50 protein-coding genes, 1 tRNA gene and 1 pseudogene (2 of these 52 only partly in view) are annotated in these 57671 nt (G+C 71.4%); 33 read left to right on the top strand and 19 right to left on the bottom strand.

The genetic code is table 11. The features are described 5' to 3' along the window. A protein-coding gene (locus ACIQU3_RS06550; protein WP_403923616.1) for an ATP-dependent RecD-like DNA helicase crosses the window boundary here: on the top strand, positions 1-1911 show its 3' portion. It extends 369 nt beyond the left edge of the window; only the last 1911 of its 2280 coding nucleotides appear in the window; its start codon lies beyond the left edge, outside the window; the stop codon is at positions 1909-1911. Between the two features lie 179 nt (positions 1912-2090). Continuing rightward, complete coding sequence (locus tag ACIQU3_RS06555) at positions 2091-3380, top strand: citrate synthase (protein WP_403726455.1); 1290 nt, start codon at positions 2091-2093, stop codon at positions 3378-3380. Positions 3381-4097: 717 nt separating this feature from the next. Here the strand turns inward: ACIQU3_RS06555 and ACIQU3_RS06560 are convergent. The 3 genes from ACIQU3_RS06560 to ACIQU3_RS06570 all read right to left on the bottom strand — a co-directional run bounded on the left by ACIQU3_RS06560 (position 4098) and on the right by ACIQU3_RS06570 (position 7460). After that, positions 4098-6335 (bottom strand): heavy metal translocating P-type ATPase, encoded by a 2238-nt coding sequence (locus ACIQU3_RS06560; RefSeq protein WP_403923619.1) that lies wholly within the window; start codon positions 6333-6335, stop codon positions 4098-4100. Between the two features lie 138 nt (positions 6336-6473). Then, entirely contained in the window at positions 6474-6713 is a 240-nt protein-coding gene (locus ACIQU3_RS06565) for a heavy-metal-associated domain-containing protein (protein ID WP_366709113.1), read from the bottom strand. Between the two features lie 69 nt (positions 6714-6782). Then, positions 6783-7460: a TetR family transcriptional regulator gene (locus ACIQU3_RS06570; protein ID WP_403726445.1), complete on the bottom strand. Its 678-nt coding sequence runs from the start codon at positions 7458-7460 to the stop codon at positions 6783-6785. 160 nt (positions 7461-7620) lie between these two features. Between ACIQU3_RS06570 and ACIQU3_RS06575 the strand changes: the two genes are divergently transcribed. Both ACIQU3_RS06575 and ACIQU3_RS06580 read left to right on the top strand, forming a co-directional pair. After that, positions 7621-9918 carry an MMPL family transporter gene (locus tag ACIQU3_RS06575; RefSeq protein WP_403923622.1) on the top strand — a complete coding sequence of 766 codons (2298 nt, stop codon included), beginning with the start codon at positions 7621-7623 and terminating at the stop codon, positions 9916-9918. A 131-nt stretch (positions 9919-10049) separates the two neighbouring features. Beyond that, positions 10050-11093 carry a zinc-dependent alcohol dehydrogenase family protein gene (locus tag ACIQU3_RS06580; RefSeq protein WP_403923625.1) on the top strand — a complete coding sequence of 348 codons (1044 nt, stop codon included), beginning with the start codon at positions 10050-10052 and terminating at the stop codon, positions 11091-11093. 58 nt (positions 11094-11151) lie between these two features. Here the strand turns inward: ACIQU3_RS06580 and ACIQU3_RS06585 are convergent, their stop codons facing one another. Continuing rightward, positions 11152-11352, bottom strand: a complete 201-nt coding sequence (locus tag ACIQU3_RS06585; RefSeq protein WP_234847426.1) for an AlpA family transcriptional regulator — start codon at positions 11350-11352, stop codon at positions 11152-11154. 499 nt (positions 11353-11851) lie between these two features. Between ACIQU3_RS06585 and iolC the strand changes: the two genes are divergently transcribed. The 17 genes and pseudogenes from iolC (at position 11852) to ACIQU3_RS06670 (ending at position 29209) form a co-directional block, all read left to right on the top strand. Further along, positions 11852-12802, top strand: a complete 951-nt coding sequence (gene iolC / locus ACIQU3_RS06590) for a 5-dehydro-2-deoxygluconokinase (RefSeq protein ID WP_403726434.1) — start codon at positions 11852-11854, stop codon at positions 12800-12802. Next, complete coding sequence (locus ACIQU3_RS06595; RefSeq protein WP_403923628.1) at positions 12799-13680, top strand: deoxyribose-phosphate aldolase; 882 nt, start codon at positions 12799-12801, stop codon at positions 13678-13680. The genes iolC and ACIQU3_RS06595 overlap by 4 nt, the downstream gene beginning before the upstream one ends. Before the next feature lie 133 nt (positions 13681-13813). Then, positions 13814-13927 (top strand): annotated as a pseudogene (locus tag ACIQU3_RS06600) (5-deoxy-glucuronate isomerase); the annotation flags it as partial. A gap of 86 nt (positions 13928-14013) precedes the next feature. Continuing rightward, positions 14014-15897: a 3D-(3,5/4)-trihydroxycyclohexane-1,2-dione acylhydrolase (decyclizing) gene (gene iolD, locus ACIQU3_RS06605; protein ID WP_403923631.1), complete on the top strand. Its 1884-nt coding sequence runs from the start codon at positions 14014-14016 to the stop codon at positions 15895-15897. Positions 15898-15911: 14 nt separating this feature from the next. Then, positions 15912-17414 carry a CoA-acylating methylmalonate-semialdehyde dehydrogenase gene (mmsA, locus tag ACIQU3_RS06610; protein ID WP_403726423.1) on the top strand — a complete coding sequence of 501 codons (1503 nt, stop codon included), beginning with the start codon at positions 15912-15914 and terminating at the stop codon, positions 17412-17414. 197 nt (positions 17415-17611) lie between these two features. Then, positions 17612-19000 (top strand): APC family permease, encoded by a 1389-nt coding sequence (locus ACIQU3_RS06615; protein ID WP_403923634.1) that lies wholly within the window; start codon positions 17612-17614, stop codon positions 18998-19000. 197 nt (positions 19001-19197) lie between these two features. Continuing rightward, positions 19198-21855 (top strand): CocE/NonD family hydrolase, encoded by a 2658-nt coding sequence (locus ACIQU3_RS06620; protein ID WP_403923637.1) that lies wholly within the window; start codon positions 19198-19200, stop codon positions 21853-21855. Next, entirely contained in the window at positions 21852-22718 is an 867-nt protein-coding gene (locus ACIQU3_RS06625; RefSeq protein ID WP_403726411.1) for an ABC transporter permease, read from the top strand. The genes ACIQU3_RS06620 and ACIQU3_RS06625 overlap by 4 nt, the downstream gene beginning before the upstream one ends. A 352-nt stretch (positions 22719-23070) precedes the next feature. Then, positions 23071-23325, top strand: a complete 255-nt coding sequence (locus ACIQU3_RS06630; RefSeq protein ID WP_403726408.1) for a hypothetical protein — start codon at positions 23071-23073, stop codon at positions 23323-23325. 265 nt (positions 23326-23590) lie between these two features. Further along, positions 23591-23830: a hypothetical protein gene (locus tag ACIQU3_RS06635; RefSeq protein WP_403726405.1), complete on the top strand. Its 240-nt coding sequence runs from the start codon at positions 23591-23593 to the stop codon at positions 23828-23830. 189 nt (positions 23831-24019) lie between these two features. Beyond that, positions 24020-24253: a hypothetical protein gene (locus ACIQU3_RS06640; RefSeq protein ID WP_403726402.1), complete on the top strand. Its 234-nt coding sequence runs from the start codon at positions 24020-24022 to the stop codon at positions 24251-24253. A gap of 295 nt (positions 24254-24548) precedes the next feature. Continuing rightward, positions 24549-25364, top strand: a complete 816-nt coding sequence (locus tag ACIQU3_RS06645; RefSeq protein WP_403923640.1) for a hypothetical protein — start codon at positions 24549-24551, stop codon at positions 25362-25364. Positions 25365-25579: 215 nt separating this feature from the next. Continuing rightward, positions 25580-25861 carry a hypothetical protein gene (locus tag ACIQU3_RS06650; protein WP_403726393.1) on the top strand — a complete coding sequence of 94 codons (282 nt, stop codon included), beginning with the start codon at positions 25580-25582 and terminating at the stop codon, positions 25859-25861. Positions 25862-26057: 196 nt separating this feature from the next. Further along, positions 26058-26342, top strand: a complete 285-nt coding sequence (locus tag ACIQU3_RS06655) for a hypothetical protein (RefSeq protein ID WP_403726390.1) — start codon at positions 26058-26060, stop codon at positions 26340-26342. 32 nt (positions 26343-26374) lie between these two features. Then, positions 26375-26911 carry a tyrosinase family oxidase copper chaperone gene (locus ACIQU3_RS06660; RefSeq protein ID WP_403726387.1) on the top strand — a complete coding sequence of 179 codons (537 nt, stop codon included), beginning with the start codon at positions 26375-26377 and terminating at the stop codon, positions 26909-26911. After that, positions 26895-27761, top strand: coding sequence for a tyrosinase family protein (locus ACIQU3_RS06665; RefSeq protein ID WP_403726384.1), 867 nt, complete (start codon positions 26895-26897; stop codon positions 27759-27761). Before ACIQU3_RS06660 ends, ACIQU3_RS06665 begins: the two co-directional genes overlap by 17 nt. 194 nt (positions 27762-27955) lie before the next feature. Beyond that, positions 27956-29209, top strand: a complete 1254-nt coding sequence (locus tag ACIQU3_RS06670) for a glycoside hydrolase family 26 protein (protein WP_403923643.1) — start codon at positions 27956-27958, stop codon at positions 29207-29209. Positions 29210-29245: 36 nt separating this feature from the next. Here the strand turns inward: ACIQU3_RS06670 and ACIQU3_RS06675 are convergent, their stop codons facing one another. From ACIQU3_RS06675 to ACIQU3_RS06725, 11 genes are all read right to left on the bottom strand, one after another. Then, the gene (locus ACIQU3_RS06675; protein ID WP_403923646.1) at positions 29246-30349 is read right to left on the bottom strand and encodes a GNAT family N-acetyltransferase; all 1104 of its coding nucleotides are present in this window, start codon (positions 30347-30349) and stop codon (positions 29246-29248) included. Then, a complete protein-coding gene (locus ACIQU3_RS06680; RefSeq protein ID WP_403923649.1) occupies positions 30346-30996 on the bottom strand; it encodes a lipopolysaccharide biosynthesis protein in 651 nt (216 codons plus the stop codon). Before ACIQU3_RS06680 ends, ACIQU3_RS06675 begins: the two co-directional genes overlap by 4 nt. Further along, positions 30993-32144 (bottom strand): glycosyltransferase, encoded by a 1152-nt coding sequence (locus tag ACIQU3_RS06685; protein ID WP_403726369.1) that lies wholly within the window; start codon positions 32142-32144, stop codon positions 30993-30995. Before ACIQU3_RS06685 ends, ACIQU3_RS06680 begins: the two co-directional genes overlap by 4 nt. Then, positions 32141-32833: a polysaccharide deacetylase family protein gene (locus ACIQU3_RS06690; RefSeq protein ID WP_403924150.1), complete on the bottom strand. Its 693-nt coding sequence runs from the start codon at positions 32831-32833 to the stop codon at positions 32141-32143. Before ACIQU3_RS06690 ends, ACIQU3_RS06685 begins: the two co-directional genes overlap by 4 nt. A 205-nt stretch (positions 32834-33038) precedes the next feature. Continuing rightward, a complete protein-coding gene (gene murJ, locus ACIQU3_RS06695) occupies positions 33039-34868 on the bottom strand; it encodes a murein biosynthesis integral membrane protein MurJ (protein ID WP_403923651.1) in 1830 nt (609 codons plus the stop codon). Then, complete coding sequence (locus ACIQU3_RS06700; RefSeq protein WP_403923653.1) at positions 34865-36208, bottom strand: O-antigen ligase family protein; 1344 nt, start codon at positions 36206-36208, stop codon at positions 34865-34867. The genes murJ and ACIQU3_RS06700 overlap by 4 nt, the downstream gene beginning before the upstream one ends. 6 nt (positions 36209-36214) lie before the next feature. Next, positions 36215-37639 carry an exopolysaccharide biosynthesis polyprenyl glycosylphosphotransferase gene (locus ACIQU3_RS06705; RefSeq protein WP_403923656.1) on the bottom strand — a complete coding sequence of 475 codons (1425 nt, stop codon included), beginning with the start codon at positions 37637-37639 and terminating at the stop codon, positions 36215-36217. Continuing rightward, complete coding sequence (locus tag ACIQU3_RS06710) at positions 37636-38799, bottom strand: glycosyltransferase family 4 protein (RefSeq protein WP_403923659.1); 1164 nt, start codon at positions 38797-38799, stop codon at positions 37636-37638. The genes ACIQU3_RS06705 and ACIQU3_RS06710 overlap by 4 nt, the downstream gene beginning before the upstream one ends. A gap of 506 nt (positions 38800-39305) precedes the next feature. Further along, complete coding sequence (locus ACIQU3_RS06715) at positions 39306-39809, bottom strand: hypothetical protein (RefSeq protein WP_403726354.1); 504 nt, start codon at positions 39807-39809, stop codon at positions 39306-39308. 355 nt (positions 39810-40164) lie between these two features. Further along, positions 40165-40383: a hypothetical protein gene (locus ACIQU3_RS06720; RefSeq protein WP_403923662.1), complete on the bottom strand. Its 219-nt coding sequence runs from the start codon at positions 40381-40383 to the stop codon at positions 40165-40167. A 90-nt stretch (positions 40384-40473) separates the two neighbouring features. Then, complete coding sequence (locus ACIQU3_RS06725) at positions 40474-41841, bottom strand: cytochrome P450 (protein ID WP_403923665.1); 1368 nt, start codon at positions 41839-41841, stop codon at positions 40474-40476. 131 nt (positions 41842-41972) lie between these two features. Between ACIQU3_RS06725 and ACIQU3_RS06730 the strand changes: the two genes are divergently transcribed. The 4 genes from ACIQU3_RS06730 (at position 41973) to ACIQU3_RS06745 (ending at position 44747) form a co-directional block, all read left to right on the top strand. After that, positions 41973-42341 (top strand): hypothetical protein, encoded by a 369-nt coding sequence (locus ACIQU3_RS06730; RefSeq protein ID WP_403923668.1) that lies wholly within the window; start codon positions 41973-41975, stop codon positions 42339-42341. A 20-nt stretch (positions 42342-42361) separates the two neighbouring features. Next, on the top strand, positions 42362-43156 hold the full coding sequence (locus ACIQU3_RS06735; protein ID WP_403726339.1) for a hypothetical protein: 795 nt from the start codon (positions 42362-42364) through the stop codon (positions 43154-43156). A 539-nt stretch (positions 43157-43695) separates the two neighbouring features. Further along, complete coding sequence (locus ACIQU3_RS06740) at positions 43696-43971, top strand: hypothetical protein (protein WP_361880148.1); 276 nt, start codon at positions 43696-43698, stop codon at positions 43969-43971. Further along, entirely contained in the window at positions 43968-44747 is a 780-nt protein-coding gene (locus ACIQU3_RS06745; protein ID WP_403923671.1) for a hypothetical protein, read from the top strand. The genes ACIQU3_RS06740 and ACIQU3_RS06745 overlap by 4 nt, the downstream gene beginning before the upstream one ends. A gap of 141 nt (positions 44748-44888) precedes the next feature. Here ACIQU3_RS06745 and ACIQU3_RS06750 read toward each other — a convergent pair. Then, positions 44889-44961: transfer RNA gene (locus tag ACIQU3_RS06750), tRNA-Arg, on the bottom strand. A 320-nt stretch (positions 44962-45281) separates the two neighbouring features. On the opposite strand from ACIQU3_RS06750, the gene ACIQU3_RS06755 reads away from it, so the two are divergent. The 4 genes from ACIQU3_RS06755 (at position 45282) to ACIQU3_RS06770 (ending at position 51312) form a co-directional block, all read left to right on the top strand. Next, complete coding sequence (locus ACIQU3_RS06755; RefSeq protein WP_403726266.1) at positions 45282-46889, top strand: dynamin family protein; 1608 nt, start codon at positions 45282-45284, stop codon at positions 46887-46889. A gap of 3 nt (positions 46890-46892) precedes the next feature. Beyond that, the gene (locus ACIQU3_RS06760) at positions 46893-48713 is read left to right on the top strand and encodes a YfjP family GTPase (protein WP_403726263.1); all 1821 of its coding nucleotides are present in this window, start codon (positions 46893-46895) and stop codon (positions 48711-48713) included. A gap of 445 nt (positions 48714-49158) precedes the next feature. After that, the gene (locus ACIQU3_RS06765; RefSeq protein ID WP_403726260.1) at positions 49159-49623 is read left to right on the top strand and encodes a single-stranded DNA-binding protein; all 465 of its coding nucleotides are present in this window, start codon (positions 49159-49161) and stop codon (positions 49621-49623) included. A 279-nt stretch (positions 49624-49902) separates the two neighbouring features. Beyond that, positions 49903-51312, top strand: coding sequence for a Cys-Gln thioester bond-forming surface protein (locus ACIQU3_RS06770; RefSeq protein WP_403726258.1), 1410 nt, complete (start codon positions 49903-49905; stop codon positions 51310-51312). Between the two features lie 94 nt (positions 51313-51406). Here ACIQU3_RS06770 and ACIQU3_RS06775 read toward each other — a convergent pair whose 3' ends face one another. Then, positions 51407-51808, bottom strand: coding sequence for a DUF4234 domain-containing protein (locus ACIQU3_RS06775; RefSeq protein ID WP_403923674.1), 402 nt, complete (start codon positions 51806-51808; stop codon positions 51407-51409). A 374-nt stretch (positions 51809-52182) separates the two neighbouring features. On the opposite strand from ACIQU3_RS06775, the gene ettA reads away from it, so the two are divergent. The 3 genes from ettA to ACIQU3_RS06790 are packed head-to-tail and all read left to right on the top strand — an operon-like array spanning position 52183 to position 54929. Further along, entirely contained in the window at positions 52183-53847 is a 1665-nt protein-coding gene (gene ettA / locus ACIQU3_RS06780; RefSeq protein ID WP_366709150.1) for an energy-dependent translational throttle protein EttA, read from the top strand. Positions 53848-53853: 6 nt separating this feature from the next. Next, positions 53854-54267, top strand: coding sequence for a thioesterase family protein (locus ACIQU3_RS06785; protein ID WP_031105280.1), 414 nt, complete (start codon positions 53854-53856; stop codon positions 54265-54267). Beyond that, a complete protein-coding gene (locus ACIQU3_RS06790; protein WP_403923677.1) occupies positions 54264-54929 on the top strand; it encodes a hypothetical protein in 666 nt (221 codons plus the stop codon). Before ACIQU3_RS06785 ends, ACIQU3_RS06790 begins: the two co-directional genes overlap by 4 nt. An 18-nt stretch (positions 54930-54947) precedes the next feature. Here ACIQU3_RS06790 and ACIQU3_RS06795 read toward each other — a convergent pair whose 3' ends face one another. Then, entirely contained in the window at positions 54948-55361 is a 414-nt protein-coding gene (locus tag ACIQU3_RS06795; protein ID WP_403726246.1) for a globin, read from the bottom strand. 90 nt (positions 55362-55451) lie between these two features. Between ACIQU3_RS06795 and ACIQU3_RS06800 the strand changes: the two genes are divergently transcribed. Continuing rightward, on the top strand, positions 55452-56435 hold the full coding sequence (locus tag ACIQU3_RS06800; RefSeq protein WP_403923680.1) for a methyltransferase domain-containing protein: 984 nt from the start codon (positions 55452-55454) through the stop codon (positions 56433-56435). Between the two features lie 19 nt (positions 56436-56454). Here ACIQU3_RS06800 and ACIQU3_RS06805 read toward each other — a convergent pair whose 3' ends face one another. After that, positions 56455-57671, bottom strand: partial view of an FHA domain-containing protein gene (locus ACIQU3_RS06805; RefSeq protein WP_403923683.1) — the 3' portion only. 151 nt of this gene lie beyond the right edge of the window; only the last 1217 of its 1368 coding nucleotides appear in the window; its start codon lies beyond the right edge, outside the window; it ends in the stop codon at positions 56455-56457.

A 57671-nucleotide genomic window follows, 5' to 3' on the forward strand; every position in this document is an offset into this window, starting at 1 on the left:
ACCCTCCGGATCATCGAGGAGGAGCCCAAGCGCCTCATCGAGGTCCCGGGCCTCGGCCCCAAGCGGACGAAGAAGATCGCCGACGCCTGGGAGGAGCAGAAGGCCATCAAGGAGGTCATGCTCTTCCTCCAGACCGTCGAGGTGTCCACATCCATCGCCGTCCGCATCTACAAGAAGTACGGCGACGCCTCCATCTCGGTCGTGAAGAACCAGCCCTACCGGCTCGCCTCCGACGTCTGGGGCATCGGCTTCCTCACCGCGGACAAGATCGCCCGGTCCGTCGGCATCCCGCACGACAGTCCCGAGCGCGTCAAGGCGGGCCTCCAGTACGCCCTGTCCCAGTCCACCGACCAGGGCCACTGCTTCCTCCCGGAGGAGCAGCTGATCAAGGACGCGGTGAAGCTCCTCCAGGTCGACACGGGCCTGGTCATCGAATGCCTGGCGGAGCTGGCCGAGCCCCCGGAGGAGGGCGAGGACCCCGGCGTCGTACGGGAGAAGGTCCCCGGCCCGGACGGCGGGGAGCCGGTCACCGCGATCTACCTCGTCCCCTTCCACCGCGCCGAACTGTCCCTCTCCGCCCAGCTGCTGCGCCTCCTGCGCACCGATGAGGACCGCATGCCCGGTTTCCGGACCGTGTCCTGGGACAAGGCACTGACCTGGCTGAAGGGGCGTACGGGCACCGATCTGGCCCCCGAGCAGGAGTCCGCCGTCAAACTGGCGCTGACCGAGAAGGTCGCCGTCCTCACGGGCGGCCCGGGCTGCGGAAAGTCCTTCACGGTCCGCTCGATCGTGGAACTGGCCCGCGCAAGGAAGGCCAAGGTCGTGCTCGCCGCCCCGACCGGCCGGGCCGCCAAACGCCTGTCCGAGCTCACCGGCGCCGACGCCTCCACGGTCCACCGCCTGCTGGAGCTCAAGCCCGGCGGCGACGCGGCCTACGACCGGGACCGCCCGCTGGACGCCGACCTGGTGGTGGTCGACGAGGCGTCCATGCTCGACCTGCTCCTCGCCAACAAGCTGGTGAAGGCCGTCCCGCCGGGGGCGCATCTGCTGTTCGTAGGGGACGTCGACCAGCTGCCCAGCGTGGGCGCGGGCGAGGTGCTGCGGGATCTGCTGGCCGACGGCGGCCCGATCCCGGCGGTCCGGCTCACCCGGGTCTTCCGGCAGGCCCAGCAGTCCGGTGTGGTGACCAACGCGCACCGGATCAACGCCGGACAGCATCCGGTCACGGACGGCATGAAGGACTTCTTCCTCTTCGTCGAGGACGACACGGAGGCCGCCGGCCGGCTCACCGTCGACGTGGCTGCCCGGCGCATTCCGGCCAAGTTCGGGCTGGACCCGCGCCGTGACGTCCAGGTCCTCGCCCCGATGCACCGCGGCCCGTCCGGCGCGGGCACCCTCAACGGCCTGCTCCAGCAGGCCGTCACCCCGGGCCGTCCCGACCTGCCCGAGAAGAGATTCGGTGGACGGGTGTTCCGTGTCGGCGACAAGGTCACCCAGATTCGCAACAATTACGAGAAGGGCAAGAACGGTGTCTTCAACGGCACCGTCGGTGTGGTCACCTCGCTCGACCCGGTCGACCAGCGCCTGACGGTGCTCACCGACGAGGACGAGGAGGTGCCGTACGAGTTCGACGAGCTCGACGAGCTGGCCCACGCCTACGCCGTGACGATCCACCGCTCGCAGGGCAGCGAGTACCCGGCCGTCGTCATCCCGGTCACCACGGGCGCCTGGATGATGCTCCAGCGCAACCTGCTCTACACAGCCGTCACCCGGGCCAAGCAGCTGGTCGTCCTGGTCGGTTCGCGCAAGGCGATCGGCCAGGCGGTGCGCACCGTTTCGGCGGGTCGGCGGTGCACGGCACTCGACTTCCGGCTCGGTTCAGCAAAAAATGATCGATCAAATGAGTCGTGAAGGTCACAAGCCACTTCCAGAAGGGGAGCGCAGGGGGCAGGATGAGCAAGTTGACGGCACTCAGTGCCGCCAATAGGCCCGATGGTCGACCCCGAGTGCACTCTCCTGAGCCAAGTGGGGGATGGTAGAGACAGTCAGGGCAACCTCGAAGATGAGGCACAACGTCGGTGAGGGAAGACGTGAGCGACAACTCTGTAGTACTGCGGTACGGCGACGGCGAGTACACCTACCCGGTGATCGACAGCACCGTCGGTGACAAGGGCTTCGACATCGGAAAGCTCCGCGCCCAGACCGGTCTGGTGACGCTGGACAGCGGTTACGGCAACACGGCCGCGTATAAATCCGCTGTCACGTACCTGGACGGCGAAGCGGGCATCCTGCGGTACCGCGGCTACCCGATCGAGCAGCTGGCCGAGCGCTCCACCTTCCTGGAGGTCGCCTACCTGCTGATCAACGGCGAGCTGCCGACCGTCGACGAGCTCTCGGCGTTCCAGAACGACATCACGCAGCACACCCTGCTGCACGAGGACGTCAAGAACTTCTACAAGGGCTTCCCGCGCGACGCCCACCCGATGGCCATGCTCTCCTCGGTCGTCTCGGCGCTGTCCACGTTCTACCAGGACAGTCACAACCCGTTCGACGAGCGCCAGCGCAACCTCTCCACGATCCGTCTGCTCGCCAAGCTCCCGACGATCGCCGCGTACGCGTACAAGAAGTCGATCGGTCACCCGTTCGTCTACCCGCGCAACGACCTCGGCTACGTGGAGAACTTCCTGCGCATGACCTTCTCGGTCCCGGCGCAGGAGTACGAGCTGGACCCGACCGTGGTCTCCGCGCTCGACAAGCTGCTGATCCTGCACGCGGACCACGAGCAGAACTGTTCGACCTCCACGGTCCGCCTGGTCGGCTCCTCGCAGGCGAACATGTTCGCCTCGATCTCCGCCGGCATCAACGCGCTGTGGGGCCCGCTGCACGGCGGCGCCAACCAGTCCGTGCTGGAGATGCTGGAGGGCATCCGCGACTCCGGCGGCGACGTCGACACCTTCATCCGCAAGGTGAAGAACAAGGAGGACGGCGTCCGCCTGATGGGCTTCGGCCACCGGGTCTACAAGAACTTCGACCCGCGCGCCAAGATCATCAAGGCCGCCGCGCACGACGTGCTGTCCGCCCTCGGCAAGTCCGACGAGCTGCTGGACATCGCGCTGAAGCTGGAGGAGCACGCGCTCTCCGACGACTACTTCGTCTCGCGCAGCCTCTACCCGAACGTCGACTTCTACACGGGCCTGATCTACCGGGCCATGGGCTTCCCGACCGAGATGTTCACGGTCCTGTTCGCCCTCGGCCGGCTGCCGGGCTGGATCGCCCAGTGGCACGAGATGATCAAGGAGCCGGGCTCCCGCATCGGTCGCCCGCGCCAGATCTACACGGGCGTGGTCGAGCGCGACTTCGTTCCCGTCGAGGAGCGCTGAGCGCAGGAGCAGTAGCGCGTCAGTCCCCGTATCCGCCGGCCGGATGCGGGGGCTTTTGCGTGGGCGGGGCGGGGGGGGGAGGTGGGAGGGGCGGCACCGGCGGCGGCGGAGCGTGCTGTCGTGTGATCTCTCACGGGATTTCTTACGCAATGAAGAAGGCGCCCCGACGTCGGTCCCCCCACGGGCCGACGACCAGGGCGCCTTCCCAGTCCCGGTTCGGATTCCCCCCACGGGATCCGGCCGGGCGTCTGTGAGGACAGCGCCTGAACCGCTGTTGAGCAGAACGAGCAGAACTCGCCGTACTTCTGTGAGGTGCGATCTGCCGGGACAGCGCACGCCCGGGAGGGCCGCTCAAAGCTTCCCGGCGTACGTGCCCCGGCTACGCGCCCCCAAGCTCTCAACTTCGTTCGAGCCGGGAGGTACCCCCAACTGGAGAAGTCCCCCAAGACATCTCCAGATGCCAGGTGGCGCCCCCCAAGACGCTCCCCGACATCGTCAACTTAGACCGTCGAACCCCTCAGATGGTTACGTTCACATCACTGTGATCTGCGTCTCTTGCATATGTCCGTTAGATACGCAAGAGCCCGGATATTTCGTCCGAAACCCAAGCGTAAGGATGATGCGCGAGCCTTGTGAAGAGCTTATGTGAGCCGGGCCCGGGACTCCAGAGGGGCTCAAATCATGTTCGCCGTGAACTTAGGGGGAATTCGGGCGACTTCACCGAAATGTCCGCAGCCGCAGACTGTTCGTCACGACGAAGACCGACGAGAACGCCATCGCGGCCCCGGCGATCATCGGGTTGAGCAGACCCGCGGCGGCCAGCGGCAGCGCGGCCACGTTGTAGCCGAAGGCCCACACCAGATTGCCCTTGATCGTGGCCAGCGTCCGGCGGGACAGCCGGATCGCGTCCGCGGCCACCCGCAGATCGCCGCGGACCAGTGTCAGATCGCCCGCCTCGATCGCCGCATCCGTGCCGGTGCCCATCGCCAGCCCCAGATCGGCGGCGGCGAGCGCGGCCGCGTCGTTGACGCCGTCGCCCACCATGGCGACGACCCGCCCCTCGGCCTGCAGCCGCCGTACTGCGGCGACCTTGTCCTCGGGCAGGACCTCGGCCATCACCTGCCCGATCCCCACGGAGGCCGCCACCGCCTCGGCCACCGTCCGGTTGTCGCCGGTCAGCAGCACCGGAGTGAGCCCCAGCGCGCGCAGCTCCCGCACGGCGTCGGCGCTGGTCTCCTTGACCGCGTCCGCCACGGCCAGCACGGCCCGTGCCGTCCCGTCCCAGCCGGCCAGGACGGCCGTGCGCCCGGCCTTTTCGGCCTCGTCCCGCGCGCGGGCCAGCTCGGGCGGTATGTCGTCGAAGAGCCGCCCCACGGCGACCTCACGGCCCTCCACGCGCCCCCGTACGCCCCGTCCGGCGACGTTCTCGAACCCCTCGACGTCCGGCAGCGGCCCCGAACTCTCCTCGGCGCCCCTCGCGATCGCCCGGGCGACGGGGTGCTCCGAGGCGTGCTCGACGGCGCCCGCGAGCCGCAGCACCTCCTTCTCGTCGGTGCCCTCGGCGACGTGGACCCCCTGGAGGGTCATCCGGCCGGTGGTGACCGTGCCGGTCTTGTCCAGGACGACGGTGTCGACCCGGCGCGTGGACTCCAGGACCTCCGGGCCCTTGATCAGGATGCCGAGCTGGGCGCCGCGCCCGGTCCCGACCATCAGCGCGGTCGGCGTCGCCAGACCCAGGGCGCACGGGCAGGCGATGATCAGGACCGCGACGCCCGCCGTGAACGCGGCGACAGCGTCCCCGGTCAGCCCGAGCCAGGCCCCGGCCGTCGCGACGGCGATCAGCAGGACCACCGGTACGAAGATCCCCGCGACCCGGTCGGCGAGCCGCTGTGCCTCGGCCTTGCTGTTCTGCGCGTCCTCCACCAGCCGCGCCATCCGCGCGAGCTGCGTGTCGGCGCCGACCCGGATGGCCTCGACGACCAGCCGGCCACCCGCGTTGACCGTGGCGCCGGTGACCGCGTCCCCGGCCGTCACGTCCACCGGCACCGACTCGCCGGTCAGCATCGAGGCGTCCACCGCGGAGGTTCCCTCGACGACCGTGCCGTCGGTGGCGATCTTCTCCCCGGGCCGCACGACGAACCGGTCGCCGACGGTCAGCCGCTGCGCCGGGATCCGCACCTCGCGCCCGTCCCGCAGTACGGCGACGTCCTTGGCGCCCATCTCCATCAGCGCCCTGAGCGCGGCTCCGGCGCTGCGCTTGGAACGGGCCTCCAGCCAGCGGCCCAGCAGGATGAAGGCGGTCACGCCGGAGGCGACCTCCAGATAGATGGTGGAGGCGCCGTCCCCGCGTGCGATGGCGAACTCGAACGGGTGCCGCATGCCGGGCATGCCCGCGTCACCGAGGAACAGCGCCCAAAGGGACCAGCCGAACGCGGCAAGGGTGCCCAGGGAGACCAGCGTGTCCATGGTGGCCGCGCCGTGCCGGGCGTTCGTCCAGGCGGCCCGGTGGAAGGGCAGTCCGCCCCAGACCACGACCGGTGCGGCGAGGGTGAGCGAGAGCCACTGCCAGTTGTCGAACTGCAGGGCCGGGACCATCGCCAGCAGGATCACGGGCAGGGCGAGGGTGGCGGAGACGGTGAGGCGCCGCCGGAGGGCGGAGAGCTCGGGGTCCTCGTCGGCCTCGGCGGTCTCCTCCCGCGGGGGCGCGGGCTCCTCGGCGGTATACCCGGTCTTCGCCACGGTGGCGATCAGGTCGGCGACCTCGGTGCCCTCCGGGTAGGCGACCCGGGCCTTCTCCGTCGCGTAGTTCACCGTGGCCGTCACGCCGGCCATGCGGTTGAGCTTCTTCTCGACGCGGGCCGCGCAGGAGGCGCAGGTCATCCCGCCGATGAGCAGCTCGACCTCGGCGAGGGCCGGCTCACGGTCGGCCGGTGCCGGGGCGGTGGTGCTGGTCATGTCCTCACTCCAGTGATGCGCGCGCCCGGGAAGCGCGACGGGCCGTACGGGCCGCGGCGGCGGCGTACGGCCCGTACACGGGTACGAGTGCCAGGACCGGTGCGTTTCAGACCTCGCCGGCCGCCGGACTCGGGTTGCTCAGGCCCGGCCGGCCAGTTCGAAGCCGGCCTCGTCGACGGCGGAGCGCACGGCCTCGTCGTCGATCGGGGTGGCGGAGACGACGGTGACCTCGCCGGACTTGGCGACGGCCGTCACCGAGCTCACGCCGGGGATCCGGGAGATCTCGCCGGACACCGCGCCCTCGCAGTGTCCGCAGCTCATGCCGCTCACCTTGAAGACGGTGGTGACGGGGCCCGTGGTGTCGGTCTGGGCGGTCATGTCGTTACTCCTCGCAGAGGCAGGTGGGGCTGTGGGGCCCGCTGGGGACCCGCACCGTCCACTGTACCCCTAGGGGGTATCGGTGCACGACGTCCCCGCCAGCGGTCGCAGATACCGCAGGAGGGCCTCCTTCAGCTCCTGTACGTAGGCCTCCCGCTCGGCGCCCTCGTGGGCCAGGATCAGCTCCAGCCCGGCCTTGTAGATGCCGACGCACATCCGGGCGGTACGGGTGACGGCCGGGGCGGACGCGTCGGGCACGAACGGGGTGAGGAGTGCCTCGACCCGGGCGACCAGGGTGGTGTGCAGCGCGTCGTGCTCCTCGGCGATGCGGCCCGGGATGTCGGGGCCGTGCATCAGCGCGAAGAACGCCGGGTGGCGGCCGTTGAACTCGATGAACCGGTCGACGGCCCCGGTGATCACCTCCTCCAGCGGGGTCGCCGCGGGATCGATCGGGGTCAGGACCTCGTCGTACGACTGCCGCATCTCGTGCATGAGCCGGCTGCCCAGCTCGATCGCGATCGCTTCCTTGTTCGGGAAGAACTGGTACAGCGTGCCCGGGGAGACGCCTGCCTCGCGGGCGATGGCGTTGGTGCTGGCGGCCGTGTAGCCGGTCGTGGAGAACACCGCGGCGGCGGCCTCGAGCAGCTGGGTGATGCGGCGCTCGCCGCGGGCCTGGCGGCGGCGCGGCCGGTCTTCGGTGGTCGCCGCCGTCGTCTCGGTACCGGCTTTCTCGGGCTTCTCGGGCACGCGTTATCCCCAGGTCTGATCACGTGATTGACAAACGCGAGCGGTCACTCGCATTCTGGACCCAGAAATGCGAGCGATCTCTCGTGTTTGCCGGTTCTTGGCAGTTCCATGCTGTCAGGCTGCGCCTGGACACGGGTCTCGGTGAAGGGGACACCGCACGATGACCGAAGTCAACACACCACCGCGCGTCCGGGGCTGGACCCGTTTCGTCACCGCCCGGCCCAGACTGTCGCTGCTGGTGGCGCTGGTGCTCACCGCGCTCGCGGTGCTGGCCGGCAGCGGCGTGGCCGACCGGCTCGGTGCCGGTGGCTGGGAGGACCCGGCCGCCGAGTCCACCCACGCGACCAAGGCCCTGGAGCGCGAGTTCCCCGGCTCCCAGCCCAATCTGCTCCTCCTCGTCGACGCGGGTGACGCCTCGGTCGACGACCCGGCCGTCGCCGCCGAGGCCGAGCGGCTCACCGAGCGGCTGGCGGGCGAGCGGGGCGTCACCGGCATCGGCTCCTACTGGCAGTCCCGCGCCGAGGCCCTGCGCTCGCGCGACGGCCACGAGGCGCTGATCGCCGCGCGCATCACCGGCGACGAGAAGACCGCCGGCGAGACCCTGGAGCGCCTCGCGCCCCACTACCGCGGCGCACACGGCCCGGCGGAGGTCACGGTCGGCGGCCCGGTCGCCGTACGGCACGAGATGCAGACGATCATCCAGGAGGACCTGACCCGGGCCGAGCTCATCGCCCTGCCGATCACACTCGTCCTGCTCGTGATGGTCTTCGGCAGCGCCGTCGCGGCCCTGCTGCCGCTCGGCATCGGCATCGTCGCCATTCTCGGGACCAACGCGATCCTGCGCGGCCTCACCGGATTCACCGACGTGTCCGTGTTCGCGATCAACCTCACCACGGCCCTCGGTCTCGGCCTCGCCATCGACTACGCCCTGTTCATCGTCCGCCGCTTTCGCGAGGAACTGTCGACGGGCGCCGAACCCGTGACGGCGATCGGCACCACGCTGCGCACAGCGGGCCGCACCGTGCTGTTCTCCGCCCTCACCGTCGCGGTGTCCCTGGCCGCGATGCTGGTCTTCCCGCAGTACTTCCTGCGCTCCTTCGCCTACGCCGGGATCGCGGTCGTCCTGCTGGCCGCGGCCGCCGCGCTGATCCTGCTCCCGGCCGCGCTGACGCTGCTCGGGCACCGGGTCAACTCCTGGGACCTGCGCCGTGTGTTCCGGCGGGGCCACCGGGCGGAACCGGCCGGGGAGGAGAGCGGCGCCTGGGCGCGTACGGCGACGCTCGTCATGCGCCGCGCCCCGATCTTCGCGCTCGGCACCACAGCCGTCCTCGTCCTGCTCGGACTGCCCTTCCTGGGCGTGAAGTTCGGCACCGCCGACGACCGTCAGCTGCCGGCGGTCTCCGAGTCCCACGTCGTGCAGCAGCACATCCGGGAGGGCTTCCCGGGAAGCCCCGGCGGCGGCCTCGAAGTGCTGGCCGTGGGCCCTGCGACCGAGGCCCGGTACGGCGCCTACCGGGAGCGGATCGCCCGGCTTCCCGATGTGCTGCGGGTGGACGGTCCGCTGGTGAAGGGCGACTCCGCGTACTTCACGGTGCTGCCGAAGGGCGAGGCGGTCGGCGATCAGGCGCAGCGTCTCGTCGGCGAACTGCGCGACGTCGACGCCCCCTTCCGCACCGAGGTGACCGGCACGGCGGCCGTACTGGTCGACTCCAAGGACGCCATCGGGGAGCGTCTGTCCCTCGCGGCCGTCTTCATCACGATCGTCACCCTGCTCCTGGTCTTCCTCCTCACCGGCAGCGTGCTGATACCGATCCAGGCGGTCGTGCTGAACGCGCTCAGCCTCACGGCCATGTTCGGCGCGGTCGTCTGGGTCTTCCAGGACGGCCACCTGTCCGGCCTGCTCGGTTTCACCACCCCCGGCTCCATCGAGACGACCCTGCCGGTCCTGATGTTCTGCGTGGCGTTCGGCCTCTCCATGGACTACGGGGTGTTCCTGCTGTCCCGGATCAAGGAGGAGTACGACCACACCGGCGACCACGACCGGTCCGTGCGGCACGGCCTGCAGCGCACGGGCGGGCTGATCACCGCGGCGGCGGTCATCCTGGCCGTGGTCATGGTCGCGATCGGCACCTCCCGGGTGACCAACACCAAGATGCTCGGGCTGGGCATCGCCCTGGCGGTCCTGATGGACGCGATGATCGTCCGCAGCCTCCTGGTCCCCGCGGTCATGCGCCTCACGGGCCGCGCCACCTGGTGGGCCCCGGCCCCGCTGCGCCGCTTCCACGCGCGCTTCGGACTGAGCGAGGCAGAAGAGCAACCGGCGGCGGACGGGGGACCGGTGACGGACGGGGAACCCGGCATGGACGGGGAGCCGGGCACGGACGGGGGACCGGGCACGGACGGGGGGCCGGCGAAGGGCGGGGAATCAGCCAGGGACACGGTCGGGTCCCGGAGATGACGCCCCGCCGCCCGGGGCCCGCCCGACACCGGTCCGTGCCACGGGCTAGCGTGCCCCCGAGGCGGGCCGGACCGGGCCGCGCGTGCACAGCGGGCGGCCCGGTCCCCGGGTGCGAACGGAAGGCGGTAGTCATGCGGGCCGTGGTGTTCGAGCGGTACGGGGAGCCGGCCGAGGTGCGGGACGTGGCGGATCCCGAGCCCGCGGAGCACGGAGTCGTCGTGCGGGTGGAGGCCACGGGGCTGTGCCGCAGCGACTGGCACGGCTGGCAGGGCCACGACCCGGACATCACACTGCCGCACGTACCCGGGCACGAACTCGCCGGGGTCGTCGAGGCGACAGGCGCCCGGGTGACCCGATGGCGGCCCGGGGACCGGGTCACCGTGCCGTTCATCTGCGCCTGCGGCACCTGCCCGTCCTGCGCGGCGGGAGCCCACCAGGTGTGCGAGCGCCAGACCCAGCCCGGCTTCACCCACTGGGGGTCCTTCGCCCAGTACGTGGCGCTGGACCACGCCGACGTCAACCTCGTGGCACTCCCCGGGGAACTGTCCTTCGCGACGGCGGCCTCGCTCGGCTGCCGGTTCGCCACCGCGTACCGGGCGGTGGTGCAGCAGGGCCGGGTCACGGCGGGGGAGTGGGTGGCGGTCCACGGGTGCGGCGGGGTCGGCCTCTCGGCGGTGATGATCGCGGCGGCGTCGGGCTCGCGGGTCGTGGCCGTCGACGTGTCGGCCGCGGCCCTGGACCTGGCGCGCACGTTCGGGGCGGCGCAGTGTCTGGACGCCGCGTCCGTACCCGACACCGCGGCGGCCGTCCGGGACGTCACCCGCGGCGGCGCCCACCTCTCCCTCGACGCCCTGGGTTCACCCGTCACCTGCGCCGCTTCGGTGAACGGCCTGCGCCGCCGCGGCCGGCACGTCCAGGTCGGTCTGCTGCCCTCGCCGGACGGCACCACACCCGTGCCGATGGCGCGCGCGATCGCCCTGGAGCTCGAACTGCTCGGCAGCCACGGCATGGCCGCGCACGGCTACCCGCCGATGCTGGAGCTGGTCCGCGGCGGTGTGCTGCGCCCCGACCTGCTGGTGACGTCGACGATCGCGCTGGACGAGGCCCCGGCGGCGCTGTCGGCGATGGGCACGGCGCCGGGTGCGGGAGCCACGGTCATCGAGCCGTGGAGCTGACGCACCGGCGGACGACCGTGCCCCACGCGAGGACGGGGCACGGGGCCGGGCGAGGCGGTCAGTCGGCTCTTCGGCCGCGGTTGCCGGGCCGGGAGGCGACCCAGGCCCGGACCGTGTCGGCGTACCAGTAGGGCTTGCCGCCCTCGACGTGGTCGGGCGGGGGCAGCAGCCCGTGTTTGCGGTAGGACCGCACGGTGTCCGGCTGCACCCGGATGTGCGCTGCGATCTCCTTGTAGGACCAGAGTCTGCGGTCGGTCATGACGTGCACCTCCCCGCGCGCACCACGGCGGCGGCCGTGGACGGCCGTCCGGGGGAGCCGGGCGCTGCGCTGGCGATCAACAAGCCTGTGTCCGGTCAACGACGCGATGGTGAGACGGGGCAGGCCCTGTGGGCCGGGTGTGACGGAAGACCCGCGTACACGCGACATGTGTGACAGGGCCGGAGTGTTTGTGACACAGCCGGGGCAAAGACGCGCGCGGGGTCGGCGGCGGGGCGCCTTGACGCCGCACACGCCGCCGGTCGCAGGCCGTCCGGAGAGGCGGGCCGGGGCGCGGGGCTGAAGACTACGGAACTGTGAGGGCACGAACGCGGGACCGGGTGCGCCCGTGGACGCGGACGCGGACCTCGGAAGGCGCGCAACGGACGGCGACAGACGGAAAGCGCTGTCACGATCTGGTCCGAATGTCTGGACAAAACATTGACAGGGCTTCGAGAGGGGGCTAGAAAGCCGGGGAGAGCCGAGCATCGAGGGGACACCGATGACGTACGACCTGATCACCATGGGGCGGATCGGAGTGGACCTGTATCCACTGCAGACCGGCGTCCCGCTGCCGCAGGTCACGTCCTTCGGCAAGTTCCTCGGCGGCTCGGCGAGCAACGTCGCGGTCGCGGCGGCCCGCCTGGGACGGCGGACCGCGGTGATCACCCGCACCGGCGACGACCCCTTCGGCACCTACCTCCACCAGGCCCTGCGGGACTTCGGCGTGGACGACCGCTGGGTCACCCCGGTGCCCGGCCTGCCCACCCCGGTGACCTTCTGCGAGGTCTTCCCGCCGGACGACTTCCCGCTGTACTTCTACCGCCGGCCCAAGGCCCCCGACCTGGAGATCGACGCCCACGAACTCGACCTCGACGCCGTCCGTGGCGCCCGGGTCTTCTGGGTCACGGGCACGGGCCTGAGCGAGGAGCCCAGCCGTACGGCGACCCTCGCGGCCCTCGCCCACCGCGGCAAGGCCGGCACGACCGTCTTCGACCTCGACTGGCGTCCGATGTTCTGGACCGACCCCGACGCCGCCCGTCCCTTCTACGCGGAGGCCCTGCGCCACACCACTGTCGCCGTCGGCAACCTCGACGAGGTGGAGGTCGCCACGGGCGTACGCGAACCGCACGCCGCCGCCCGGGCCCTCCTGGACGCGGGCGTCGAACTCGCCGTCGTCAAGCAGGGCCCCAAGGGCGTCCTCGCGGTGAACCGCGCCGGTGAGAGCGCCGAGGTCCCGCCGCTGCCGGTGAACGTCCTCAACGGACTCGGCGCGGGAGACGCCTTCGGCGGTTGTCTCGTCCACGGCCTGCTGGCCGGGTGGGACCTGGAGAAGACCATGCGGCACGCCAACGCCGCCGGCGCCATCGTCGCCTCCCGCCTGGAGTGCTCCTCCGCGATGCCCACCCCGGCCGAGATCGAGGCGGCCGTCACCGCGGGGGCCGTGCGGTGAGCGTGGACATCTCCGAACTCGTCAACCTGCGCAGCCACCGCCCGGAGGCGATCGCCGAGGCCGCCGCCCGCCGCACCCGCCGGCCACTGCTGAACCGCGACGGCCGCCTGATGGTCGTCGCCGCCGACCACCCGGCCCGCGGCGCCCTCGGGGTCGGCGGCCGCAGCATGGCCATGGCCAACCGCGTCGGCCTCCTCGAACGCCTCTGCCTGGCCCTGTCCCGACCGGGGGTCGACGGCGTCCTCGCCACCGCGGACATCCTCGACGACCTGCTCCTGCTCGGCGCCCTGGACGGCAAGGTCGTCCTCGGCTCGATGAACCGCGGTGGGCTGCAGGGCGCGAGCTTCGAACTCGACGACCGTTTCACCGGCCACCGCCCCGAGGACATCGAGCGCCTCGGCTTCGACGCGGGCAAGCTGCTCCTGCGCATCGACTACGACGACCCGGGCTCCCTCACCACGATGGAGTCCACCGCCCGCGCGATCGACGACATGGCCGCCCGGAGACTCCCCGTCTTCGTCGAGCCGTTCCTCAGCCGCCGCACCCCCGAGGGCAAGCTCGGGAACGACCTCTCCGCCGAGGCCGTCACCAAGTCGATCGCCATCGCCTCGGGCCTGGGCGGCACGTCCGCCTACACCTGGCTGAAGGTGCCGGTCACCGAGAACCCCGACGACATGGCCGAGGTCATGGCGGCCTCCACCCTGCCCGCCGTACTGCTCGGAGGGGAGGTCGGGGACGACCAGGACGGGGCGTACGAGAAGTGGCGCGGCGCCCTGCAACTGCCCACCGTGCGCGGGCTGGTGGTCGGCCGTTCGCTGCTGTATCCGGCGGACGGCGATGTGGCCGCCGCCGTGGACACCGCCGTCGGACTGCTGTGAGGGCCGCTTCATGACCACCCACGCCCTCACCACGGCCGACGGCACGGAAGACCGGGAGTTTCCGCGCCCGGGTGGAGGCGCGGAAGTCCGGCAGGTCCCTCTTCCGTGCGGCCCGGAAGCCCGGCCGTTCCCCATCCCGGGCAGGTCCCGGGTCCAGATCGCCTCCGGCGCGGGAAGCCGCTTTGCTTTGGCAGGAGCGAAGTGCGAGCGACGACTCCCCGCCCGCTACGGCCCCGCGCCGGAGGTCTCCCGCACGAGGCGCACACCGCCCCGCCGTGTGAACGTTCGTGGTGACCGTCGCGTATCCGTGACCACCCACAGGGAGGGACACCGATGACCTCGACGACGAGACTGACGGTCGCACAGGCGCTCGTGCGCTTCCTGTCGGCCCAGTACACCGAACGTGACGGCGACCGGCAGCGGCTCATCGGCGCCACCTGGGGCATCTTCGGCCACGGCAACGTCGCCGGGATCGGCCAGGCCCTCCTCGAACACACCGAGGAGATGCCCTACCACCAGGGCCGCAACGAGCAGGCCATGGTGCACGCGGCGGTCGGTTACGCCCGCCAGTCGGGCCGGCTGTCCACCCACGCGGTGACGACGTCCATCGGCCCGGGCGCCACCAACCTCGTCACGGGCGCCGCCCTCGCGACCGTCAACCACCTTCCGGTGCTGCTCCTGCCCGGCGACGTCTTCGCGACCCGCCCCGCCGACCCGGTCCTGCAGCAGCTGGAAGTCCCGTACGCGGGCGACGTGTCGGTCAACGACTGCCTGCGCCCGGTGTCGAAGTACTTCGACCGGCTCACCCGGCCCGAGGCCTTGATCCCGTCCGCGCTGAACGCGATGCGCGTGCTCACCGACCCCGTCGAGACCGGCGCCGTCACCCTCGCCCTGCCCCAGGACGTGCAGGCCGAGGCGTACGACTGGCCCGAGGAGTTCTTCGCCGAGCGGGTCTGGACCGTACGGCGGCCCGGCGCGGACCCGGCCGAACTCGCCGAGGCGGTGCAGACGATCCGGGCGGCGAAGCGGCCCCTGGTCATCGCGGGCGGCGGCGTCCACCACAGTCGCGCCGAGGAGGCCCTCGCCGAGTTCGCCGAGGCCACCGGAATCCCGGTCGCCTCCACCCAGGCCGGCAAGGGCTCCCTGCGCCATGACCACCCCCAGGACGTCGGCGGTGTCGGTCACACCGGCACCGCCACCGCGGACGAACTCGCCCGCACCGCCGACCTGGTGATCGGCGTCGGCACCCGCTACACCGACTTCACCACCGCCTCCGGCACGCTGTTCGGCAACCCCGGCGTCCGCTTCCTCAACCTCAACATCGCGCCCTTCGACGGCCACAAGCTCGCCGGTCAGCCGTTGGTCGCGGACGCCCGCAGCGGTCTGCAGGAGCTCACCGGCGCCCTCCGCCTGCACGCCCACCGGGTCGCCGGCACGTACGCCACCGAGTACACGGAGGACAAGGAGCGCTGGGAGCAGCGCGTCGACGCCTGCTACGAGGTGGACGAACCCGACACCCGGCCGACCCAGCCCCAGGTCCTCGGTGCCCTGGACGAGATCGCGGACGCGTCGGACATCCTGATCAACGCCGCCGGCTCCCTCCCCGGCGACCTGCACAAACTGTGGCGGACGCGGTCGCGCGACCAGTACCACCTGGAGTACGGCTACTCCTGCATGGGCTACGAGATACCGGCCGCCATCGGCGTGAAGATGGCCGCACCGGACCGGCCCGTCTGGGCGCTGGTCGGCGACGGCACGTACCTGATGATGCCCACGGAGCTCGTGACGGCCGTGCAGGAGGGCATCGCGATCAAGGTCCTGATCATCCAGAACCACGGCTACGCCTCGATCGGCGGTCTGTCCGAGTCGGTGGGCGGCGAGCGGTTCGGCACCGCCTACCGCTTCCCGGCCGAGGACGGCTCCCACACCGGGGCGCCGCTGCCCGTCGACCTCGCCGCCAACGCGGCCAGCCTCGGCATGCGCGTCCTGCGCGCGAAGACCGTCCGGGACCTGCGCGAGGCCCTCGCCGAGGCCCGGACGGCCGACACTCCCACATGTGTCTACGTCGAGACCCAAACGGCAGACACAGTGTCGGGCGCGCCTCCCGCGCAGGCCTGGTGGGATGTACCTGTGGCCGAGACCGCGACACGGCCGTCCGCGGTCAAGGCACGTGAGCTGTACGAACGGCACGTCTCCACCCGACGCCGCCATCTGTGAAGGAGTTCCCGGCCATGACGAAGATCGTCAACCACTGGATCGGCGGCAAGACCGTCGAAGGCGCCTCGGGCACGCACGGGCCGGTGACCAACCCGGCGACCGGCGAGGTGACGACGAAGGTCGCGTACGCCTCGGTCGACGAGGTGGACGCGGCGGTCGCCGCCGCCAAGGAGGCCTACCTGACCTGGGGCCAGTCCTCGCTGGCGCAGCGCACCTCGATCCTGTTCAAGTTCCGCGCCCTGCTGGACGCCAACCGGGACGCGATCGCCGAGCTGATCACCGCAGAGCACGGCAAGGTCCATTCCGACGCCCTCGGCGAGGTCGCCCGCGGCCTGGAGATCGTCGACCTGGCCTGCGGCATCAGCGTGCAGCTGAAGGGCGAGCTGTCCACACAGGTCGCCAGCCGCGTCGACGTGTCCTCGATCCGCCAGCCGCTCGGCGTCGTCGCCGGCATCACGCCGTTCAACTTCCCGGCGATGGTGCCGATGTGGATGTTCCCCATCGCCATCGCCTGCGGCAACACGTTCGTGCTGAAGCCGTCCGAGAAGGACCCGTCGGCGTCCGTCAAGATCGCCGAGCTGCTCGCCGAGGCGGGCCTGCCCGACGGTGTCTTCAACGTCGTCCACGGCGACAAGGTGGCCGTCGACCGCCTCCTGGAGCACCCGGACGTCAAGGCCATCTCCTTCGTGGGCTCCACCCCGATCGCCCGCTACATCCACACCACCGCCTCCGCCAACGGCAAGCGCGTCCAGGCCCTGGGCGGCGCCAAGAACCACATGCTGGTCCTCCCGGACGCCGACCTCGACGCGGCCGCCGACGCCGCCGTCTCGGCCGCGTACGGCTCGGCGGGCGAGCGCTGCATGGCCATCTCCGCGGTCGTGGCGGTCGGCTCGATCGGCGACGAGCTCGTGGAGAAGATCCGCGAGCGCGCCGAGAAGATCAAGATCGGCCCCGGCGACGACCCGGCCTCCGAGATGGGCCCGCTCATCACCAAGGTCCACCGCGACAAGGTCGCCTCCTACGTCGAGGGCGCGGCAGCGGAGGGCTGCGAGGTCGTCCTGGACGGCACCGGCTTCACCGTCGACGGCTTCGAGGACGGCCACTGGATCGGCATCTCGCTGCTCGACAAGGTGCCCACGTCCGCGAAGGCCTACCAGGACGAGATCTTCGGCCCGGTGCTGACCGTGCTGCGCACCGAGACGTACGAGGAGGCCCTGGACCTCATCAACGCCTCGCCGTTCGGCAACGGCACCGCGATCTTCACCCGGGACGGCGGCGCGGCCCGCCGCTTCCAGCTGGAGGTCGAGGCCGGCATGGTCGGCGTGAACGTCCCGATCCCGGTCCCCGTCGGCTACCACAGCTTCGGCGGCTGGAAGGACTCGCTCTTCGGCGACCACCACATCTACGGCAACGACGGCACGCACTTCTACACCCGCGGCAAGGTCGTCACCACCCGCTGGCCGGACCCGGCCGACGCCCCGGCGGGCGTCGACCTGGGCTTCCCGCGCAACCACTGACACGGGTGCCGGGGCCGTCCGCATCGCGGACGGCCCCACTTTTTTGCGCGCCCCGCCTACGGTTCCCGCACCCGGCGGATCCGTGGCGCAGAAGCGCGGAAGCAACGCTAAACCGCGCCATGGAGATCATTTTGCTACGGATTTCGTAGGTCAGTACCCATTGACGTGACGGTTTCCGTCGATGTTGCATCCCCCACGTGACCGACACCCTCACCCCTGTCGAGGCCGCCGTCGCGCAGGCGGCGGGCGGCCCCAAGAAGCTGAAGCGCTCCATCGGAGTCGTCGGCGGCACCCTCCTCACCCTGTCCTGCGTGACCCCCGCCTCCACCCTGTTCGTGGTGGTCCCCGACCTGTTCGGCTCGCTCGGCACCGCCACCGCCCTCACCATCGCCATCGGTTCGCTGCTCTGCGTGGCGGTGGCTTTCTGCTACGCGGAGCTGGGCACCCTCGTCCCCAGCGCGGGCGGCGAGTACGCCATGGTCTCGACGATGGCCGGACGGCTCGCGGGCTGGCTGGTGTTCGTCCTCTCCCTGCTGGTCGTGTTGATCGTCCCGCCGGTCATCGCGATGGGCACGGCCGACTACCTCGCCCCCCTCGTCCACCTCGACCCGTCCTGGACGGGCGCCTCGGTGATGCTTCTGGCGACCCTGGCCGGTCTGCTCGACCTGCGGGCCAACGCCTGGATCACCGGCGTCTTCCTGGTCCTGGAGGTCATCGCGGCGGCGGTGGTGGCGGTCCTGGGCTTCACGCACGCCGAGCGCGGCGCAGGCAGCCTGGTCTCGATGCAGGTGGCGGGTCCGGAAGGCGCCCCGGACGCCGTCACGGCCCTCCTGGTGGTCTCCGGCCTCGCGATCGCCCTGTTCGTCACGCAGGGCTTCTCCACGGCGGTCTACCTCTCCGAGGAACTGGAGAACCCCCGCCGCTCGGTGGCCCGCACGGTCCTGGCCACCCTCGCCCTCTCCACCGTGATCATCCTGGTCCCGGTCGCCGCCATCACCCTGGGCGCCCCGGACCTCGCCGCCCTGACGAGCGGGGACATCAGCACCATGGTCACGGCCTGGTCCAACTCGGCCGTCGGTACGTTCGTCAGCCTCTGCGTGGCCCTCGCGATCATCAACGCGGGCATCGTCATGGTCATCCAGAACTCCCGCGTCCTGTTCGCCTCGGCCCGCGACAAGGCCTGGCCCGGACCGGTCAACACCCTCTTCTCCCGCCTCGGCCGCTTCGGCTCCCCCTGGGTCTCCACCCTCGCCGTCGGCGTCCCCGGCGCGGCCCTGTGCTTCGTGAACCTGGACACCCTGTACGGCGTCACGGGCGTCTCGGTGACGGGCATGTACCTGCTCGTCGCGATCGCCGCGCTGCTGTCCCGCCGGGGCCACCACAAGCACACCCATGCCTGGCGCATGCCCCTGTGGCCGACGGCCCCCCTCCTCCTGATCGTCGTCCTGCTCTACATCCTGATCCAGCAGGAGACGACGTACCTGCTCTGGACGGGCGGCATCACGGCGGCGGCGACCCTGTACTGGGCGCTGTACCTCCGCCCGCGCAGGGAGACCCGCTGGCTGGTGTCGGTGCCGGAGGCATAAGGGCCCCTTCAGGGGCGCGGGGAACTGCGCGAACAACCCCAACGCACCCGCACCCGGTACAAGCACGGAACCTCCCGAGCTCGCCCCCCGTACACCACCCGCAGTACGCCGAAAACTCCGTGTACACCCCTGGAAGGCCCCGCACTTCGGCCTCCGGTCGACAACTCTTCGACAGCTTCACCCCGTACCGTTGACGCATGGATCTTCGACTGCCCGGCCTCCCCGGGCTGCTGCGGAGGCCCCGGCGGCTCCTGGCCGCCGGAGCCGCCGTCGCCGTCCTGGCCGGCGCGGGAACGTGGACGGCCGTCGCGAACGACGAGACACCCCCGGTCCACCGCGAGGACCGGACCCTGCCCACCGGCGACGGCATCCGCATCGACACCTCCTTCTTCACCACAGGAGGAGACCACCGCCGCCCCGCCGTCCTGCTCGGGCACGGCTTCGGCGGCAGCAAGAACGACGTACGCCGGCAGGCCCAGGACCTCGCCCGGGACGGCTACGCGGTCCTGACCTGGTCGGCCCGCGGCTTCGGCAAGTCGAACGGGAAGATCGGCCTGAACGACCCCGAGGGCGAGGTCGCCGACGTCTCGAAGCTCATCGACTGGCTGGCCGAGCAGCCCCAGGTCGAACTCGACAAGAAGGGCGACCCCCGCGTCGGCATGGCCGGTGCCTCCTACGGCGGCGCCATCGCCCTGCTCACGGCGGGCCACGACGACCGTGTCGACGCCATCGCCCCGGCGATCACCTACTGGAACCTCGCCGACGCCCTCTTCCCCAACGGCGTGTTCAAGAAGCTCTGGGCCGGCATCTTCGTCAACTCCGGCGGCGGCTGCGAGAAGTTCGAGCCCGCACTGTGCCGGATGTACGAGCGGGTCGCGGAGTCGGGCAAGCCGGACGCCGAGGCGCGGAAGATGCTCAGCGAACGCTCCCCGTCCGCCGTCGGCAAGAACATCAAGGTGCCGACCCTGCTGTCGCAGGGCCAGTCCGACTCCCTCTTCCCGCTCGGCCAGGCCGACCGGGCCGCGCGGGCCATCCGGGCCAACGGCGCCCCCGTCGACGTCGACTGGATCGCCGGGGGCCATGACGGCGGCGACATGGAGACCGGCCGGATCGAAGGCCGCGTGACGTCCTGGTTCGACCGCTACCTCAAGGACGACAAGGGCACCGACACCGGCCCCGCCTTCCGCGTCAGCCGCACCCTCGGCCAGGGCTCCGGCGACGGCGAACCCCGCCTGACCGGGGTGACGTCGGACCACTACCCCGGCCTGGAGAGCAAGCAGCGCTCCCTGTCCCTGGCCGGCCGCGAACAGAGCTTCGACAACCCTCCCGGCGCCAGCCCGCCCGGCGTGTCCGCCCTGCCGGGCCTCGGCGGCGCCGGAGGCCTCAGCCGGCTCTCCACGCTCGGCATCGGCGTCTCCCTGGACTTCCCCGGCCAGTTCGCCGCGTTCGAGTCCGCGCCGCTGCGCGAGGACCTCCAGATCACCGGCTCGCCCACCGCGACCGTCCGCGTGAAGTCCACCGGCGACGACGCCGTCCTCTTCGCGAAGCTCTACGACGTCGGCCCCGGCGGCCGCACCCAGCCGGTACTGCCCTCGCAGCTCGTCACACCCGTCCGGGTCGAGGGCGCCAAGGCCGGCAAGGACGTCACCGTCACCCTCCCGGCGATCGACCACGAGGTCGACGACGGCCACCGGCTGCGCCTGGTCCTGGCCTCGACGGACCTCGGCTACGCCTCCCCGGCCACCCCGGCGACCTACACCGTCTCCCTCGAGGGCGACCTGAAGGTCCCCTCGGCCCTCGGGCAGCGCGACACCCAGGACGGGTTGCCCGCCTGGGTGTGGTGGCTGCCGCCGGCCGGCGCCGGCGTCGCGCTCGTGCTGATCCTCACCGGCCGCCGCCGCACGACCGCCCCCGCCCCGCCGGACCCGGCCCTGGCCGAAGTCCCCCTCCAGATCACGGATCTGACCAAGCGGTACGCGAAGTCCGCCGACCGGTACGCCGTCAAGGACCTCTCCTTCCGCGTGGAACAGGGCCAGGTACTCGGCCTGCTCGGCCCCAACGGGGCGGGCAAGACCACCACCCTGCGCATGCTGATGGGACTCATCCGGCCCGACGGCGGCGAGATCCGCGTCTTCGGCCACGCCATCAGCGCAGGCGCCCCGGTCCTCTCCCGGGTCGGCGCCTTCGTCGAGGGCGCGGGCTTCCTCCCCCACCTGTCCGGCCGCGAGAACCTGGAGCTGTACTGGCGCGCCACCGGCCGCCCCGCCGAGGACGCGCACCTGGAGGAGGCCCTGGAGATCGCGGGCCTGGGCGACGCCCTCGCCCGCGCGGTGCGCACCTACTCCCAGGGCATGCGCCAGCGCCTGGCCATCGCCCAGGCCATGCTCGGCCTGCCGGATCTGCTCATCCTCGACGAGCCGACCAACGGCCTGGACCCGCCCCAGATCCGCGAGATGCGCGAGGTGATGATCCGCTACGCCGCCGCAGGCCGTACGGTCATCGTCTCCAGCCACCTCCTCGCCGAGGTCGAGCAGACCTGCACCCACCTGGTCGTGATGGACCACGGACAGCTCGTCCAGGCGGGCCCGGTCGCGGACATCGTCGGCTCGGGCGACACCCTCCTGGTGGGCACGGCCACGCCGGTGGACGAGCCCGTCGTGGAGAAGGTCGCGGCCCTGCCCGGAGTCGCCTCCGCCGTACGCGTCGACGAGGGCCTCCTGGTCCGCCTCGACGCCGACGGCACCCCGCAGCGCCTGGTCGCCGAGCTCGTACGGCTGGACGTGGCCGTCACGTCGGTCGGCCCGCACCGCCGCCTGGAGGACGCCTTCCTCACCCTGATCGGAGCCGAAGCATGAGCAAGCTCGCCGAGCCGCCCGTCGCGGTGGCCGACGGCTACCGCGCGGGCCGCACCCTGCCCTTCCGCGTCGAGCTGGTCCGGCAGCTGAAGCGGCGCCGCACGATGGTGATGGGCGGCGTCCTGTTCGCCCTGCCGATCATCCTGCTGATCGCCTTCCAGGTCGGCGGTGACCCGGGCGGCAACAACAACCGCGTCAACCTCATGGACACGGCGACCGCGTCCGGGGCGAACTTCGCCGCCGTCAACCTCTTCTCCGCCGCGGGCTTCCTGCTCGTCATCCCGGTCGCCCTGTTCTGCGGGGACACCGTCGCCTCGGAGGCGAGCTGGTCGTCCCTGCGCTATCTGCTCGCCGCCCCCGTGCCCCGGGCCCGGCTGCTGTGGTCCAAGCTGGCGGTCGGACTCACCCTGAGCCTGGCCGCGTTGGTGCTGCTCCCGGTCGTCGCCCTCGCCGTGGGCACGGCCGCCTACGGCTGGGGACCGCTCGAACTGCCCACCGGCGGCAGCCTGCCCACCGGCACCGCGGTGCAGCGCATGCTGATCGTCGTCGGGTACATCATGGTGTCCCAACTGGTGACCGCGGCCCTCGCGTTCTGCCTGTCGACCCGCACCGACGCCCCGCTCGGCGCGGTCGGCGGGGCGGTGTTCCTCACCATCATCGGCAGTGTCCTCGACGAGGTGACGGCCCTCGGCGACTGGCGCCACTTCCTGCCGGCGCACTGGCAGTACGCCTGGCTGGACGCCGTCCGGCCGCAGCTGGAGTGGACGGACATGATCCAGGGCGCGTCGGTCTCCGTCACGTACGCGCTCGTGCTGTTCGCCCTGGCCTTCCGCGGTTTCGCCCGCAAGGACGTCGTCTCCTAGGTCGACGCAGGACTCCACCGGCCGAACCGGCAAGCCGCCCCTGGTGTCGTTCATGCCCTGACGGGCCCTTCTCCGCGATGAGTTCGGTGACCACGTCGGTCGACAGTGCTTCCGGCCGCTGACGATCACTGCCTTCCCGCTGCTCACGTAGGCACCTCGCCGCAACGCCACCTGCGCGACCCGCAGGTTCGGAAGGTAGTCCTATGGAAGAAAAGATGATGAGTTGTCCGATTGCGGCCACTCCATCGGGTGTGCCGGAAATGGGGCGGTAGGTGAGTCCTGTGTTATGTTCTGTAACCAGTCGGACACGGCCCGTAAGGAGGGTCGTGTGCGTGAGAAAAATGGAGACACCATGCACAAGTTCAAGAAGGCAGCGGCCCTGGCCGTCATGGTCGGTGGCATTGGCCTGGCCGGCGGTGGAGTTGCCAGCGCCAACGGCGGCTACTCCGACCCGTTCCCGGGTGTTGCCGTCGACAACCTGCAGGTGCTGCAGTGCGAGCAGGAGTTCGACGCTGGTGCCGCCTTCGCGCCCGTGACCGGCGCTGTCACCGGTGACAACGACCAGAACACCGGTAACTTCTGCGCGCAGGTCGCCGTAGAGGACTGATTGTCCCCACAGCTTCAAAAGAGGGTCTCGCATGAATGGTGCGAGGCCCTCTATCTGTTTTCTGGTTTGTATTCATAATCCCTGCTCTCCGTCACCGAGTGTGATTCCCTCCGCTCTGCATTTTTTTCCGAGCCGTATAGCCGGAATGGGTGCGCCCAAATGGGTGTGTCGGGAATGGTGATTAAGCGCGCGCGCATGCTAGCGTCTGTGACGAATCAAACACGGTGCGTAAGGATGCCGTGTTCGTGAATGAATCGGAGAAACAATGCAGAAGCTCAAGACGGTCGCGGCCGTGGCGGTCATGGTCGGCGGCCTGGGTGTGGTCGGCAGCGGTGTCGCCAGCGCCGGCGACGGCCCGATCCTCGTCGACAACGTGCAGATCATGGAGTGCGAGCAGTCGTTCGACGGTGGGCTTGCCTTCGCCCCGATCAACCCGGTGACCGTCGGCGACGACAACAGCCAGAACACCGGCAACTTCTGCGCGCAGGTCGCCGTAGAGGACTGACCCGCGGAATGCCGAGTGGCAGGGTCTCGTGCGCGATGCGAGACCCGCTCCTCGGTTCGGGCAGCCAACGTTCAGCGGGCGTCGGCGGGTAATACGCCACGCCCTATCCATGCCGATCGGGGCCACAGCGCCACATCGGCCAAAAGCTACTAGGAGACACGGGTGCGCAGGTTCAACAAGGTAATGCTCATGACGAGTGCGATCAGCGGTGTCGGTCTCGTCGCCGCCGGGGCCGCCCACGCCGACTGCGCGGGTGACCCGCCCGCGCCCCGTCCCACCGTCGAGAACGCCCAGCTTCTGCACTGCGAGCAGGAATTCGACGGGGGTTCCCTCCTCACGGTCAACGCGCCGATCAGCGTCCTCGGTGACAGTGTCACCAACATCGGCAACTTCTGCACGCAGACGACTGCGCCCGCAAGCTGATCGCACCACACGTACGTTGCTTGGCCGCTGAATCGGGCCCAGTGGCGTGTGCGCGACCTGACGCCTGAAAGCCGGTGACCGCGCAAACGGGCACAATCGAATAGCCAAGCGGTCATCGCTCCGATGGCCGCTTTTGATCTTTCCCAGTATTCGGTCGAAAGTGCGCCGGCTTGAGGAATGTTCATGGTGACGATCTTGGAATCGTCAACGAATCAAGTGGCAAAGGAACTGAGGCGCCTGACCCGGTCCTGATCGAATATCCCGGCCTTCCTCAAACCAGAAAGACAAATACGACATGCGACGAAACTTCAGCAAGGGAATGATCGTGGCGAGCGCCGCGTCGAGCATCCTGTCCCTGTGGGCCGTCCCCGCCCTTGCGGACTCCGGCGCTGAGGAGGCCACGGGCGACAGGCTCAGCACCCCGGCCCGCAGCGCGTCCGCTTTCTCGGAGGAAGACACTTGCGCGGGCGAGGTCGCTCCTCGCGAGTGCGACGCGAGCGTCACCAGTGATCAGCGCGCCGCCGCCGGTGGTTACGGCGACGACAGCGGCACGGGAGAGGAAGGCACTCGACGCACCGAGGGGGCTCTTCAACCGGGCAACGCCGAGGCGCTGCGGGGTGCTCCCCGGAATGACGTGGTTCGCAGCATCGGCCGGCACCTGAACGACGCGGCGAGCTTGTCCTCCAGCCGCCCAGGGGCCGAAGCGGCGGAGCGCGTCGTCGAAGGCCTCTCCTCCGGACCCGGCGAACGCCTCGATGAGGAGGCCGGCTACGGGGACGACGGCGAGACGGGTGGCGGCTACGGCGATGACGGGGACACGGGGGGTGGTTACGGTGACGACGGTGACACGGGTGGCGGTTACGGTGACGACGGTGACACGGGTGGCGGCTACGGGGAAACGCCTGGCCCCACGCCCTCCACTACGCCGCCGGTGACGCCGCCCGAGGGCACGCCCCCGGTGACGCCGCCCTCGCACCACCCGCACCAGCCGCCGTCGATGGCTGAAACGGGTGCGGGTCGAGGGACCCTTGTGAACTCGGGAATCGCTGCGGCGCTCGTGACCGGTGGTGTGCTCCTGTACCGCCGGGGCCGCGCCATGTCCTGCAAGTAGCGACGCCCCTCCGGGTGCCGGACGGCCGCTGCCGTCCGGCACCGATGGGATTCTTGATCCCCTTTTCCGCTCGGGTATTGCAATTCGTTTCTTAGCTACTTCTAAGGTCTCATATGAAGACTCGGCGATCTCCTGTGAGCCGATACCGGAGTGACCTGGAATCGTTAGGCACGGTGTCATAACTCCGGCATACACGTGCCGAGGAAAGGAAACCGATGAAGACTCTCAAGACCGTCGCCGTCGTTGCTGGGACCATGATCGCCGCCGGCGCTGCCGCGCCCGCGTACGCCAACGAGGCGGACGCTGCTGCCAGTGTTGACCTGAGCACCGTCACGGAGACTGTTGAGGAGCGGGCCGGTGACGGCGAACCGCTGCAGCAGAAGGCCGAAAAGCTCGGCCTCACGAAGGACGGCCGCGTGGGCAAGACGCTGAAGAACTCGGCCCAGAACCTCAACAACTCCGGCGCTCTGCTGGGCGGTCTGCCCGTAAATCGCTGAGAACGCCGCTGACCCACTGCTGCGGGTGGGTCAGGGACCGCCCCACAGGCCGATTTCGCGCCGTACGGAGTCGGCCTTCAGGGCCTCTGCATATCGGCCCTCAGGGATTACTCGTCGGGTTGCCGACCGGCCCTGTGGGCCTGTGCACAGTAGGTAACGTCACCAATGTGAGCGGTTGTAGAAAGAGGTCAGGACCATGAACCCTTTGAAAGCTGTAGCCGTCCTTGCCGGGCCCGTTGTCGTGGCCCTTGCAGCCACGTCGGCCGTCGCGCAGGGGAGTGCGGAAAGTGCTGCCGACGGCGTCACCGATGCGACGAAGCGCATCGGGGCGGGGGCCCTCGAAAGCGGAGCGCACGAGGGGCCCGCACACCTCGTCGGCACGCACGACGAAGGACGGTTCGCCGAGGTGATGCAGGGTTCGGGTCGTCCCGTGACCCAGGAGACGCGTTTCTCACTGCTTGGCGGTCTGCCCGTCGACTGAGTCCTCGGCTCTATCAGATTGTGGGACCAGGAATGAAATCGTCGTCTGCTCCGGCCCGCCCCGCGTCCTCACCCGATTGCGCCACTCCGCCTGCCGGCGGGTGGTTCGCCTCCGTCGCCAACGCACGATTCAGGAACCGGCGGTGGCTGCTGGCATCACTGCTCGCGTCAGCAACGGGGGCGGTGATCGCCCCGGTCTTCTCGAAGAGGGAATCGGCCGCAAGCGTCTGGGCGGAGCGGTTCAACGAAACGTACAAAGGGCGGCGCATCGTAGGCGGTAGCTACCCCACCTCCGCCGGGTCCGAAAGCAACCTCGTCCGTTGGCACGTCACCGTCGACGGGGAAGCGCTGCACCTGATGCGGCGTGCGGACGGCAGCTGGATGACCATGATCGACCACTACCAGTCGTACCCGACCCCGCTCGCCGCCGCGCGTGCGGCGGTCGACGAGCTGGCTCCGGGCACGAAACTGGGCGGGTCGTGGGACGGCGGCGGGGACGCGGACGAAAGCCGTGGTGCGAGCGCGGGAACGAAGTTCCGGGAGGACCATCCCCATGGTCTACACACGTAAAGACGTCAGCACGCTGACCCGAACCGAAAGGCGTCGGTTCGTCAACGCGCTGATCGAGGTCAAACGTCGCGGTGAGTACGACGAGTTCGTACGCAGGCACTTGCGGTACTACGCACCCGACGGGGAGAGCGGCCTGCGCGCGGCTCACATGGCGCCTTCTTTTCTGCCATGGCATCGCAGGTTCCTCCTGGACCTGGAGAACGCGCTGCGCCGCGTGGACGATTCGGTGACCCTGCCGTACTGGGACTGGACGCGTGACCGCTCTCGCACGGGCGTACCGTGGACCGACGACCTGCTGGGAGGCACCGGGCGGCGCTCTGACCGGCAGGTGATGACCGGTCCCTTCGCCTTCCGCAACGGCGCCTGGAGAATCAGGGTGAGCGTGACGGACGCCGAGTTCCTCATGCGTGACCTGAGTCGTGTCCGACAGCCCCTCACCCTGCCGACGGCCAAGGACGTCGCGGCGGCACTGGCTGAACCGCTGTACGACACAGCGCCCTGGAACTCGACTTCCACCAAGGGGTTCCGCAACAAGATCGAAGGCTGGGGGCCCGGGCGTCCGCCGGGATCATGGCGTAACCACAACCGGGTCCACCGCTGGGTCGGAGGCCACATGGTCGGCGGTGCCTCGGTCAACGATCCTGTCTTCTGGCTCCACCATGCCTTCGTGGACCTGCTGTGGTCCCGCTGGCAGCGGCGGCATCCGGGCGCCCGGTACCTCCCCGCCAAGCCGCCCGCCCGCGGCGACGCGCAGCGGGGGCGGATCATCGCGCGGAAGCAGAAGCTGCCGCCGTGGAACGTGACACCTCAGGACCTGGAAGACCACAGCCGGATCTATCGATACGCCTAGCAGCCGCCATCCCCGGTGACCACGCCGACACGGTCGTCCGCGAAGCCGCCCGTCGAGCGGCGACACGGACTCATTCCTTCGCACCCGGTCACCGGTGCGGCCGAAGGGGCCACTCGAAAGCCCCAGCGGCGGTGGCGTGAATCCGTTCCACGTGACTCAGTGTCAGTAAGCGGAGACGAGCGAAAGGTACGTCCATGGCCACACGGCAGCGACGCGCACGGTCCCGGCGGCTGGCATTCGTCGCGGCGGCGGTGGCCGCGGCAGCGGTCCTGGCGTCCGGCCAGACGATCGCGGCGGACGCGGGAACGGCACGGTCCGGCGAAGCGGCACCACCGGCGGCGACGCCCACACCGTCGACCCTGCCCGCGTTCACCACCCCTTCGTTCGGCGCCTATCTCGACTACGGCCCCAGCGGCGTGGCCCGCATGGCCCAGCTGAGCAACTGGCTCGGCGGCGCTGAAGTGCGCGTCGGGCACACCTACCTGCCGGGCGATCTCTGGAGCAACATCGAGGGCCACCCCGGCTTCCTCGACGTATGGGCCAACTGGCGCCGCGGGAAGGCCGACCGGCTGTTCGTCCTCAACGTGCCGATGATGGAGCGCAACGAAGAGGGCGTGTCCGACCACGAGGTGCGCGCACTGCTGCGCGAGGCCGCGGCCGGCCGATTCGACCACCACTTCCGCGCGCTCGGCGAGCGGCTGGTCGAGCTGGGCGTGCCGGACACCGTCCTGGTGCTCGGCTGGGAGATGAACGGCATCACCTACACCCACCGCTGCGGGCCCGACCCGGAGGCCTGGAAGCAGTACTGGAACCGGATCGTCACCACCATGCGCGCGGTGCCGGGCCAGAAGTTCCGCTTCGACTTCACACCGAGCCGGGGCCGGGACGCCGTGCCCTGGACGGAGTGCTACCCGGGCGACGACACCGTCGACATCATCGGCATGGACGCCTACGACCAGCCGCAGGGCATGTCGTTCGACGAGCAGGTGTCGGAGCCGTACGGGCTGCAGCACCACGTGGACTTCGCCAAGGCACACGGCAAGGCCATCTCGTTCCCCGAGTGGGGGCTGTTCCGCAACGGGGACAACCCCGAGTACATGAGGCGCATGCTCGCCTGGATGGACGAGCACAAGCCGCTCTACCAGACGCTGACGGACTACTGCCCGCACGGCGTGTGGCAGTGCGGGTCCAACCCCCGGGCGTCCGAGGTCTACCGGTCGTTCCTCTTCGGCCGCAAGGACCCGGCACCGGTCCCCGGCACGCCTTCCACGTCCACCGCACCGGCCCAGATGCCGGCTCCGTCCCCGACGCCCACAGCGCAGCCGAGTCAGCCCGCCCTGCCGCGGCCGGAGGGCTGCTCACCGCTGGACCTCGGCGACTGGGCGGAGTACTGGATCGGCGGGAAGCTCTGCATGCGCCTCGACTGGTGGTCGCGCCACGCGCAGTAGCCCGGAGGGGTCGTGCTCCCGCGGCGGCGGGCCCGGTCAGGGCCGGCCGCCGCGTTCGCGTTCACGCGGTCCGCGCAGCAGTCCCTTGCCGTGCCGGCGTGCCGCCGCGTCGCACAGCGCCGCGGCCAGCAGCGGCGCCGAGTGCCGGCGGGCCAGCAGCAGACGCTGGTTCACCACCGTACGCGGACGCCAGTGGTGCTTGTAGGGCTCGTTGCCGCGCAGCAGGCTGAGCGTGCCGGGTGTGCCGTCCTTGACGTGCGTGGCGGTCGAGTCCAGCAGCATCGCCGCCACATCGGCCTTGCGCTCGCGCAGCGCCGGGTGCGCGCCGTACAGATAGCCGCCCGCCAGGCGAAGCGAGAGCAGCGTCACGTCGACCGCCACGACCTCGTCGTCGAGCCGGAACTCGGTCACCACCGCGTCCCCGGAACGCACCATCGCGCCGACCGCCCGCACCAGGTGCTCGCGGAACCGCGGCCGCAGGTGCTCCGACGTCACCTTCCGCCCCTGCCACTGCAGCCGGTGCAGCTCCAGCAGCCGCACCAGAGCGGCCTCGACCTCGTCCGGGGGCACGACGTGGCGCTGGACGCCGAGCGCGTCCAGCTTGCGCAGCTTGGCGCGCAGCCGCTGCTGGGTCTTCGTCGGCAGCCGGGCCAGCAGTTCACCCATGGGCGCGGCCGGCAGTTCCAGGCACACCGAGTCGTCCACCCGCCGCCGCGACCCGGGCCACTGCTCGTAGAGCCGCTCGGCCGCCCCGCCCGGCCGTACCTCGCGCAGGTCGATCAGCGCGCCCCGGGCGGCGTCCGACAGCGCGTCGGACAACACCGTCAGCGGCTCGTCGCCGTGCTCGTCGGCCAGCAGGACGTCACCGTAGTCGGAGATGGCCCCGCCGAGCGGCACCAGCGCCGGCAGCGGATGCCGTACGCGCATCAGCGGGGCAGCCGCGGCCAGTTCACCGCTCGCGGCGCGCACCAGCACCAGCCGCAGCCGGGCGTGCCGGCCGTAGGACCGCCACCACGAGTGCAGCCAGGCGTGGCTCTGGAACGGGGTGGCGCAGGCGCAGTGCCGGTACAGCCGGTTCCAGTCGCGGGCCAGGCCCGCGAAGCCCCGCTCGTCGGTGACCAGTTCGGCGCTGTACCTCACAGCTGCCGCTGCGTGTCGGCGGCGAAGGCCGGAGCGGGCACGGAAGCCGGACGGCCGGGGCTCGCGTCGGCCCGCCGCGGCCGGACCAGCAGCGCCAGCCCGCCCAGCAGCCCGCCCGCGCTCGCCCCGACCAGGCCGGTCACCACAGCGGACGCCGAGGACGGCTCGTCCGGGGTCACCGCGCGAGCGAACGGCCGCAGTTGGACGTGGGTGGACGGCTCGGCGTCCTCGGCGTGCCGGGTCAGCGCCCGGGCCACGGCGTTGGCCATGGCGGCGGCCAGCTCCGGGCGCTCGGAGGTCGCCGTGACCGACACCATCGGTGCGTCCGGCGAGGTCGCGGTCCGGACACCGCGCCGCAGGGCCGACACGGGGACGTCGGCCTGCACCTGCGCGTCCCCGAGCACCGCGAGCTGGGTGGCGACCCGGCCATAGGCCTGGGCGAATCCGAGGGCGGTGGCGGTGTCCGACTTCGCCGTCGGCACGGCCACGACATAGCTGGTCGCCGTGTACTCGGGTGTCCGGACCACTCCGTAGCCGCCGCCGAGCAGACCGCCTGCCACGGCCCCGGCCGCGAGCAGGGACCAGGGGGGCAGGGACCGGGCGAGGGCGGAGACCTGGCGGTGCTGCCGTGCGGGGGTGTCGGTCATGAGGCGCGGGCTTCCTGGGACGGGGCGGACAAAGGACGGGAGACCGCGGCGGCGTAGACGTCCATGAGCCGTGCGGCGCTGCGGGTGATGCAGTAGTGGCGGGCGGCCTCGGGCACCGTGCGCGGCCCGGGCCCCTGACGGCGTACGTCCGCCAGGGCCCGCGCGTACGCGCCCGGGCCGCCGGTGACGTGCCGGGCGCTGGGCGCGGCGGACGCGGGCAGGTCCTGCAAGGCCGGGCAGGAGGCGTAGAGCACCGGCAGTCCGGCCGCCAGTGCCTCCACGACGGCCAGGCCGAACGCCTCCTCCGGGGACGGGGAGGCCAGGACGTCCATCGCGGAGGTCAGCGACGGCAGGTCGGGGCCGGGCGTGCCGTCCGGGACGTAGGGGCGTTCGCCGGTGAACAGCACCCGGTCGGCGACCCCGGCCGCCCGGGCGGTGCGGCGCAGCACGTCCTCCTCCGGGCCGGCGCCCACCAGCAGCAGCCGGCAGTCGGCGGGCAGGTGGGCCAGCGCCCGGATCAGCGTCCCGAAGCGCTTGCCGGGGGCGAGGCGGCCGACCGCGCCGACGACGTACGCGTCATCCGGCAGGCCCAGCCGGCGACGGGTCTCGGCGCGCCGGGCCGGGTCGTAGCGGAAGCGGGCCACGTCGATGCCGTTGGGCACGACCTCGATGCGGGGCCCGGGCACGCCCCAGCGCTCGAGCCGCTCGGCGACCGTGGGGGACACGGCGACCGTGGTCCGGCCGAACCGCTCGCCCACCAGATACAGGGCCCGCACCCCGGCGTTCAGGGGCCGGCCCTCCATCTGCGAGTCGCCCAGGGAGTGCTCCGTGGCGACGACCGCCCTGACCCCCGCGAGACGCGCGGCGATCCGGCCGTAGAGGCACGCGCGGTACAGGTGGGTGTGCACGAGCTGGTAGCCGCCCCGGCGGATGAGGCGCACCAGCCGGGGCACGGCGGCCAGATCACGGTTTCCCGCCATGCCGAGGTGGTGCACACGCACCCCGTCGGCGGCGAGCCCGGCTGCGACCGCACCCGGGTTGGTCAGTGTCACCACGTCGCAGTCGACGGGCAGGTGCCGCAGCAGCAGCCGCAGTTGCTGCTCGGCGCCGCCCACGCCGAGGCCGGTGATGATGTGCAGGGCCCTCACCGCGGCTCCTGGACGGCTCGGCGGCGCAACCGGTGCAGCCGGTACTTCAGGAACAGCCGTACGCCGGTGTCGTTCTGGCCGATGTGCACCCGGGGCAGGGCGTGCGGGCCGCCGAGCGGGCCGGGGTCGATCGCGCAGCCGTAGGTGTAGCCCGCCTCCCGCACCGCCTCGACGGCCCGGGCGTCGAGGGTGCCGTACGGGTAGCAGAAGCCGGCGGGCGCGGTGCCCGTGAGCTCCGCGAGCACGGTCCTGCTGCCCTCGGTCTCCGACTTCAGCGTGACGTCGTCGGCCTGGGTCAGGTCGACGTGGGTCAGGCCGTGCGAGCCGATCTCGATGCCCTCGGCGGCGGCCTGCCGTACGCCCTCCGCGGTCAGCAGCCGCTTGCGCGGGCCCAGCGGGTCCCAGGCGTTCTCCCCGCCGAGCCGGCCCGGCAGCACGAACAGGGTGGCGCCGCAGTCGTACCGGCGCAGCACGGGCAGAGCCTCGGCGACGAAGTCGGCGTACCCGTCGTCGAAGGTGAGCCCGACCAGGCCGCGGCCCGCGCCCCGGGCCCGGGCGGCCAGCAGTTCGGTCATGGACACCCCGCGCAGACCGCGCCGCCGCAGCCAGCCCAGCTGCCGGTCCAGCCGCTCGGGCGAGACCGTCACGCGGTACGGGTCGTCGGTGGGGTCGCCGACGGAGTGGTACATCGCCACGAACAGTGCCGGGCCGGATCCGGCTCCGGTGGCCCGGACGGACGTCCGGGCGCCGGGACCGGTGTGTGCGGCGGCGCTGGTCAGGACGCCGGGATCGTTGTGTGCGGCGGTGCTGGTGTGCGCGTCGGTGCTGGTCCATGCGTCGGTGCCGGTCCGGGCGTCGGCGTTGGATTCGGCACCGGTTTCGGCGTCGGGGGAGTCAACGGGTGCGGCCATGAGGAAGCCTTCGTGAGACGGAACGGAGGGACTGCAGCGCGGTGACGCAGCCCTGGTCGCCCAGGGCGCGGCCGAGCGGGAGGAAGACGGCGGCGACGGTGACGGCACCGGCGGCGAGGGCGAGCAGGGGGGAACCGGCCCGGCCCGCTGCCCAGGCACCGGCGAGCGTCGCGGGCACTGCCGCGCCCACCGCCCCGGCCAGCTGGGCCCAGACCCGCCGGGTGCGGATCGGGACACCGCGGCCGGCCAGCCCGGCGAGGAGGAGTACGGCCGTGACGGTGATGCCGCCCGCGTTGGCGGCGGCGATCCCCCGCACACCCCACGGCCCCACCGCGCAGACACCCGCCACGGCGGTGACGGCCAGGCCCGCGGCCATCGCGCCGAGCGGGAACCAGCTGACCCGCCCGGCCGAGAAGTACGAGCGGATCAGGGCCCCCACCAGGGTGTGCGCGAGGAGACCGAGGGCATAGACGCGCATCACCCCGGCCGTCGCCGCGGTGTCCTGGGCGGTGAACGCGCCCCGCTGGAGCAGCAGTTCGACGATCTGTGGTGCGCAGGCCACGACCACCGCCCAGCCGGCCAGCACCATCGAGGCGGCCAGTGCGAGGTCGCGCTCGACCCGGTCGCGGGCCCGCTCGGTGTCCCCCTCGGCCAAGGCCCGGGCGACCACCGGGAACGTGACCGTGCACAGCATCAGCGACAGCGTCATCGGGATCTGGGTGATCTTCTGCGCGAAGTTGAGGTGCGAGATGGCACCGGCGGGCAGCGTGGAGCCGAGAAACCGCTCGATCAGCACCTGGGCCTGGCGGCACAGCGCGAACAGCAGGACCGCCGCCAGCAGCGCGACACCCATCGCCCGCTGGTCGCCCGACCCGCCGCCCGGCTGCGCGACCCGTACGCCCTTGTGACGCAACTCCCGCCACAGCACCGGCATCTGCACCAGCACCATGAGACAGCCGCCGATCGCCACCCCGGCCGCCGCCGCCCGCACGCCCCACCGCCCGCCCAGCACGAGCACGGCCGCGATGATGCCGGCGTTGTACGCGACGTAGATCGCCGCCGGGGCGAGGAACCGGCGGTGGGCGCGCAGGGCCGCGCTGCAGTAGCCGGCGAGCCCGAACGACAGCACACAAGTGGCGGTGAGCCGGGTGCAGTCGACCGCGAGCCCGGGGTCGGGCAGGCCCGGGGCCAGGACCCCGACCACCTGTGGCGCGAGGACGGCCAGGAGCGCGCCCACGGCGGCGAAGGCCAGGGCCAGCCGGGGCAGTGTGTGTGCCACCAGCGACCGGACGGGGTCCCCTGACGCGCCCCCGGCCCGCCGGGCCAGGGCCATGCTGAACGCCGGGATCAGGGCGATCGCCAGCCCGTCCTCGATGAGCAGCGTGGCGGCGAACTCCGGCACGGTCCACGCCACGAGAAACGCGTCCGTCGCACTCCCGGCCCCGAACATCCGCGCCAGCGTCTGGTCCCGCACCAGCCCCAGCAGTGCACCCGCCGCCGACAGCACCGCGGTGAGCAGGGCGGCCCGGGCGAGGAACCCACGGGTGACGGGCGCGTCCGCGGGCCGGGGAGAGGCCCCGGGTTCCGGAGCGCGGGGCGTCTCGGGTGCGGACGGCGCCCCGACCGGTGGCGGAACGGGGGGTGTCTCGGGCGCGGACGGCGCCCCGACCGGTGGCGGGACGGGGGGTGTCTCGGGTGCGGACGGCGCCCCGACCGGTGGCGGGACGGGGGCGATCGGCGGCTCGGGCACGGGCGGTGCCTCTGGTGCGGGGGCCGTCGCGGGTTGGGACGATCGGTCTGGCGTCACCGTCATCGTGCCGGCGCTTCCTGTGCCGAGTGCCGGGCGTCCGGCGCGGCGACGGCCGGTCCGGTCGAGGCGAGGCCCGTCCGGTCCGACAGCCCCCACCACGCCGCCAGGCCGAAGCACATCGCCGTCAGGACCGTCGACGGCCCGCCGATGTCGGCGTAGGCGAAGTCGGTCAGCTGCCACACCAGGAGGCCGAGGGCGACCAGGCCGCAGTCCAGGCCGGGTCCGGCCGTGCGGCGGGTGCGCCACAGGGCGCGCACCGCGCACAGCAGCAGAGCCAGCCAGCTGCCCGTCATGGCCAGCAGACCGATCAGCCCCTGTTCGGCCAGGACCAGCAGGTACATGTTGTGCGGCGACAGCAGCGGCTGCTTGCGGTAGGCCGCCCCCGCGCCCTCGGTGTCGCTGCCCGCGGACAGGGCCAGCGAGGAGTGCCCGTCGCGGTGTTCGGGGAAGCCCTTCAGGCCGACCCCGGTCAGCGGGTGCTCGCCCCACATGCCCTTCGCGGCCGCCCACATGGTGTACCGGTCGGTCACCGACTGGTCGGGCGCGTCGGTGACCTGCGTGATGCTGCTGACCCGCTCCTGCAGCATCGCCGTACCGACGCCGAAACCGCCCACCAGGACCACGCTCGCCGCGACCACCACGGCCGCGGCCGACAGTGCCCGCCGCAGCCCGGACAGCAGAAGTTGCACCAGGCACGTCACCGCCGTCGCGATCCACGCCCCACGGCTGAACGACACCGCCAGCGGCGGCAGCAGCAGCAACGCGCAGGCGAGGGCGGTCAACCGATGGCGCACCGGCGCACTGCCCAGCGCGAGCCCCACCGCGCAGACCAGGCCGAGGGAGACGACCGTGGCCATGCCCATCACGTCCTGCGCCCCGAACGTCCCCACGGCCCGCACCGGGCGGCCTTGATAGGAGGCGCCGGTCGCGGTCGCGTACTGGTGCACGCCGACGGCTCCCTGCCACACCGCCAGCCCCACGAACGACCACGCCAGCAGCCGGAAATCGTCCCGGTCCCGCAGGAGCAGCAGCACGGCCAGCGGCACCAGCACGAAGACCTGCAGATAGCGGCCGAAGCCGACGAGCCCGTCGCCCGGCGACAGCGCCCCGGCCGCCGCGACGGTGACCCCCAGCACCGGCAGCCCCAGCACCAGGGCCGCCGTGGCGGACAGGGGCCGCTTGCGGTCCCGGAGGAGACGGATCGCGCAGTACAGCACGACCAGCGCGGACACGGCGTCCGCCGGGCCGGCGCCGCCCTCCCCGCCCGGCCCCACGGGCAGGGCGAGCAGGGCGACGACGGCCGGCAGGGGAAGAACGGGCGCGTACGCCCCGACCCGGGTCATGCGCGCTCAGCTCCCCGTCGGACGCACGAGCGCCGCCGCCGTACGCAGCAGGATGCAGACGTCCTGCCACAACGACCAGTCGTCGATGTACGCGTTGTCGAACCGGGCCCGGTCCTCGATCGAGGTGTCGCCGCGCAGCCCGTGCACCTGGGACAGGCCCGTCACGCCGGCCCGGACCCGGTGGCGGGCGGCATAGCCCGGGTAGATCTGACCGAACTGCGCGACGAAGTAGGGGCGTTCGGGTCGCGGGCCGACCAGGCTCATGTCGCCGCGCAGGACGTTCCACAACTGGAGCAGTTCGTCGAGGGAGGTGCGGCGCAGGAACCGGCAGAACCAGGGCATCCGGCGGTCACCCGCCACGCTCCACCGGGTCGCCGACTCGTTCTCGTCGGCCGGGCGGTGGGTGCGGAACTTCAGCAGCGTGAAGGGCCGGCCGTCCTTGCCGACGCGCTCCTGCCGGAAAACGACCCCCGGCCCGCCGGTCAGCCGCAGCACCACCGCGCACACCAGCAGCAGCGGGCCGGCCAGCAGCAGCAGCGCGCCGGACGCCACGACGTCCAGGGCCCGTTTGCCGGCGCTGCCGCGCAGCCGGGTCCCGAGGTCGAGGGGACGGCAGGGGAAGCCGGCGAGCCGGTCCCCCGACCAGCTGGAGGGCACGTCGGGGTCGATCTCCCACACCGAGCAGCCCGACTCGGCCAGCGCCCGCAACAGCGGCCCCTGCGAGGTCCGTGTGGAGGTGCGCACGGCCAGCACCTCGCGCACCCCGTTCTGGACGACCGCCCGCTGCACCTCCTCGTCCGTGGTCAGCACGGGCAGTCCCGCGCTGCCGTCGGGTTCGTCGGTGACGACACCCACCGGCCGCACCCCGTAGCGGGGGTGGCGCAGGACGGCGGCGGCCACGCGCTGCGCGGTCGCGGCCGGTCCGACCACCAGCGCGGCCTGCGGCTGATGCAGCAGTTCGGCCCGCCGGCAGGCGTGTACGGCGGCGCGCCCGGCGCAGCAGACCGCCGTCTGGAACAGCATCCCGGTCGCCAGGGTGGACAGGGACAGCGTGTGCCGCGGTACGCAGGCCGCCGCGAAAGCCCCGAGCGCCAGCCAGGCCACCGCGATCCGCCCGCTGACGGCGGGCAGTTCGTCGAGCAGCGCGGGCAGCCGGGCCGGCCGGTGGGAGTGCAGCAGCAGCGACGCGGTCACCAGCACCGCCAGCAGCACCGGGTGGCGCTGGGTGCCGGACAGCGCCAAACCGCCCAGTACGGCGGCCGTACCGTCGGCGGCGAGGAGCGGCAGCGGTGACACGGCCCGGACCGGGGGGCGCCGCTCGGGGACGCGGAAACCGGCCGCGGTGCCGCGCGGCGGCAGCAGCGACACCGGCGGGCTTCCGAGCAGGCGGGGCTGCCCGGTGGGAGGTGGGACGGTGCTTTCCGCGGTCACGAGACGACTGTCTCCCTGCGCTCGGTGGACTCGGCGCGCGCGCCCAGGAGTTCGCGGTACACGTCCGCGACCGCCCGGGCCGTGCGGCGCACGTCGTGCGTGGACAGGACATGCCGGCGTCCCCGGTCGCCGAGGGATCGCCGCAGCGGCGGATCGAGCAGCAGACCGGCCACGGCCCGGGCCAGGGCCGCCGGGGCGAGGGCGGGAACGAGGCAGTGCGGCGCGAGCCCGGGCGGCAGGCTCTCCCGGGCCCCGCCCACGTCCGTCACCACCACCGGCCGCCCGCACGCCATGGCCTCCAGCGGGGCCAGGGCCATGCCCTCCCAGCGCGAGGGCAGTACGACCAGGTCCGCCGCCTGGTACCAGGGCACGACGTCGGCGACGTCCCCCGCGAACCGCACGGACGGGGGTGCCAGGGCCCGCAGCCTGCCGTGGTCGGGGCCTTCGCCGACCAGCACCAGCCGCGCCCCGGGCACCTGCCGCAGCACCGACTCCCACGCCGTCAGCAGGAGGTCCTGGCCCTTCTGCCGGCACAGCCGCCCCACGCACACCACGAGTGGCCCTCGCGGGCCGCTGTGCGGCAGCAGGGCCGCCCGTACGGTGTCGGTGTCGGCCGGACGGAAGCGTTCGACGTCGATGCCGTTGGGTACGACGCTCCACCGCCCACGGACCCCGGCCGCCTCACCGAGCCGGCGCTCCGCCTCGCTCACGCAGAGCAGCCGGGCCGTCCAGCCGGCGCCCCACCGCTCCCATCCGCGCGCGAGGGCCGCGGCCGTACCGCCGACCGCCTCGAACGACCAGGCGTGCGGCTGGAACACCGTCGGGATCCGGCCGCGCAGCGCGAGCCGCCCGGCCAAGCCGGCCTTCGCGCTGTGCGCGTGCACCAGTTCAGGACGCACCTCCGCGACGATCCGGGCCAGCCTGCGCGTCTCTCCGGCGGTGGCAACTCCGGGTGCGCGCGTCGCCGCCCAGTGCCGTACGTCCGCGCCGAGTTCCCCCAGCCGGGCCGCGAAGAGACTGTCGGGGCAGGCGACGGTGACCCGCAGGCCGTCGGCGAGCTGGGCGCCCACCAGGTCCGTCACGACGCGGGCGACGCCGCCGTCCACGGGCTGGGTGAGGTGCAGGACCCGTGGCGGAGGGTCAGTCGGTGACAGGTGCATGCGCGGTTTTCCTCGCTCAGGGACGGCGCTCGGGACGGCGGGAACGCGCCTGGCTGCCGGGTGCCGACGGCGCCGCGGAGCGCGCCGGCGCACACCGCGTCCCGCTGGCCAACGAGCCGGACGCCCACCGGTCACCACCGCACGGCTGGGCGGGGCAGAACGTGCTCCCCCCTGGGGTGGCCGATCGAAAGAGCGAGCGAGGCACATGCGAGGTACGCATGACCGGCGAGTCCTTTCACGAGAGTCCCGACGGGCTTGTCCTTCTCGCGGTGCCGTGTTCGGCAAGCGACACATCACCGACGAGCCGCACCTCGGGCCGGACCGTCGCGTGCGGCTGCCCGGTGAGGTGTCGCCGCGCCGGGGGTTCACGACCGTCACCGTCTACCGCGCCGGACTCCTTGTCGCCACCGTCTACCGCGGCGGCTCCACGTCGCCAACCTCTACCGCGGCGGCTCCACGTCGGCACCGTCTTCATCCGGTCGGTGCGGTGAATCGCAAGAAGCGGCCTAGCGCTGGACGGTTGCCGCGGGCGGAGAGGGAATCGCGTCGGCGCGGAGGGGGTGAGCAGAGCCGTTGAGCGCACCGGCCGTGTGAGCGGTGTGCGGGGAGGTGCCGTGCCGGCGCCGGGGGAACGCGCGTCGCGGTGGGCGGGTGAGAGTGATCTGGCGGGCGGCCTGCTGGAAGCAGACCAGTGACGCCAGACCGGGCAGCGCCGCGACTGCCATGGCACCAATGCTGTGGGGGGTTTGGACGACACAGAGCAACATCGCCAGGGTCGAGAACAGCAGCACCACGGCCCAGGAATGGAAGGCACGCCGCCGGTGCAGTGACGCTCGCACCACGGACAGGGCGCCCACCGCATAGGGGCCGTACACGAGCAGGGGCCACCAGGCCGCGGGGGTCTTCCCCCGGCCGAAGACAGCGGCCAGCACGAGCGGTTCGTAGGCCACCACCGCTCCGAGGAGACTGACCGAGGACGCGGCCACCGCGATCAGTACGCCCAGGCTCATACTGGCTGCTCGAAAACCACGAGCGCGGAGCGACGGCCGCGCCTTGCGATGGCTCACCCGAGTGTCTGTCAGCGGAGCCATCTCCGCGGTGGTCTCCTGCGGGCCTGCCAAAGGTTCGAACGGTTCGCCCGAAAAGGGGTCGCAGCGTAGGGGGTCCGCCTCCTGCGGTTCGAAGGGCGGCTCGGGCACCAGGTACGTCAGTTCCTGGGCGGGATCCCAGCCACCGGAGGCGGTGAGAAGCCCGTCCCATTGGCTCTGAGGGTCATATTGACCGGCATCGAAGTCCACCGGATACAGCGGGTTTCGAGCAGAGGGCGAGGGTTGGTAATAAGCCTGGAATGACATGGTAAGAAGATCAGTCCGCCTGCCCGGGGGCTGCGCTCTTACTTCCGTCCCAACGCTTGGCGAGAGCCTTCTCCAGGCGGATCAGGTCGTTCATCAATCGCCGAAGGTCATCAACCCTGCTGGTCATGGCGGCGCGCGGAAAGTGCGTCGCCGGAAACGTCTTGCGGCGCACGGGAAGGCACTGCTTGCCGGGCAAGACAGAGTTCCGCACCTTGTTCTCGTGATCCATGCCTGGCATAACGCACTACTAATGCTGCGGATGCGCGGCAAAGGAGTGAAGGGCTCCAGTGCATTGTGACCATGAACTAAGAGACATGCGCTAGTGGCGGGCCCCGGATCGGGCGTGGTCGCGGGGGAGGACGGTCATCCGCAGGGCGCGCGGTCGTACGGTGAGCCGGGCGACCTGGCGGACGGCCTGGTCCTCGGCGAGTTCCAGCCGTACCGAACGCAGCATCGTCGCGAGCGCCGTGACCATCTCGGTGCGGGCGAAGCGGTCCCCCATGCACTTGTGCTTGCCGTCCCCGAAGGGCAGGAACGCGCCCGGCGGAGGCTCCTGCGCGGCGTCGTTCCAGCGGTCCGGGTCGAAGGTGAGCGGATCGGGGAAACGCTCGGGGTCGCGGTGCAGAGCGTGCTGGCAGTAGGCCAGCTCGGTACCGGCGGGCAGCGTCCACTCGCCGAGACGGGTCTCCTCGGTGGTACGGCGTGTGACCAGCCAGCCGGGGTGATGCAGCCGCAGGGTCTCGGTGATCACCCGATTCAGGTACGGCAGCCGGGCCACGTCGTCGAGGGTGACGGGCCGCTCGCCGAGGACCTCGGCCAACTCGGCCAGGACCCGGGCCTCGATGCCGGGGTGGCGGGCGAGTTCGTACAGGGCCCAGGACAGAACCGACGCGGTGGTCTCGGTGCCCGCCACGGCCAGGGTGAGGATCTCGGAGCAGATCTGATGCCCGGTCAACGGCTCGCCGGTCTCCTCGTCGATGGCGCGCAGCAACATGGAGAGCATGTCTCCGGTGTCGTGCCCGGAGGCCTGCAACTCCTCGACGGCGGTGTTGACGGTGGCGCGTACGCCGGCCCGGGCCCGGTCGAAGCGGCGGTTGAAGGGCAACGGCAGGCGCTCGGCCCAGTCGGGCAGCATGAGGCGCACACCGACGCCGTTCATCACCACCGACAGGTCGCGGCGCAGCCGGCGGAAGACGGCGTCGTCGAGGCTGCCGGCGAACACCGTCTTGGCCAGCATGTCGAGGCTGAGTCCGACCATCGCCTCACGTACGTCGAGGAGCCGACCGGGTTCCCAGCCGGCGACCGTGGCCGTGACCTCGGTGCGCATGATGTCGACGTACCGGCTGATCTCGGTGTGGGCGAACGCCGGTTGCAGCTGGCGGCGCTTGCGTACGTGAGGCCGGCCGGTGGCGGTGACGACGCTGTCGCCCAGCAGCTGGCCCAGCTTGTCGTAGAGCCGGCCCTTGTCGAGGGAGGGCGCGAGGGCCTTGAGCATCTGGTGGATCAGGGCCGGGTCCTGGACCACGACGGTGCGCGTTCCGGGTTGCAGGACGATCTCGACGAGCGGTTCCCGGGTGTCGCGCAGCGAGTCGATGAAGCCGAGGTTGTCGCGCATTCTCAGCGCGTGGCCGATGAACGGAAGCGATCCGGCAGCCCGAGGTATGGGGAGAGGCGCAGCGGACGTCACGGGTCATCCCTTCGCGGCAATCGTGGGCGCCCCTATGGCTTCCCTGACCCTTCCCCGGCGCAATCCTGTCATGAACGTGTCCTGTGCCACGTGGAACGAGTGGGCGGGAGGAGGGGCCCCGGCGGAGAGCGTTGCGCGAACTGCTCGGGCAACACTGGTCAGACGTCGCCGGCACATCCACGCGCGCGCCGAGACGACCGAGAAGCGGGCCGCTCTCGACAAACAAGGAGACCGCCAGCTGTCCGGGGAACGGCGGGGCCTTTGCCGTCGGCATTCCCGTCGGAGACGCGAAAACGCCCTGGAGGAGAGATTCCTGTGCCTTCGCCGGTCGCTCGCGAACGAATATTCGGCTGTTCGGCCAGCGAAACGAGATGCCCGTGCCGGGCGTCGACATCGTCAAACGGCCTCGACCTGTGATCATGGGGCGTTCATTGAAAGTGATCGACGAGAAGTTCCTGGTCGCGACGGGCGAAGCGTCGCCGCCGTGGGGCGCTTGTTGAAACACGCTGTAGGTGATCTGATGAACTGGTTGACCTCGCTGCCGGCCGTGGTGCTGGTTGTGGGCGGGCTTTTGCTTGCCCTGTTGGTCGCGGCCGCAGCGCGTATCGGCGTCCGGATGCTCGTACCCGTCGGGGAACGGGATCGGGTACCGCAGATCGCCACACCTCTGATGCCGACACTCGGTGCCGCGTTCGCGATCTTTGCGGCACTCTCACTGGCCAGCGAGGCCGGCTACCTGCGTGCGGCCGAGGGGTTGGTGAGTGACGAGGCGGCCGCGGCCTCCCGCCTGGCATGGGCGGCGACAAGCCCGCGAGTCCAGTCCGTGCCGATCCATGGGGCCCTTCTGGACTACCTGCAGACCACGCGTGCCAGGGAGTGGGAGGGCGCGGCAGCGGCGTCCGGTGATGACACGGCCACCGCTCGCGCGATCGCACGGATGGAGCGCAGCGTTCGCGCCGAGGCAGCCCGGCCCGCGGTGGGAAGCGCGGCAGGGACGGAGTTGCTGTCCTCCCTGGACGGTGTCACCAGCAGTCGTCGCGCCCGCGTCGCGGCCGCCTCGCGTGATGTTCCGTCGCTTTACGTCGTCACCCTTGTGGTCAGCGGACTGGCCTTGATCGTCAACTCCGGCGCCCTGGTCTTCCGCAGCAGCCTGCGAACGTCGCTGCTCATCGTGGGCGTTGCGAGTGTGGTCGGGCTGAGCCTGGCGCTGCTCTTCGCACTCAGCGCGCCATGGGGCGGACCGTTCATCGTGAGTGGGCATCCACTCAACGCCGTCATCGGGGACCTGAAGTCCGGCTTCTTCGAGGGGCAATAGGCGGCGGGCACGACCGAACGCCGACAGCGCACCCGTCGATCCCACAAACAACTGGTCAGGGTCTGCTCCACTCAGTGGATCAGACCCTGACCTGGTACGTCACTGCCCGGGTGGCAGATCGGGTGGCAGATCGGGTGGCAGATCGGGTGGCATCGGGTGGCGGTATCGGATGGCGTTTCGGATGGCGGGATCGAACCCACGACCGGGCTGCCCCGGGACAAGCCGGGAGGCCCACCGACCGGCGAGTGACGCGGTCGTTGCCGTCAGTACTGCCGGCCCCTGGCAGGACTCGAACCTGCGGCCAAGCGTTTAGAAGGTGCGTGGGCCCGAGCGATGTGCTCACCTGCGTGTTCGCAGGTCGTCCACGAACGGAAATCGTCAAAGCGCTTGCTGTCGATTCCGGGATCTTTGCTCGATGGGCGTCTCTGGTGGGGAAGGCGCGTGCCGCCGACCGGAGCAGGGGGCGGTTCGAGTCCGGTGACGCGTAGAAGGACCACCGTGAGGTACTTAGGTATTATGGTGGCGGAGGTGTCTCATCGATGACGACAGCGGCGAAGCCGGTACGCCAGTCCCCGCTGAAGGTGGACCCGGCGACGGACAAGTTGATCAGCCAGGGCGCTCATTTCCTGGGGCTGACGAAGAAGGACCTGGTGGCCGAGGCGGTCCGGGCGTATCTGGAGCAGCGCCGTGAGGATCTGAGGTCCGGCATGGTGGAGGCGCTCAGCGTGCTGGACGGATCGCTGAAGTCGGATGTGATGCTGCTGACCGGGCTGACCGCGGAGGAGATCGACGCGGTCGGGGGAATCGAGGAATGAGCGGACCCAGCCCGCTGCACCCGGCCCGCCCGACGCTGCGCTGCTTACGCGAGGATTTGTGCCTCGAGGTGCCGCCGGTCACGGCGCCGCTGGACGAGATCGACCACCCGGTGCTGGCCAAAGCGTCCGAGCAATTCGCGGACGAGGAGTGCAAGCACGAACGCATCCGGTCCGTGGATGACCAGGTGCTGTTCAAGGTCAAGGTGCAGCGGTGGCGCGGCGCGGTATGGCTGGACGCCGACCTGCCGTGGCTGGTCGCGGCGGGTCGGCGAGAGGACGGCTCGAGCGATGACTTCTATGCAGCCCTTGAGAGTGATGGCCGCGCCGCCCGGGCGCGCTACAACGCGGAACATTCCGACGGTCTGAAGACCACGACGCACACCGCTTATCTCCTGCCCGCGCGCGAGGACCACGTCCGGTACCGCGCCGAGGCAGGTGTCCGCTTCGTGCGCCGGTTGCGGGCGACTCTGTTGGACCTGGCGCGCGCCACTCTGCGCGACGGCCGAGAGCACACGCGCGAGTTCGACACTTTCACGCTCGGCCTTCAGGTGCGGGCGGACGACGGCCACGAGACCTACCTCGCCGTCCGGATCACCGGCTCCGTTCCGTCGAACCTGACCGTGCTGATCCTGCGCAACGTCCCCGGCTGCGAGGCTGAAGGCTGGTATCCGGAGTACGCCCTGCCTGAGCGGGACCTGCTCCCGGCCGAACAGGCGTGGTCCAACCTCATGGACCCAAGCGCGGCCGCCCAGGTGCTGGACGACGAGGAAGGGTAGCCAGGCGTCCGTTGGCGCGAACTGCAACCCCGATGTCGGGGTAGTCCACGATCGTGGGCGGCCAAGGCGCTTGGTCTCACAGCGATGTGCACCCGGACATCAAAGAACCCCTCACGCGTTTCCGCAGGAAGAGGGTGTGTGCGCCCCCGGCAGGACTCGAACCTGCGGCCAAGCGCTTAGAAGGCGCCTGCTCTATCCACTGAGCTACGGGGGCCGGGTGTGGTGGCCTCTGTCTTGGTGCCCTGGTGTGGGCCGATCCGTGACGTGCCGGGGACAAGGATAGGGCTCCTGCGTCCTTGTCCCTGTTGCTTCGCCTCCGTGGCTCGATGTGGAGGTTCGGTGAAGCGGTCCTGATAATCGCAGGCAGGTACGAATCGTGCACCGCTTTTGCCGTCACAGGCATCGGGTGTTGTGCACTCGTTATGCCTGGAGTGGACCGGTGTCCCAGTCGTCCCTTCCATCCCTTGTGTTCCGTCGGCGCGCAGACATGCTCATATGCTTCAGAATTCCCCTAAAATTGGGCATTCTTCACATGTGGTGACCTTGGACGTACGGCCTCAGCTGCTCGACGCACTCTCCGCCCTGCGCGACCGTGTCGCCGCCGCACGCTTCCCGCTGCCCCTGGCGGGGGCCCCACGCGCGCGTGCCAACCGCGACGAACTCCTCGCGCAGCTCGACGACTACTTGGTGCCCCGCTTGCGGGAGCCCGAAGCGCCGCTTCTGGCCGTCGTGGGCGGGTCCACCGGAGCCGGGAAATCGACGCTCGTGAACTCCCTTGTGGGGCGGCGGGTCAGCGAGGCCGGCGTGCTGCGGCCGACGACACGCACCCCCGTGCTGGTCTGCCATCCGGAGGACCACCACTGGTTCAGCGGGATGAGAGTGCTGCCCGATCTCACCCGCCTGTGGGTGCCTCAGCAGGACTCCACCGACGACCTGCTGCTCCCCGGCGAGAACCCCGCGCGCGTGCTGCGCGTCGAGACCGCCGAGACGCTGCCGCCCGGTCTCGCCCTCCTCGACGCGCCCGACATCGACTCGCTGGTCTCCGACAACCGGGTCCTGGCCGCCGAACTCATCTGCGCCGCCGACATCTGGGTCATGGTCACCACCGCCGCCCGCTACGCCGACGCCGTCCCCTGGCACATGCTGCGCCTCGCCAAGGAGTACGACGTCACCCTGGTGACCGTGCTCGACCGCGTGCCCCACCAGGTCGTGCACGAGGTGTCGCGCCAGTACGGTGCCCTGCTCACCAAGGCCGGGCTCGGCGAGGTGCCCCGCTTCACCGTGCCCGAACTCCCCGAGTCCGCCTGGGGCGGCGGGCTCCTGCCGGCCTCCGCCGTCGCCCAGCTGCGCACCTGGCTGCTCCACCAGGCCCAGGACCCGGCCGCCCGGCAGCACGTCCTCGCCCGCACGGCGTACGGCGTCCTCGACTCCCTCAAGTCCCGGATGCCCGAACTGGCCGGCGCCGCCGCCGCACAGTACGCCGCCGCGCTGCGCCTCACCTCCGCCGTCGAAGGGGCGTACGACAGCGAGCACGCGCGCGTGCGGGGCCGGTTGCAGAACGGGGCGGTCCTCGCCGGGGACGCGCTCAAGCGGTGGCGCGCCTTCCCCCTGGACTGCACCGCCGGTGAACTGCTCGACGCGCTCGTGGAGAGCCTCGGCGCGCTGCTGCTGTGCGCCGTCACCGCCGCCGACGAGCGCGTCGACGACGCCTGGCGGCGCGAACCGGCGTCCGCCGCACCGGAACTCGCCGCACGCGACTCCGGGGCGGACAGCGCCAAGCAACGCATCGGCCTGGCCGTACGGCGATGGCGGCGGGAGCTGGAGGAACACGCCGAGGAAGAGGTGCGCGAACTCGACCGCAGCCTCGCACCCGACCCCGAACTGGTCGCCGCCCTCGTCGCCACCGCCCTGCTGGGCGGCCGCCGGGGCCGGATGGCCGGGGAGGGACTCGCCGAGCGGATCGGCGCGCACGGCGCGCTCAGACTGCGCGACCGGGCAGGGCGGCTGCTCACCGAGCACGTGGACCGCGTCCTGCACGCCGAACGCGAGCGCCGCCTCGCCCCGCTCGACGCGCTGGACGTCCACCCCGAGCCCCAGGCCGAACTCATCGCCGCGCTGTCCGTACTGCAGAAGGAGAGGTGACCGGTGACCGCCGCCACCGACCAGGACCCCACCGAGCACTCCGACCAGCCGGACGACGATGCCCACAAGGCGGGCAGAGCACCCGACCCGGGCGCGCGGGACGGCGAACGTGCGGCGCGTACCGACTCCGCGGAGACCTGGGACGACGGGCTCATCGCGCGCCGGGTCAGCGAGACAGCCGAAGGAGGCCGGTTCCCCGTGACGGACAGCCGCTCCGCCGCCCCGGCTACGGTGACCCCCCTGGTGCACGAGGAGCCGCTGCGCGACCGGCTCGAGGCGCTGCGCGAACTGGTGGGGCTCTCCCGCACCCGGCTCGACAGCCGGACGCTGTCCGAGGCCGGCCGGGTGCTCGACGAGGCGACCGCGCGGCGGCGGCTTTCCGGTCAGCACACCGTCGTGGCCATCGCGGGCGCCACCGGAAGCGGCAAGTCACAGCTGTTCAACGCGCTCGCCGGGGTGACCATCTCGGAGACGGGCGTACGCCGTCCCACCACCGCCGCGCCCATCGCGTGCAGTTGGAGCGACGGGGCGGCCGGCCTCATCGAACGGCTCGGCATCCCGCCCCGGCTGCGCCGCCGCCCGCTGCCGACGGGGGACGGCGAGTCGCCGCTGCGCGGACTCGTCCTGATCGACCTGCCCGACCACGACTCGGCCGCCGTGCAGCACCGTCGGCACGTGGACCGCATCCTGGGGCTGGTCGACGCGGTCATCTGGGTGGTCGACCCGGAGAAGTACGCCGACGCCGTTCTCCACGAGCGCTATCTGCGGCCGATGGCGGCCCACGCCGAGGTCATGTTCGTCGTCCTCAACCAGATCGACCGGCTGCCCGGGGAGGCCGCCGAGCAGGTCCTCGACGACCTGCGGCGGCTGCTGGACGAGGACGGCATCGCCCTCGGGGAGTACGGCGAACCGGGCACGACGGTGCTCGCGCTGTCCGCGCTGACCGGGGACGGCATGGGCGAACTGCGGGAGGCCCTCGGTCAGTTCGTCTCCGAGCGGGGCGCGCCGAACCGTCGCATCTCGGCCGATGTGGACATGGCCGCGGCCCGGTTGTGGCCCGTCTACGCCACCCAGCGGCGGACCGGGCTCAGCGAACAGGCGCGGGAGGAGTTCTCCGACCGGCTCGCGGACGCCGTGGGCGCCACGGCGGCGGGCGAGGCGGCCGAGCGGGCGTGGCTGCGCAACGCCAACCGTGCCTGCGGCACGCCCTGGCTGCGGCTGTGGCGCTGGTACCAGGACCGGGGCGAGCCCGCCACGGGCCGGCTCCCCTCACGCACACAGGCCGACGAGGAGGCCACCGCCCGTCAGCGGGTCGAGCAGGCGGTGCGGACCGTGGCCGACCGAGCCTCGGCCGGGCTGCCCGCTCCCTGGGCGCAGGCGGTGCGCGAGGCCGCCGTGCGTGGCTCCCAGGGGCTGCCGGAGGCACTGGACGAGCTGACCGTGCGTGCCGGAGTGCCGGCGGGGCGGCCGCCGCGGCCCGGTTGGTGGCCGCTGGCCGTGCTGATCCAGGCGTCCATGACGATCGTGCAGTTCCTGGGCGGGTTGTGGCTGCTGGGCCAGATCCTCGGGGTCATGGCGCCCAACCTGGGGGTGCCGGTGCTGCTGATGGTGATCGGCATCGTGGGCGGCCCGCTCATCGAGTGGAGCTGCCGGATGGCGGCCCGCGGCCCGGCCCGGCGCTACGGCCTGGAGGCGGAACGCCGATTGCGGGAAGCCGCGTCCGGCTGCGGCAGGGCCCGGGTACTGGACCCGGTGGCGGCGGAGCTGCTGCGTTACCAGGAGGTCCGGGAGCAGTACGGGAGGGTGGTGGGAGCGGGGCGGTGAAGTGCCGGGGCCATGGCCTGCGGCGACGGTGGGGTGGTGCTTCGGTGCCGGTGGGGGGTGCTGCGGCGACTGTGGGGTGGTGCTGCGGTGCCCGCGGTGGTTGAGCGCCGGGTGGTGTGGCGCTGCGACAGGGGGGGCGCCGGGCGGGGCGGTGCCGTGGCGGTGGGGCCGGTGACTTCGGGGCAGTGACGGGTCGTCGGCGCCGTGCCTGCTCCTCTGCCATCACTCGTCTGCCCCACCCTCGTCTGCCACCACCCTTGCCTGCCACCACCCCTCGTCACTCGTGTGGGTGGCGGCATTGTCCACAGGTCAGCGGTGTTCCACAGCGCTCAGCGGGCCCGGCCCGGCGGCGGCAGTCTGGAGGCGAAGACGCAGCCGTACGGGACGGGCCCGTACGCATGTCGGCCCGGTGCGTTGACGCTGTCCGGGCGAGGGAGGGTTCACGATGAACGAGACGATGGTCTGCGCGGTGGGCAGGGTGGCGACGCAGCCGGTGTACCGGGAGACGGCGTCCGGCCCTTCGGCGAGGTTCCGGCTGGCGGTGACCGCGCGCTACTGGGACCGAGAGAAGAACACGTGGACCGACGGGCACACCAACTTCTTCACGGTATGGGCCAACCGCCAGCTGGCCACGAACACGGCGGCGTCGCTGACGGTCGGTGAGCCCGTGATCGTGCAGGGCAGGCTGAAGGTGCGGACCGATGTGCGCGAGGGGCAGAGCTGGACGTCGGCGGACATCGACGCCGTCGCGATCGGTCACGATCTGGCGTGGGGCACCGCAGCCTTCAGGCGCGCGGGTAAGACGGAGACAGCCCCGTCGCCGACAGAACCCGAGCCCCATTGGGAAACGCCTCCCGAGGGTTCGTCAGAATCGGCTCAACCCGCGGCGGCAGAACCTGCTCTGACGTGACGTCAGTCACCTCCTGAAGCTGCCCGAACTGTGGCTTATCGGCGAGTGCGCACCGGCTACCAGGGGTGGATTTGTCGATAAGCCCTGCTCGCCGGAGATCTTGGCGATAACGATTCCGAGTCGGATCGCTTGTCCGACCGTCTGACTGGCGGGCGGCGTCCCCCGCGTCCCTAGGATGCCGGACATGGCTCTCGGGACACTTGTGTCCGGTGAGGCCTCTGATTCTGCAGGTGGGACCCACCCCCCCACGTCAACGGGTCCTGCTCGAAGGGGAATTTGGTGTTTGCTTCGTTCTCTGAGCTGTTCGTACACAGGCGAGGCGCGGCCCGCCTCGCCACCGCGACGGTGGTGTCCGGGCTGGTCGCCGCGAGCGGGCTGGCCGGTGCCGGCCGGGCGGTCGCCGACGAGACGACGCAGAGTCGGGGCGGAGCGGCCGCGACGATAGGCGGCCTCAAGACGTTCGGCGCGGCGGTGATACACGCTGGCGCCGGCGACCAGGACATCCCGGCGGGCCTGTTCGAGATGTCCGTGGACGGCGGCGGCATGCTGCAGACGTACTGCGTCGATCTCCACAGCCCCACGCAGCGGGACGCCAAGTACCACGAGACGTCCTGGAGCAGCACGTCCCTGGGTGCCAACGAGGACGCCGGAAAGATCCGTTGGATCCTGCAGAACTCCTACCCGCAGGTGAACGACCTCGCGACGCTGGCGCGCAAGGCGGGAGTCCGGGGCCCTCTGACCGAGCAGGACGCCGCGGCCGGTACGCAGGTGGCGATCTGGCGCTACTCGGACGAGGCGGCCGTCGACGCCCTCGACCCGCAGGCCGAGCAGCTCGCGGACTACCTGGAGAAGCACGCCCGGAACCTGCCCGAGCCCCGGGCGTCGCTCACTCTCGAACCCCCCGCGGTCTCCGGCAGGCCGGGGGAGCTGCTCGGGCCGGTGACGGTGCGCACCAACGGAGGCGCGGCGACGGTCACCCCGCCCGCGGACGCCGCCACGAGCGGGGTGCGGGTCGTCGACAAGCAGGGCAAGGCCGTCACCTCCACGACCGACGGCGGCCAGGTGTTCTTCGACGTGCCGGAGGACGCGGCGGCGGGCACCGCGGAACTGACCGTGCAGGCCTCGACCACCGTGCCGGTCGGCCGGGCCTTCGCCTCCGAGGGCCGCAGCCAGACGCAGATCCTGGCCGGCTCCAGCGAGTCGACGGTGTCCGCGACGGCCGGGGCGACATGGGCGAAGCAGGGCCCGGTCCCGGCCCTGTCGGCGGCGAAGAACTGCGCCGAGGGCGGCGTCGACATCATCGCGTCCAACAAGGGCGACGAGCCGTTCACCTTCGAACTGGCCGGTCTGGAGCACACCATCGCCGCGGGCGAGTCCCGCACGGTGACGGTCCCGCTCCAGGAGGACCAGTCCTACGACTTCACCATCCACGGCCCGGGCGGCTTCGAGAAGCGCTTCACCGGTCTACTGGACTGCCTGACCCGCGGCAGCGACACCGGTACCACCACCCAGACCCTGAGCGAACCCAGCCCGGCGACGGTGGGCGGTACGGCCACGGACACCAACCTCGCCGAAACGGGCGGCTCGGCCATCACTCCCATGATCGCGGGCGTGGCCATCGGCCTGGTCGTGATCGGCGGGGCGACACTGATCCTGCTGCGACGCAGGGACCAGACAGCGGGGGAGTGACCGCGGCGAACGCCGTTGGCTCCCCCCCCCGGGGGGGGGTCCTTGCTCCGTCGCGGTGCCCGTCAGGCGGTGAGAAGGCGCCTGACGGTGCACATCAGGCGGCGAGAGGTACCTGCTCTCCCTCTGCCGGGATCTGGTAGTGAGCCCAGATCTGATTCAACTCGTGCTGGTAGTAGAGCGGGTACAGACCGGCCACGATGAAGAGGATCAGGCCGATCCAGGGGTTGCACTCCTGCTCCATCCCGGCGGACCGCTCCATGCGGGCGATGCGCAGACCGGTGTTGTACACCGAGATGAAGGGCGGAACGATCAGCAGCCAGCCGAGGGTGATCGCCACGACCGCCATGGCCGGATTGACCTCGATCCGATCATCGAAGTCCCGGGCCTCGCGATTGATCTTGTAGTACCAGACCAGGTGGTAGATGCCCAGCGTGATCAGCGGCCAAATCAGCCAGACGAGAAATATGTTCCGGGTTCTTCCAGCGCGACCTGACATGACACACCTCCCATATGTCCAGTTCATCACGGTCGGCACCGGGGCGCGCGGGGTGCAGTCGAAGGCCTGAAAGCGCAGGTCAGCGGGGTGCGACGTCGGCAATGCGGGCGGCGGGCGCGCAGTATCCACGCGGCGGTGGTGAAGCGCCATCCCGTGGCGGGCGGCCTGGTGGTCACCTCCGGACCGTCTCCGGGCCGCGCGAGGACGATCAAGGTCGGCCGAAGGTGACCGGCAGTGACAGGCAAGTCTCAGCCGCCCCTACAAAGAACCAGGTCAGCCGCCCACGGTCATACGCGTTTCCAACCAGGGGTGGCGGTACGGCAAGATGGGGTGTATCTGCCCACTGCCAGTTTCAAGCTGCCGGACGGTTTCTCTTGGCTGAGTTCATTTACACCATGCGCAAGGCGCGCAAAGCGCACGGCGACAAGGTGATCCTCGACGACGTGACGACGAGCTTCCTCCCGGGAGCGAAGATCGGCGTCGTCGGCCCGAACGGCGCCGGCAAGTCGACGATCCTGAAGATCATGGCCGGCATCGAGCAGCCGTCCAACGGGGACGCCTTCCTCACCCCCGGTTACACCGTCGGCATCCTGCTCCAGGAACCGCCGCTGACCGAGGACAAGACCGTCCTGGAGAACGTCCAGGAGGGCGTCGCCGGGATCAAGGGCAAGCTCGACCGGTTCAACGAGATCGCCGAGCAGATGGCGACCGACTACACCGACGAGCTCATGGAGGAGATGGGCAAGCTCCAGGAGGACCTCGACCACGCCAACGCGTGGGACCTCGACGCGCAGCTGGAGCAGGCCATGGACGCCCTGGGCTGCCCGCCCGGCGACTGGCCCGTCACCAACCTGTCCGGTGGTGAGCGCCGCCGCGTCGCGCTGTGCAAGCTGCTGCTGGAGCAGCCCGACCTGCTGCTGCTCGACGAGCCCACCAACCACCTCGACGCCGAGTCGGTGAACTGGCTGGAGCAGCACCTCGCCAAGTACCCGGGCACCGTCGTCGCGGTCACCCACGACCGGTACTTCCTCGACAACGTCGCCCAGTGGATCTGCGAGGTCGACCGCGGTCGCCTCTACCCCTACGAGGGCAACTACTCCAAGTACCTGGAGACCAAGGCCGCCCGCCTCAAGGTCGAGGGCCAGAAGGACGCCAAGCGGCAGAAGCGGCTCAAGGAAGAGCTCGAGTGGGTCCGCTCCAACGCCAAGGGGCGGCAGGCCAAGTCCAAGGCGCGTCTGGCCCGCTACGAGGAGATGGCCGCCGAGGCCGACAAGATGCGGAAGCTGGACTTCGAGGAGATCCAGATCCCGCCGGGCCCGCGCCTGGGCAACGTCGTCGTCGAGGTCAGCAACCTCACCAAGGGCTTCGGCGAGAAGCTGCTCATCGACGACCTCAGCTTCACGCTGCCGCGCAACGGCATCGTCGGCATCATCGGCCCGAACGGCGCCGGCAAGACCACCCTGTTCAAGATGATCCAGGGCATCGAGGAGCCGGACTCCGGCGCCATCAAGGTCGGCGACACGGTCAAGATCTCCTATGTCGACCAGAGCCGCGAGAACATCGACCCCAAGAAGACGCTGTGGGCCGTGGTCAGCGATGAGCTCGACTACATCAACGTGGGTCAGGTCGAGATGCCGTCCCGCGCCTACGTCTCCGCCTTCGGGTTCAAGGGGCCGGACCAGCAGAAGCCGGCCGGCGTGCTCTCCGGTGGTGAGCGCAACCGGCTGAACCTCGCGCTCACCCTCAAGCAGGGCGGCAACCTGCTGCTCCTCGACGAGCCGACCAACGACCTCGACGTCGAGACCCTCTCCAGCCTGGAGAACGCGCTGCTGGAGTTCCCCGGCTGCGCCGTCGTCGTCTCCCACGACCGGTGGTTCCTGGACCGCGTCGCCACGCACATCCTCGCCTACGAGGGCGAGTCCAAGTGGTTCTGGTTCGAGGGCAACTTCGAGTCGTACGAGAAGAACAAGATCGAGCGGCTCGGCCCGGACGCCGCCCGTCCGCACCGCGCCACCTACAAGAAGCTGACCCGGGGCTGATCGATCTTGCGGCACATCTACCGCTGCCCGCTGCGCTGGGCGGACATGGACGCGTACGGCCACGTCAACAACGTGGTGTTCCTCCGCTACCTGGAGGAGGCCCGTATCGACTTCCTGTTCCGCCCGGAGAAGGACTTCAAGCAGGGGTCCGTGGTGGCACGCCATGAGATCGACTACAAGCGCCAGCTCGTCCACCGGCACCACCCGGTCGACATCGAGCTGTGGGTCACGGAGATAAGGGCCGCGTCCTTCACCCTCACCTACGAGGTGAAGGACGACGACCAGGTCTATGTGCGGGCCTCGACGGTGATCGTGCCGTTCGACTTCGAGGCCCAGCGACCGCGCCGGATCACCGCCGAGGAGCGGGAGTTCCTGCGCGAGTACATGGATGACGCCGAGGAGGAGGCCGTCGCCGCATGACGGTGCTCCACCTCGCCGACGAGGGGGAGGCGGCGGATCTCGCCGCCTTCCTCTCCCGGCTGCTCCACTACGACCGTGGGGCCGCGGTGCGTCTGCAGGCCGCGGGCACACTGGCCGTCTTCGGACGGCCGCCGTCCTTCGAGGTGCTCGCCGTGCGGGCGGTGCGGCTGGCGAAGCCGTACGAGAAGGGTCTTGAGGTCACGCTGGACGTGACCGTGTCCGCCGGTGAGTTCCTGGAGACGGTGGACGAGAAGGCCTGCACGGCCGTCGTGCCCGGCGCGGTGACCGGGCCTCCGTGGGCGGGTGTGCTGCCTCCCCGGGGCGGCTGGCGGGCCGAGCCGGGGCTGCCGGCGCCGGACGCGCTGCGCGAGCTGGTGGCCGCCGTCGTCGCCGAGTTCCGTTCGCGTACGCAGGAGTTGCCGCCCGAGGGGCGGACCCGGACCGAGCTGGACCGGATCGGGGCGGACATCTGGTCCCGTATGGTCGGGGACACCCAACTGCCCGTCCGGGCCGTGCACGCGGCGCAGTCCCTCGGCTTCCTGCGGCCCGGGGTGCCGCTGGGACTGTTCTCGTCGGGCGCGTGGCTGAGGCTGCGCACGCCGTACGGGTCCGTCGCCGTACGACGTGCCGGGCTCGGGGCGCTGGACGTCAGCGTGCGCTGACCCGGCCCTCGACGGCCGTCAGCCCGCGGTGTTGACCATCGAGGCCGCCGCGTACGTCAGGTACTTCCACAGCGTGTGCTCGTGCTCCTCGGACAGGCCGAGTTCATCGACGGCGACCCGCATGTGCTTCAGCCACGCGTCGTGCGCCGCCCGGTCGACGGTGAAGGGCGCGTGCCGCATCCGCAGCCTGGGGTGGCCGCGGTTGTCGCTGTACGTCGTCGGGCCGCCCCAGTACTGGATGAGGAACAGCGCGAGGCGCTCCTCGGCCGGGCCCAGATCCTCCTCGGGGTACATGGGCCGCAGCAGCGGGTCCTCGGCGACTCCCTCGTAGAAACGGTGGACCAGCCGGCGGAAGGTCTCCTCCCCGCCGACCTGCTCGTAGAAGGTCTGCTCCTGAAGCGTGCCGCGCCGAATCTCATTCACGCGATCCATGGTCTCAGACGCCCCGGCATAGGACTCAAGACCTAGGACCCGGCCCCTGCGCTGCCCCTGCCCTCTGGACCCTGCCCCTACTGTGGAGACATGGGCGGTCACGCACCCGGCAGGGAACCCGACGGTCTCGCGGCCGCCGCGCGGGCGGCGTTGGTGCGGCGGATCGAGGCGAGCGGGGCCTGGGCCGGAGACCCGGGCTGGCGGGAGGCCTTCTCGGCCGTCCCCCGGCACCTCTTCGTGCCGTACTACTACGTCGGTGTCGCCGGTGGCTACGAGCGCCGCTGGGGCGAGAGCGCCGACCCCGGGGCGCGGGATCGATGGCTGCGCGGCGCCTACGAGGACACCCCCCTGGCCACCCGGCTGCGCGACGGCGAGCTGCTGTCCTCCAGCAGCCAGCCGTCCCTGATGGCGGACATGCTGGCCGCGCTGGAGGTGCGGGACGGTCACACGGTCCTGGAGATCGGCGCCGGCACCGGGTACAACGCGGCGCTGCTGGCCCACCGGCTGGGCGACGACAAGGTCACGACCGTCGACCTCGACCCGGAGATCACGGAGTCGGCCCGCCGGCACCTGGCGGCCGCCGGGTACCACCCGGTCGTCGTCACCGGCGACGGGGCCCGGGGCGTTCCCGAGCGCGCGCCGTTCGACCGGATCATCGCCACCTGCGCCCTGGGCTGCGTCCCGCGCGCCTGGGTGACCCAGAGCCGCCCCGGGGGCCGGATCCTCATGCCGCTGGCCACCGGTCTGATCCTGCTGACGGTGACCGGTGCGGGGCACGCCGAGGGACGCTTCCTGCACACGCCCGCCTACTTCGTGCCGCTGCGCGGCGCCGGCCGGCCCGGGGGCGAGCCGTTGCAACTGGGCGGGGTGCCGCACCGGGCCCGGGAGGACGACCTGTTCCGGTTCCTGCTGGCCCTGACCCGGGGCAGCCTGGACCCGCAGGAGGCCCACGCTCTGTGGGAGCAGGAGGGCAGACCGCAGCGCGAGCGCTACGGCATCACGGTCGGCGAGGAGGCGGAGTGGGCCTGGCTCGACGACCCGGAGGGGCCGTATGCCTGGCCCCTCCCGTCGTGAACGATCCCGGTGAACGGCCTCAGCCGCGGCGGATGGTGATCGTCGTCCAGGCGCCCACGTGCACCCGGTCCCCGTCCTGGAGCGGCACGGGGACGAAGGGCTGGATCGGTTCGTCCGAGCCGTTGACCGTCGTGCCGTTCGTCGAGTTCTGGTCGACGACCGCCCAGCTGCCGTCCGGCTGCTGGACCAGCACCGCGTGCTGGTGCGAGACGCCCGGGTCCTCCGGCGGCGTCGACAGGTCGATGTCGGGGGTGTCGCCGGTGGAGTGCCGGCGGCGGCCGATCGTGAGCTGGTTGCCGGTGAGCGTGCGCTGCTGCTCGGGCGAGTACGCGGGCAGGTTCAGACCGGCCGCCTCGGGGCCGGAGCGCTGCATCATCGCCATGAAGTAGTCGCGGTCCGGGCCGATGGTCGCGGTCCACGTCGCGGGTCCCTGCGGCGCCTGGGGCTGCTGCGGGAAGCCGCCTGCGCCGGGCGGGGCCTGGGTCGCGCCGGGCTGCGGGTAGCCGTAGCCGCCCTGACCGGGGCCGCCGGGACCACCCTGGCCGCCCGGGCCGGAGGTCGGCGGGGAGATCACCCAGTCGTCGTCACCGCCGCCGAAGGACGGGCCGCCCGGCTGCGGGGGCCGCTGGGTCTCCTGGGGGAAGCCGGGCGGGGCCGGGGGGCCGGACTGGTGGAACGCCTGCGGGGCACCGGGGCCGCCGGGACCGGGCGGGACCGGCCGCGAGGGGTCGGCACCGAAGCCGCCAGGGCCACCGGGACCGCCAGGACCACCGGGTCCGCCCGGGCCGGGATGACCGCCGAAGCCGCCGGGGCCACCGGGGCCGCCGGGTCCGGGCGGGGTCGGGGCAGCGCCGGGCTGCGGGTAGCCGTAGCCGCCCTGCGGGCCGCCGGGGCCGGGGCGGCCGGACGGGTCGCCGCCGAACGGCGGGATCGGCTCGGCCGGACGGTTCACCTGGGACGGGCGGGAGCCCTGGTACTCGTAGGAGTCACCGCCGCCGTACGACGGACCGGGCGGGCCCTGCCTGCCCGGCGGCGGGAAGTGCGCCCCGGGACCGGACGGCGGGGCCGCGGGGGTGTACGACGTCGCCGTATTGGTCAGGAAGTTCCACCTGCACTCCTCGCAGAACGGCGCGCCGCCCTCACGGGGCGTACGGCACTGCGGGCAGAGCTCCGGCTCGGCGCTGGGCACTGCGGACAGGTGCGGCGGGCGTCCACCGGGCTGGCCGCCGGGGCCCT

This window comes from Streptomyces sp. NPDC101110, assembly GCF_044759525.1.
In the GTDB taxonomy this organism is placed as follows: Bacteria; Actinomycetota; Actinomycetes; order Streptomycetales; family Streptomycetaceae; genus Streptomyces.

Bases quoted from the DNA above. Each gene is read 5' to 3' on its own strand.
- ACIQU3_RS06700 (WP_403923653.1), bottom strand. From the start codon at position 36,208: ATGACCCGGGTCGGGGCGTACGCGCCCGTTCTTCCCCTGCCGGCCGTC.
- iolD (WP_403923631.1), top strand. From the start codon at position 14,014: ATGACCTCGACGACGAGACTGACGGTCGCACAGGCGCTCGTGCGCTTC.
- ACIQU3_RS06580 (WP_403923625.1), top strand. From the start codon at position 10,050: ATGCGGGCCGTGGTGTTCGAGCGGTACGGGGAGCCGGCCGAGGTGCGG.
- ACIQU3_RS06790 (WP_403923677.1), top strand. From the start codon at position 54,264: ATGACGGTGCTCCACCTCGCCGACGAGGGGGAGGCGGCGGATCTCGCC.
- ACIQU3_RS06735 (WP_403726339.1), top strand. From the start codon at position 42,362: ATGAACTGGTTGACCTCGCTGCCGGCCGTGGTGCTGGTTGTGGGCGGG.
- ACIQU3_RS06560 (WP_403923619.1), bottom strand. From the start codon at position 6,335: ATGACCAGCACCACCGCCCCGGCACCGGCCGACCGTGAGCCGGCCCTC.
- ACIQU3_RS06670 (WP_403923643.1), top strand. From the start codon at position 27,956: ATGGCCACACGGCAGCGACGCGCACGGTCCCGGCGGCTGGCATTCGTC.
- ACIQU3_RS06620 (WP_403923637.1), top strand. From the start codon at position 19,198: ATGGATCTTCGACTGCCCGGCCTCCCCGGGCTGCTGCGGAGGCCCCGG.
- ACIQU3_RS06690 (WP_403924150.1), bottom strand. From the start codon at position 32,833: ATGTACCACTCCGTCGGCGACCCCACCGACGACCCGTACCGCGTGACG.
- ACIQU3_RS06655 (WP_403726390.1), top strand. From the start codon at position 26,058: ATGAACCCTTTGAAAGCTGTAGCCGTCCTTGCCGGGCCCGTTGTCGTG.
- ACIQU3_RS06715 (WP_403726354.1), bottom strand. From the start codon at position 39,809: ATGAGCCTGGGCGTACTGATCGCGGTGGCCGCGTCCTCGGTCAGTCTC.
- ACIQU3_RS06710 (WP_403923659.1), bottom strand. From the start codon at position 38,799: ATGCACCTGTCACCGACTGACCCTCCGCCACGGGTCCTGCACCTCACC.
- ACIQU3_RS06660 (WP_403726387.1), top strand. From the start codon at position 26,375: ATGAAATCGTCGTCTGCTCCGGCCCGCCCCGCGTCCTCACCCGATTGC.
- ACIQU3_RS06665 (WP_403726384.1), top strand. From the start codon at position 26,895: ATGGTCTACACACGTAAAGACGTCAGCACGCTGACCCGAACCGAAAGG.
- ACIQU3_RS06625 (WP_403726411.1), top strand. From the start codon at position 21,852: ATGAGCAAGCTCGCCGAGCCGCCCGTCGCGGTGGCCGACGGCTACCGC.
- ACIQU3_RS06740 (WP_361880148.1), top strand. From the start codon at position 43,696: ATGACGACAGCGGCGAAGCCGGTACGCCAGTCCCCGCTGAAGGTGGAC.
- iolC (WP_403726434.1), top strand. From the start codon at position 11,852: ATGACGTACGACCTGATCACCATGGGGCGGATCGGAGTGGACCTGTAT.
- ACIQU3_RS06565 (WP_366709113.1), bottom strand. From the start codon at position 6,713: ATGACCGCCCAGACCGACACCACGGGCCCCGTCACCACCGTCTTCAAG.
- ACIQU3_RS06635 (WP_403726405.1), top strand. From the start codon at position 23,591: ATGCAGAAGCTCAAGACGGTCGCGGCCGTGGCGGTCATGGTCGGCGGC.
- ACIQU3_RS06640 (WP_403726402.1), top strand. From the start codon at position 24,020: ATGACGAGTGCGATCAGCGGTGTCGGTCTCGTCGCCGCCGGGGCCGCC.
- ACIQU3_RS06680 (WP_403923649.1), bottom strand. From the start codon at position 30,996: ATGACCGACACCCCCGCACGGCAGCACCGCCAGGTCTCCGCCCTCGCC.
- ACIQU3_RS06775 (WP_403923674.1), bottom strand. From the start codon at position 51,808: ATGTCAGGTCGCGCTGGAAGAACCCGGAACATATTTCTCGTCTGGCTG.
- ACIQU3_RS06575 (WP_403923622.1), top strand. From the start codon at position 7,621: ATGACCGAAGTCAACACACCACCGCGCGTCCGGGGCTGGACCCGTTTC.
- ACIQU3_RS06645 (WP_403923640.1), top strand. From the start codon at position 24,549: ATGCGACGAAACTTCAGCAAGGGAATGATCGTGGCGAGCGCCGCGTCG.
- ACIQU3_RS06650 (WP_403726393.1), top strand. From the start codon at position 25,580: ATGAAGACTCTCAAGACCGTCGCCGTCGTTGCTGGGACCATGATCGCC.
- ACIQU3_RS06630 (WP_403726408.1), top strand. From the start codon at position 23,071: ATGCACAAGTTCAAGAAGGCAGCGGCCCTGGCCGTCATGGTCGGTGGC.
- ACIQU3_RS06795 (WP_403726246.1), bottom strand. From the start codon at position 55,361: ATGGATCGCGTGAATGAGATTCGGCGCGGCACGCTTCAGGAGCAGACC.
- ACIQU3_RS06585 (WP_234847426.1), bottom strand. From the start codon at position 11,352: ATGACCGACCGCAGACTCTGGTCCTACAAGGAGATCGCAGCGCACATC.
- ACIQU3_RS06765 (WP_403726260.1), top strand. From the start codon at position 49,159: ATGAACGAGACGATGGTCTGCGCGGTGGGCAGGGTGGCGACGCAGCCG.
- ACIQU3_RS06745 (WP_403923671.1), top strand. From the start codon at position 43,968: ATGAGCGGACCCAGCCCGCTGCACCCGGCCCGCCCGACGCTGCGCTGC.
- ACIQU3_RS06800 (WP_403923680.1), top strand. From the start codon at position 55,452: ATGGGCGGTCACGCACCCGGCAGGGAACCCGACGGTCTCGCGGCCGCC.
- mmsA (WP_403726423.1), top strand. From the start codon at position 15,912: ATGACGAAGATCGTCAACCACTGGATCGGCGGCAAGACCGTCGAAGGC.
- ACIQU3_RS06720 (WP_403923662.1), bottom strand. From the start codon at position 40,383: ATGGATCACGAGAACAAGGTGCGGAACTCTGTCTTGCCCGGCAAGCAG.
- murJ (WP_403923651.1), bottom strand. From the start codon at position 34,868: ATGACGGTGACGCCAGACCGATCGTCCCAACCCGCGACGGCCCCCGCA.